35 protein-coding genes, 1 tRNA gene and 2 pseudogenes (2 of these 38 cut by a window edge) are annotated in these 57671 nt (G+C 41.5%); 25 read left to right on the forward strand and 13 right to left on the reverse strand.

The window, feature by feature from the left end:
* The 3 genes in view from HMPREF9145_RS02900 to ruvA are tightly spaced (at most 15 nt apart) and all read right to left on the reverse strand, a layout consistent with a single transcriptional unit that may run on beyond the window.
* Positions 1-440: the 5' portion of a GNAT family N-acetyltransferase gene (locus HMPREF9145_RS02900; RefSeq protein WP_021825060.1), read on the reverse strand. It extends 142 nt beyond the left edge of the window; 440 of the gene's 582 nt are visible here — the first part of the coding sequence; it begins with the start codon at positions 438-440; the stop codon falls past the left edge of the window.
* A gap of 14 nt (positions 441-454) precedes the next feature.
* Positions 455-7945, reverse strand: coding sequence for a T9SS outer membrane translocon Sov/SprA (gene sov, locus HMPREF9145_RS02905; protein WP_458693787.1), 7491 nt, complete (start codon positions 7943-7945; stop codon positions 455-457).
* 15 nt (positions 7946-7960) lie between these two features.
* Entirely contained in the window at positions 7961-8578 is a 618-nt protein-coding gene (gene ruvA / locus HMPREF9145_RS02910) for a Holliday junction branch migration protein RuvA (RefSeq protein ID WP_007135806.1), read from the reverse strand.
* Positions 8579-9583: 1005 nt separating this feature from the next.
* Here ruvA and HMPREF9145_RS02920 point away from each other — a divergent pair.
* The 9 genes from HMPREF9145_RS02920 to HMPREF9145_RS02960 all read left to right on the forward strand — a co-directional run bounded on the left by HMPREF9145_RS02920 (position 9584) and on the right by HMPREF9145_RS02960 (position 28902).
* Positions 9584-10648 carry a glycoside hydrolase family 43 protein gene (locus HMPREF9145_RS02920; protein WP_021825020.1) on the forward strand — a complete coding sequence of 355 codons (1065 nt, stop codon included), beginning with the start codon at positions 9584-9586 and terminating at the stop codon, positions 10646-10648.
* A 17-nt stretch (positions 10649-10665) separates the two neighbouring features.
* Entirely contained in the window at positions 10666-13725 is a 3060-nt protein-coding gene (locus tag HMPREF9145_RS02925; protein ID WP_021824824.1) for a hypothetical protein, read from the forward strand.
* 42 nt (positions 13726-13767) lie between these two features.
* Complete coding sequence (locus HMPREF9145_RS02930) at positions 13768-17061, forward strand: SusC/RagA family TonB-linked outer membrane protein (RefSeq protein WP_021824890.1); 3294 nt, start codon at positions 13768-13770, stop codon at positions 17059-17061.
* 41 nt (positions 17062-17102) lie between these two features.
* The gene (locus HMPREF9145_RS02935; RefSeq protein WP_021824960.1) at positions 17103-19151 is read left to right on the forward strand and encodes a RagB/SusD family nutrient uptake outer membrane protein; all 2049 of its coding nucleotides are present in this window, start codon (positions 17103-17105) and stop codon (positions 19149-19151) included.
* Positions 19152-19319: 168 nt separating this feature from the next.
* Positions 19320-21827 carry a DUF2339 domain-containing protein gene (locus HMPREF9145_RS02940; protein ID WP_021825116.1) on the forward strand — a complete coding sequence of 836 codons (2508 nt, stop codon included), beginning with the start codon at positions 19320-19322 and terminating at the stop codon, positions 21825-21827.
* A 729-nt stretch (positions 21828-22556) separates the two neighbouring features.
* Complete coding sequence (locus HMPREF9145_RS02945) at positions 22557-22958, forward strand: FMN-binding protein (RefSeq protein WP_036906339.1); 402 nt, start codon at positions 22557-22559, stop codon at positions 22956-22958.
* A 102-nt stretch (positions 22959-23060) separates the two neighbouring features.
* Positions 23061-25769 carry a SusC/RagA family TonB-linked outer membrane protein gene (locus HMPREF9145_RS02950; protein ID WP_021824909.1) on the forward strand — a complete coding sequence of 903 codons (2709 nt, stop codon included), beginning with the start codon at positions 23061-23063 and terminating at the stop codon, positions 25767-25769.
* A gap of 11 nt (positions 25770-25780) precedes the next feature.
* Entirely contained in the window at positions 25781-27382 is a 1602-nt protein-coding gene (locus HMPREF9145_RS02955) for a RagB/SusD family nutrient uptake outer membrane protein (RefSeq protein ID WP_021825016.1), read from the forward strand.
* A gap of 2 nt (positions 27383-27384) precedes the next feature.
* Positions 27385-28902, forward strand: a complete 1518-nt coding sequence (locus HMPREF9145_RS02960) for a ComEC/Rec2 family competence protein (protein ID WP_021825140.1) — start codon at positions 27385-27387, stop codon at positions 28900-28902.
* Positions 28903-29641: 739 nt separating this feature from the next.
* On the opposite strand, the gene HMPREF9145_RS02965 is transcribed toward HMPREF9145_RS02960, so the two are convergent.
* Entirely contained in the window at positions 29642-31048 is a 1407-nt protein-coding gene (locus HMPREF9145_RS02965; protein WP_021825101.1) for a C1 family peptidase, read from the reverse strand.
* A gap of 88 nt (positions 31049-31136) precedes the next feature.
* Here HMPREF9145_RS02965 and HMPREF9145_RS02970 point away from each other — a divergent pair, with 88 nt between their 5' ends.
* From HMPREF9145_RS02970 to HMPREF9145_RS12665, 7 genes are all read left to right on the forward strand, one after another.
* Entirely contained in the window at positions 31137-32387 is a 1251-nt protein-coding gene (locus HMPREF9145_RS02970; RefSeq protein ID WP_021825027.1) for a CobW family GTP-binding protein, read from the forward strand.
* Entirely contained in the window at positions 32387-33103 is a 717-nt protein-coding gene (locus tag HMPREF9145_RS02975) for an HAD family hydrolase (RefSeq protein WP_021824902.1), read from the forward strand. Before HMPREF9145_RS02970 ends, HMPREF9145_RS02975 begins: the two co-directional genes overlap by 1 nt.
* A gap of 196 nt (positions 33104-33299) precedes the next feature.
* A complete protein-coding gene (gene dxs, locus HMPREF9145_RS02980; RefSeq protein ID WP_021825137.1) occupies positions 33300-35180 on the forward strand; it encodes a 1-deoxy-D-xylulose-5-phosphate synthase in 1881 nt (626 codons plus the stop codon).
* Positions 35177-36523, forward strand: coding sequence for a Trk system potassium transporter TrkA (gene trkA, locus HMPREF9145_RS02985; protein WP_021824893.1), 1347 nt, complete (start codon positions 35177-35179; stop codon positions 36521-36523). The genes dxs and trkA overlap by 4 nt, the downstream gene beginning before the upstream one ends.
* Positions 36520-37977, forward strand: a complete 1458-nt coding sequence (locus HMPREF9145_RS02990) for a TrkH family potassium uptake protein (RefSeq protein ID WP_021825034.1) — start codon at positions 36520-36522, stop codon at positions 37975-37977. Before trkA ends, HMPREF9145_RS02990 begins: the two co-directional genes overlap by 4 nt.
* An 845-nt stretch (positions 37978-38822) precedes the next feature.
* Positions 38823-39017 (forward strand): hypothetical protein, encoded by a 195-nt coding sequence (locus tag HMPREF9145_RS12655; RefSeq protein WP_155945258.1) that lies wholly within the window; start codon positions 38823-38825, stop codon positions 39015-39017.
* 504 nt (positions 39018-39521) lie between these two features.
* A complete protein-coding gene (locus tag HMPREF9145_RS12665; RefSeq protein WP_231369742.1) occupies positions 39522-39698 on the forward strand; it encodes a hypothetical protein in 177 nt (58 codons plus the stop codon).
* 518 nt (positions 39699-40216) lie between these two features.
* Here HMPREF9145_RS12665 and HMPREF9145_RS13645 read toward each other — a convergent pair.
* Positions 40217-40366, reverse strand: coding sequence for a hypothetical protein (locus tag HMPREF9145_RS13645; RefSeq protein WP_007135786.1), 150 nt, complete (start codon positions 40364-40366; stop codon positions 40217-40219).
* A 355-nt stretch (positions 40367-40721) separates the two neighbouring features.
* Here HMPREF9145_RS13645 and HMPREF9145_RS03005 point away from each other — a divergent pair, with 355 nt between their 5' ends.
* Positions 40722-41603 carry an aldose 1-epimerase family protein gene (locus tag HMPREF9145_RS03005; RefSeq protein ID WP_021824891.1) on the forward strand — a complete coding sequence of 294 codons (882 nt, stop codon included), beginning with the start codon at positions 40722-40724 and terminating at the stop codon, positions 41601-41603.
* Positions 41604-41712: 109 nt separating this feature from the next.
* Here HMPREF9145_RS03005 and HMPREF9145_RS03010 read toward each other — a convergent pair.
* Positions 41713-41783: transfer RNA gene (locus HMPREF9145_RS03010), tRNA-Gln, on the reverse strand.
* A 209-nt stretch (positions 41784-41992) separates the two neighbouring features.
* On the opposite strand from HMPREF9145_RS03010, the gene rsfS reads away from it, so the two are divergent.
* The 3 genes from rsfS to HMPREF9145_RS03025 are packed head-to-tail and all read left to right on the forward strand — an operon-like array spanning position 41993 to position 45326.
* Positions 41993-42352, forward strand: a complete 360-nt coding sequence (rsfS, locus tag HMPREF9145_RS03015; RefSeq protein WP_007135784.1) for a ribosome silencing factor — start codon at positions 41993-41995, stop codon at positions 42350-42352.
* 60 nt (positions 42353-42412) lie between these two features.
* Positions 42413-44464 (forward strand): ATP-dependent zinc metalloprotease FtsH, encoded by a 2052-nt coding sequence (gene ftsH, locus HMPREF9145_RS03020; protein WP_021824935.1) that lies wholly within the window; start codon positions 42413-42415, stop codon positions 44462-44464.
* Entirely contained in the window at positions 44457-45326 is an 870-nt protein-coding gene (locus tag HMPREF9145_RS03025; RefSeq protein ID WP_021825090.1) for a phosphatidate cytidylyltransferase, read from the forward strand. Before ftsH ends, HMPREF9145_RS03025 begins: the two co-directional genes overlap by 8 nt.
* Positions 45327-46164: 838 nt before the next feature.
* On the opposite strand, the gene HMPREF9145_RS03030 is transcribed toward HMPREF9145_RS03025, so the two are convergent.
* Genes HMPREF9145_RS03030 through HMPREF9145_RS03045 form a run of 4 tightly spaced genes read right to left on the reverse strand, consistent with a single transcriptional unit; the run spans position 46165 to position 48667 of the window.
* Positions 46165-47355, reverse strand: coding sequence for an LPO_1073/Vpar_1526 family protein (locus tag HMPREF9145_RS03030; RefSeq protein WP_021824895.1), 1191 nt, complete (start codon positions 47353-47355; stop codon positions 46165-46167).
* Positions 47342-47539, reverse strand: coding sequence for a hypothetical protein (locus tag HMPREF9145_RS03035; protein WP_036906346.1), 198 nt, complete (start codon positions 47537-47539; stop codon positions 47342-47344). Before HMPREF9145_RS03035 ends, HMPREF9145_RS03030 begins: the two co-directional genes overlap by 14 nt.
* Positions 47540-47574: 35 nt before the next feature.
* Positions 47575-48468 carry a protein adenylyltransferase Fic gene (fic, locus tag HMPREF9145_RS03040; protein ID WP_021824994.1) on the reverse strand — a complete coding sequence of 298 codons (894 nt, stop codon included), beginning with the start codon at positions 48466-48468 and terminating at the stop codon, positions 47575-47577.
* Entirely contained in the window at positions 48461-48667 is a 207-nt protein-coding gene (locus tag HMPREF9145_RS03045) for a helix-turn-helix domain-containing protein (RefSeq protein WP_004362600.1), read from the reverse strand. The genes fic and HMPREF9145_RS03045 overlap by 8 nt, the downstream gene beginning before the upstream one ends.
* A 270-nt stretch (positions 48668-48937) precedes the next feature.
* Here HMPREF9145_RS03045 and HMPREF9145_RS03050 point away from each other — a divergent pair, with 270 nt between their 5' ends.
* Positions 48938-50179 (forward strand): IS1380 family transposase, encoded by a 1242-nt coding sequence (locus HMPREF9145_RS03050; protein WP_021825114.1) that lies wholly within the window; start codon positions 48938-48940, stop codon positions 50177-50179.
* Positions 50180-50347: 168 nt separating this feature from the next.
* Here HMPREF9145_RS03050 and HMPREF9145_RS03055 read toward each other — a convergent pair.
* Positions 50348-50671, reverse strand: a pseudogene (locus HMPREF9145_RS03055) (IS982 family transposase); the annotation flags it as partial.
* Between the two features lie 169 nt (positions 50672-50840).
* On the opposite strand from HMPREF9145_RS03055, the gene HMPREF9145_RS03060 reads away from it, so the two are divergent.
* From HMPREF9145_RS03060 to HMPREF9145_RS03075, 3 genes are all read left to right on the forward strand, one after another.
* The gene (locus tag HMPREF9145_RS03060; RefSeq protein ID WP_036906350.1) at positions 50841-52997 is read left to right on the forward strand and encodes a DEAD/DEAH box helicase; all 2157 of its coding nucleotides are present in this window, start codon (positions 50841-50843) and stop codon (positions 52995-52997) included.
* 4 nt (positions 52998-53001) lie between these two features.
* A complete protein-coding gene (locus HMPREF9145_RS03065) occupies positions 53002-53826 on the forward strand; it encodes a GNAT family N-acetyltransferase (RefSeq protein ID WP_021825139.1) in 825 nt (274 codons plus the stop codon).
* Between the two features lie 135 nt (positions 53827-53961).
* Positions 53962-55263, forward strand: a complete 1302-nt coding sequence (locus tag HMPREF9145_RS03075) for an IS1380 family transposase (RefSeq protein ID WP_036906353.1) — start codon at positions 53962-53964, stop codon at positions 55261-55263.
* Positions 55264-55666: 403 nt separating this feature from the next.
* Here HMPREF9145_RS03075 and HMPREF9145_RS03080 read toward each other — a convergent pair whose 3' ends face one another.
* On the reverse strand, positions 55667-56476 hold the full coding sequence (locus HMPREF9145_RS03080; protein ID WP_021825164.1) for a class I SAM-dependent methyltransferase: 810 nt from the start codon (positions 56474-56476) through the stop codon (positions 55667-55669).
* A gap of 211 nt (positions 56477-56687) precedes the next feature.
* On the opposite strand from HMPREF9145_RS03080, the pseudogene HMPREF9145_RS03085 reads away from it, so the two are divergent.
* Positions 56688-57284: pseudogene (locus HMPREF9145_RS03085) on the forward strand (transposase family protein); the annotation flags it as partial.
* Between the two features lie 178 nt (positions 57285-57462).
* Here HMPREF9145_RS03085 and HMPREF9145_RS03090 read toward each other — a convergent pair.
* On the reverse strand, positions 57463-57671 hold the 3' portion of the coding sequence (locus tag HMPREF9145_RS03090; RefSeq protein WP_021825046.1) for a hypothetical protein. Its footprint extends 454 nt past the window's final position; only the last 209 of its 663 coding nucleotides appear in the window; the start codon falls outside the window, past its right edge; the stop codon is at positions 57463-57465.

Below are 57671 nucleotides of genomic sequence, written 5' to 3' on the forward strand. Positions count from 1 at the left end.
GCCTCAGCCTTTTTACATGTAGCATTCAGCAATGCTGTTGCAATGCCTTTACCCTGGTAACGGACGTCAACAGCGAGGCTATCTACATAGAGTTCTCCGGCTTGAGTCTCGTCATTCATACCAGAATAATCAATGCCAAAGCTATTTAAAGCCTCATCTATGAAGGCTTGACGTAAGGCTTTTAACCGACCACCCTCGTAGCTTACACAACACCCAATGACATGATTATCATCCAAAGCAACAAGCGTATGAAGAAAAGAATATTGCGAATCGTTACGCTGAACAAGTCGTGTCATCAGCTGATGAAAGTCATTTAGTGTGTGGTTTGGGCCTGCAAAATAGCGACAACAATCGTGATTCATGGCCAACATAATTAAACTTGCAATGTCAGAAGCCTGATGTGGCTGTGCATTTGTTATGATTATTTTTTCTTTTTCCATTGTTATAAAGAGGTTTAACGAGTCAAAGAGAACTTTACACTCAATCCAAAATCGCGTGTAGAAATAGGATAACTATTACTGCTTAACAGCGGAGTATTGTTCTGAAAGTCATAGAAGAAGCTCATTGTCAGCATGCGTGAGAGTGTATAATCAGCTGTAAAGCTCAGCCGAAGTGCAGAGTTTCCACTGCTGGCGTTGCTTGTTTGTGAAGCAATATCACGCGTAAGGGAAGCTTGTCTGCGGAAACTGAAATCGAGATTAAGATTCAAATCATGATTCACTCCATTGCGCTGAGGAGTTAAAATGGGCTGTTGTGTGTCAGTGTTTGCCCCCTTCTTATGATTTTTTGCTTTCCGTTTGGTTTGTAAACCGAATAGTTTGAAGTCATTGATACGATATCCTAAGCCCAAAACCCAATCTCTACTGACTGCCTCATTCAATTGAATGCTCGTCATACTAAGGTTCAAACTACGAATTGTTCGATACTCTAATTTGGCTGTCATGCCACTATTGAAGGTCATATCTATGCCCAATAATGGAGAAAAGGCCTCGTTAACGCTGACTGTAGAGACATTGAACATTGAATTAGGAATTGGATTTCCCGAGGTTGCATCAATGATAAAGCCGAGTCCATTCATGTATTCCTGATAGCTACTAAAGGAGAAATACGAGCCAACAGTATAGATACTGCGATAAGAATGATTGATATTGAAACTGCGAAAGACTTCTCGGAACCATGGCAATTGAACCAATCCACTATAACGTATATTCCAATTTGGGAGCAGTTTAGACAATGAAGGGAAGATAGAAAGGCCTTTACCTTTCATGCTTGTATAGGCAGAAAGGAAGGCAGGAACCATCACATCAGCGTTATATTTGGATATCGTTCCGTTGGAAGGATGAAAAGTTTGTCCTGCTAAAGGAGTTCCTACAGGATATCGACTGCCATAATATTGCGCCTCAACACGCTGCCGAAAGTCATCAAGAAGACTGCAGAACTTATCAAAACTCTTACTATGATAACCGCTATTTGCATTACCTATGCCTTCAAAAGCACCTCCTATAGAAATCGTTGTCATAGCAAACGTACCACTTTGCATTGTGGGATGGCCTGCATACATATACTGAATGCTGCGTGCTTTGGTAGAAACGCGTGTTGCATTTAAGTCAATCGTAAAATCACGGAAAGGCACAATAGTAGCCCGAAGCTGTAAATCCTCAGTAGAAGTAGTGTTAGCTGGGGTCGCGATAGAATCGTTAATGAGTAGCCAATTGCGACTAAGTGCTTTATCAACATACGCATCTCCGATGACACCAAAAGCGAAATCAAGTCCTGGAGAAAGTAAACCACTGCCACGAGTCTGCCCAAAAGCTTTCCCAATATTAGGCATAAAACCAGGCAAGGTCATAGCATATTGATTACGATAGCTAACACTTAGGTTTCTCACCATCATCAATACGCGAGCCAAACTCTGTGCCGTTCGATACCAGTTCTGGCTTTCTAAAGGTGGTTTTACATTCACTGTAACCTTCACTTTTAGCGTAGAGTCAACATGGTTTGTTATGCGTAACCTATCGTTATCAACCTTCTTAAACCTCAATTTGAAAGGATGTCCATCCTCAGTTCGTGCATTCACCACGATTCTTCGGCTATGCTTAGCATGTGAAATGACAATTGTCGTATCAGGTCTCAATGTGATTTCTTGTTCAAAACTGCCTTTATTCTTCGGCAAATCAAGTTGAGTTTGATGCGGTAATTGCTTCTTTTTACCACCAGAACTCTGTCGATTATAAATCGGTCTTCGGTTGAATCGCTCATTCGTTTGCTTCAAAAAAGGAATGTGATTGTATAATCTCTCTAAGTTAAATGAACCATTCACATTAAGGTTTCGATTACTTGTAACCGTATTTCCAAGGCTTATATGATTCTCGTTCTCCGTTCCTCGCACCCATGTATAGCTGGCATTATATTGCGCATCGGTACTAATCCAATCAAAAACTGGAATCAAATTCAACGGAAGTTGATAAGAAAGAGTGAACGATTGCTGATAATCTAACGGCGTTCCAAGTCGTTTTATGCTCGTCCAAACGCTATCTCGCCACGCATGATAACGGTCGGCATAGAGTGATTTGTTTATAGGCGTGTAGGGTTCTTCTATTCTTGACCGCGTGGCACTTTGGAAATTCATGTGTATATTGCGTGTCAAATCCCAACGAAGTGAGAAATCTCGGTTCCAAAGAAACTGCTCATTGAATGTCAACGGCAATCGATTGTTCTCCAAACTCTCCATATCTCGCTCCTGAAACTCATAGTAATTGCGCATTAATTCACTGTTGAATCCAACGCTCTGTGGTAACCAATTGAGTCCAAATCTCTTTAAGATGTCCCACCACTTTGACCTACTTTTAATACCTTTAAAAGGCTCCCAAGTCTTGTAATTTGGGCTCCAATTATAGTTCATTGCACCCCTCCAATTATCTTCTTTCTCGTAAACGGTTGTCTCACCACTTGTGAAACTATGTGAATGACTGTAGGAGAATGAGAAGTTAGCAGGGTCATAAGGCATGGGAGAATTCTTCGTTTGAATTCCTATTCTCACATTAGACAAAGAAAGGTTTGTATTGATTCGTTTCGTTACAGCAATCGATTCTATACTGTCTCGCTCTGCTTTTGAGGCTGATTCTAAAGCATCTTTCAACGACAAATCTGTATCTAAAGGATTATATTTTGGTTTACTTGTCTCATGACTTACTGAGTAATAGAGAGGTGCTGAGACTTTAATCTTGTCGGGAAAGAACTTACCTAATTCCAAACTTGTAGTCACACTATAACTTGAAATGCTTTCTTGTGTCCTGTCAGCAACCTTACTTTCCAAGCCCCCAAAGCCTTCACTGACATATCGTCCCTGTACATTTAGCGTGCCCAAATCAGACAACTGAACATTTAAATTGCCATTTGCAGCCCACCCACCTTTATTATTATACTCCTTCAGACGCAGCTCATTAACCCACACTTCGCCACTCTTTACATCAGAAGAAAGGTTTCTTACTCCGATAATCATCGTCTTTATTTCCCCCAAAGAAGGGTTACCCATGATGGTAACCAAGTTTGCAGGGTGGGCATTATCATATGCCGTGAAGGCCTGAACAAAGCTTGCATGTCCCTCAGCCTTAGCCTTATTGCGTTGCAATTTCACATTGGTCAATAACGCCAAAGGTATGTCTATCATATTCTCTTGAGGCCAAACCACAGCACGATCTGACGGAGAATTAAGGTTATATCTGCCTGCAGGAGTAAGCTTTAATGGTACTTGATACTCATAGAAGTTATTCTTATAGTCTGATCCCAAGCGTATAAACACGGCCAATTGATCGTCATTTAACTGTGTGTTATTTTGCTCAAAGGCATTCGCATGAACGTACATTTGCAAACGTTTATACTGCCTTAAGTCGACCGTTGCATTCTTATAAACAGCCTTACTCTCACCATGTGACAAGTTATTTACAATGAAGTCAAGGGCCTGTTCATTACTTTCTACCAACTGAGGTTGTGTGGGATCTTGTTCCCGATTGATGCCCGGTGGGAGGATATAATTAACAGGTGACTTTTCACCATTCTCCTCTAAACTTACCGAACTGACTGCAAGTGTCCCCGAACCTGTATGATTATCCAACGCATTTTCATAGATTCTCCAATCTCCTCTCACGAGATCTAAGCTCCCAAAGCGTAACACAATGGGATGCTTAAAGCCTGTAAGGAACATACGCATAAAGCGAATACTCGTAAAATCGGAAATCGAACCAACTCGTCGTTCATATTCTTTCAGAGGAATACGGAATTGATACCACGTAACCGTTTCAGTCTGTCTATTTCGCAATTTCACGCTTGCATCGCGTTTATCTACAATGAAATTATTCCCTACTACCATATCATTTGGACGCAAAGAAACATGATATTGGTAATACTTTTCATATTCATTTAGCGTATAATCCTGATTGATATCCTCCACATCCGGTGTCGTCTTATACGATGTATCATATCGTTCTTGGCTGGATTCACTATCGGGAGAGTTACCTTGTGGGTTATTAATATACTTGTAACGCCGCAGGATGTCGGCCTTCATTCGGTCGTAATCAGAACCTCGAAAATAATGATAGTCGTCGTTAGCTGGGTCATTATAGATTGAATCCCACACCGAAGCACTCACATGTCCCTGTATAGATGAGAGGAAGTTTTGATAGGAAGTATAATGCCGTTCCTCTTCATTATTGAGACCATTCAAGCCCACATCCTGCATCGATCGAGCTCCTTTGGTCGTTGCAAAGGCATAAGTTACCACATTGGATGTAGGGATTTTACCCCACTGAGTAGTAACATAACTATGCGAACCATCTACCGGCATACCGCTCTCATAGAACTTTCTTCCATCATGAAGCACATCTTCTGAGACTTCACCTAAGTTCAAATAGAAGTCTCCTCCATAATCGTTTGCGTTGGGTTTTCGGTTAGAATAGATGAATGGATCAAGCAACCAGAACTCCACATACTCTATATTTGCCTGTTCAAAATCATTCGTATCAAGCTTTCGCATGAGTCCACCCCAGTGACGTTCTGGGTTAGGAAGCGTTCCATCTTGACGCAAATTAGGGTTAAAATTATAAGGACCTCGCTCGTTAGGATAATAGGATATATTAAACACATTCAATGTAGATGAGGAGCCATTATAATTATTTATGTCACGTTTTGGATAGAGTTCACGCGTAGAAACCTCACGAACATAGTGATTAGATAGCTGTGTTAAGTCTCCTTTTATATGTGCGGGTGTCAGCGAACTACTACGTCGTGTGAACAAAGGATCTATCGTATACCAAGCTAATTGCGAGCGATTGAAGCCGCTTGTCAACGTGGTTTTATCTGCACTTTCAGGGAACATTGAGGGCACACTTGATAGACTCCATGACGTTGGAGAGGCGATATCAATCTTATTTGTCGTGCTTTCAAAGTCATCAAGATACGAGGCATTGTCTTGTGTTCCGCTATTCTTTCCTGCCACAAGTTGTGCAAATTCGCCCGTGAAATTAATCTGAGAAGGTTGTGTAAGATGTAGAAACGGCAACTTATTCAACATGTCAGTAAGCCATTGACTCTCCTTTTTCCAATTAATGTTCAAGCCCCACAACGTGTTGTTCAATGGCTCACTGCCCATCGAAACCTTATTTGTCATGGCCTGTTCTGATAGATGTTGCAACGTACCGCTTAGCTGAAGACTGCGTGAAAGGTCGTATTCCCAGTTCACACCAAACATTGTTTTGCGTTGCATTCCATAATCATTGTTACTCTCAAGTGACACATTTACGGGCGTGCCTGCATCGAGAATACTCTGGTTAAGGATAGTAACTTCGCCGGCACTATAGTCCACACTATAGTCTGATCCCTCTGTTAATCTCATGCCACCAGCCGTTACTACGACCGAACCTTGAGGGATATTATAAGCTCCAAGCGCAATAACATTAGCCGAAGAACCACGAAATTGTCCCACAAGTTCATACTTATCTTTCTCTGCTATCTGCTTTGCTACAGTGCGAGTATTATCATATAATTCACTAAACACATATTTCTTTGCCTTGGCAACTGGCACACCTTTACTCACAAGTCGCCTGTAAAGGTCGTCTCCAAAGGGTTCAGGTTCGGGGAGAAACACGCGTCCATTGCTCACCGTATACCCCTCTACATAATCAAAATAGCCATTACTATAAGGACGATTATTATTATCTAACCGGTCAGCACCAAGGAGTTTAACGATTGATTGCTGCTTAACTTGCGGCTCAGGGATATAGTTTAAGTAGACTCCTGTGGTATCACTTTGGTACTTGATATCAAGTCTAAACCGCTCCTTCTCAACCATATCTCCAAGTCGATAGACATTCTTCATCATCAAGTTCCAGTTACCTTGCGACGGAACATTATTCGTATTCTTCAATGATTTGACGAACAACGCCTCATCAACATTCGTTCTATCGGCCGCAAACTCACCCACTTGATAGGTCTGTCCACCATAAGTATACTCGAAGGCTACAGCCACAACTTGGTCTGTACTGATACCCGTATTGAGACTGATAAAGCCTAAAGCCTTGTTCACGGTATACTCAGAAGGAGTCAACAAGCGTGCACTCTCAAGCTTCTCATAGTCATTTCCGCCCGTCAACCCTGCCCCATCAAGCACCGACGAGGTTTGATTGATATCACGTGCGGCATTAAACGACCCCGTCATTGCAGCATATTCGGTGTTCGCATTGTTGCTCGGAACCGTCATTCCTAACGTCGACCAATGGTGTGTATTGCTTATATTGGTATTCTCACCTAAGTCTGTCAGTGCCACAATATTACGCGTATTTGTTGTTGAACCCGACTTATTCGTCACCCAAACCTCCACGCGTCCGATGTTAATTCCTGTCTTTACATTCGGTAAAGACTGCATGCCCTCGGCATAATGCTCACGAAAATACTTTGCAAGGAAATAGTGGCGGTTCTCTTCATAGTCTGCCGCGCTGAACTCAAATGGAGTCAACTGCACCCCACCCCGACTTGAAACGCTCTTTGAGGCGCTTTTCTTCTGCGAAGCAACCAACTGCATTTTGAGTCTGCCAAACTGCAAATCGGTGCGCAAACCAAACAGCGATGTGGCACCACGGATAAGTGATGAGTTCGAAGGAAACGAAATATTACCTGCCTCAACGAGTTTAACTATCTCATCTTCCTTGCCTTCATACTTCAACTTTAGATTCTGGGCATCGAAGTCAAAGGTTGCATCGGTGTTGTAATTCAAGTTCATATTGACCTTGTCTCCCACCTTTCCATTGACATTTAGATTAAGTTTCTCATCGAAATTCATCGTGGTTGTATGCCGCCGATTGATAGTCAATGCGGGGTTATCTATGTTTTTCATCGTTGCACCAAACTTCAATTCGGCTGTTCCTTGCGTGCGAATCCGCACACCACCAGGCCCAAAAATCTTCTCCGCTGGGCCTAAATCGAAATGCATATCGCTGAAATCAAACTTATCTTTCCCTTTCTGTTGAAATATCTCTGCATTTTTTTTACGGAAAAAAGCATGTTGTTGTTGACGCCCACTCCAGTCTAAATATTCATTAGGAAGCATTATTACAGGTGCCGAAAGATAGGTTCCACCCAGTCGACGCCCAATAAAATAGGCATTTAACGAGTCATTATACGAAACCTGATTACGCAAATCCTGAGGTGTTTGCAAATCAAGCGCACTGCTATCAAGGTCGGTCCACGTGATGGGTTGCGTGCGTTGAACGCGCCAAAGCGGCTTTTTCACACGCTTTGTTGAATCGGTCTGCATCTCACGGCGGTCTTTTTGTGGCGCCACAGCCTGCTGTTGACCACGATTTTCGCGTTGAAAGAAAGGCACACTAACCCCATAACTGACAGCAAAAGCCATCAGCAAGCCTAATAACAGATATGCTTTCTTGTTACTCAACGAAAGAAGTTTGTGCTACTTTAATAGTTTAAGGGCCTCTTTAACCACTTGTTCTACGGGGAGATTTGCCTGCTTTTGCAAGATAGAAACGACCACTTTTGCAATGGGAGCTGGCGAGAAACCAAGCATGGTTAAAGCCGCAACAGCCTCTTCTTTCACGGCATTATTCAACGTGCTTTCAGCCTTTTCACCGCCCACATGCAGTTCATTTGCAATACCACTTGCCATGATTTTATCGCGCAAATCAACGATGATTCGTTGTGCTGTTTTAAGCCCAATGCCCTTCACTGTCTTTATCATTCGCTCATCACCATTGGCAATTGCGTTGCAAAGTTCAGTCGGATTCATCGACGAAAGCATCATACGTGCGGTATTAGCACCCACACCCGACACCGTAATCAGCAAGCGATAGAGTTCTCGTTCCTGCTTATTCACAAAGCCAAACAACGTGAAACTATCGTCTCTTCCGCCTGTAGTCAGCGCCTCATGTACGTAGAGTTTCACCTCCTTTTTGCCTTGAATGCCACTATAAGTAGTTAGTGAAATGTTGAGTGCATAGCCCACTCCAGCCGCTTCAACGACTGCCAACGCCGGTGTAAGTTCGGCAAGTTGTCCCTTAATATATTCTATCATTGCGTTTAATTTTCCTGTATTTATATTCTAAAAACGCGTACGCGCGCGTTATATTGTATTGAAAACATAATCTCATCAGACTGAAAAGTCAACACCAATGGTCTGCATTACCACGATAACAAGCTATAGGAAACGCCACGTCGGTCCTCAAAACAGCCTATTGTTTCAACCCATAAACTTAAAAATGCGCTCTCCTTTTTGTGGTAAACCATGTAAATATAAACGATTATTTTTAACACTTCAATAATACTTCTATTAGGCATGAGTAAGATAAATTATTTCCGTTTTTCTACAATAAGCAACGAAAGTCAACCGCATTTAGAGCTCATCGCGATGCAAAATGACTGAAATCACACCCACAAACGCGTCAAATTAGCCCATAAAATAAATGAAATTAAGTCATAATTCAAGTCATTTCGCTGCACTTTTTCACATGATTTTTGCGTATTATTAGATGCACTTTTTGTAATGACTTGAAGGTCAAGAGAATACAACACAGCAGAAAATGACAGGAAATTCACATGCAACCATCTCATGCTTTGAATTTAATGGTTATTTTATCTTTATCGTAAAGATAAATGATTGAAATTAACATTTCATACGCAGTGGTTGAAACAATAACGTAAGATGATTCTTTCTATCTAAGAATAAACCTCGGCTCATCAGTCAACAACAATGCAAATGAGGTAGGAAATCACTCAAAACTGAACACTAAAAATAATAATGCACAAGACGAAAAAACTTGATTCATCATGGGCTATTCATCAAAACACGTACTCATTTCAAGCTGTTTTATTGTTAATTTACACTAAAAGATTTCACGAATAATAACATCTTTCTAAACTTTTTCTATCTTTACAACGCAAAACTTTCCCCATCATGGGTTTCATTCTGTGACAAAGTGATATGCAAAGTCGCTGAACACGATTCACGAAGTCTGAAAGATGATGAGCAAAACGATATGATACCATATCCAGAAAACAATCTAAACCAATAGATATATATATGATTAACCTAAGCAAGAAATTAAAGTTTGCGTTACTTTCACTATTTGTTTTGCCCACCATGGCACAGGTAGAACAAGTTAAAAACCCTTATGGTTACCTCTATTGCCACATGAGTCGTAAAGGAGAATGGACGGCTTTTGCACTCAGTAGAGATGGACAGAACTGGCATGACCTTAATAATGGTAACGAGGTTTATAATACAAAACAACTTTCTCAGATAGAAGGTGGCGCGCGAGATGCCTATATTGCACGCGCGGCAGACGGCAAAGGATTCGTTATGGTCACTACAGACATGTGCCAACAAATGAGTCATCAATGGTCGAACTATGGCATAAACCTCCTTCATTCGAATGATCTTATCCACTGGGATGGCGTCACTTTTGACTTCAGAAAGGGTCAAAGCATCTTCTCAGATAAGTCATCTTCCGATGTATATAAAGACTATTCAGCCATTCATCGCGTGTGGGCTCCCCAGGTGATTTGGGACAAATCATATCGTTGGCCCAATGGAAACAAAGGTGGATATTTTATTTATTACTCGCTGCTTAATAGCAAAGAAGACAAATACGACCGTGTTTTCTACTCGTATGCAGACCGAACTTTCACCCACATCACTAAGCCACGAGTGCTCTTTGACTGGGGATATGCAACCATAGATGCCGACATTGTGTGGGTGGATGCAGACAAAAGTTGGCACATGATGATAAAGAAAGAAGGTGGAAAACGAGGCATCTTTACGACCAAATCAAAAGAACTGACTGGACCATGGCCTGCTCCCAACGAGACAGACTATGTGAGTTTTGAAGGCAACAAGCAATGCGAAGGCGCGTCGGCCTTTAGGATTTGGGGCGAGAAAGGCTGGAGAGTGGGTTATGTTGAGTACTCTTCTTGGCCAACGAAATACCGCATTTGTCAAGCCGATGAAAGGCTACAGAATTTCCATTCTCCCACAGATATCAAAGGCGTTGCAGACCCTCAACATGGTTCTTTCCTTGCACTTACGAAGAAAGAATACCTGAATTTAGAGAACTATTGGAACAAACAAGATGATAAAAAAAAATAATTAACGGCGAAGACTCCATGGACACACTTACCAAGAAAAATCGAAAATGGATGGCTGTTGCGGCATTTCTCATGCTCGCTCACCACGGATTGGCGGCTAACGAGATTGTTGAGACGCCACAAGTAAAAGGAAAAATAACCGTCAACAAGGCACAAGACTATGTTATTACCAATAAAATCCCGTTTACAAAAGAGGGTTCTGTTGACATAGAAAACACTGAACATGCCGCAGTTATCATTCGAGAGATTAAGCCATCTCGCGTACTTAAGGACTGGATTTCACATATAACCATAAAAGGAATTGCGGCATCTGATGGGCAAAACTGCCAGGTTAAGATGTATGGAAGAGGCTCAATCATCTTGCCTTATGACAAGGAAATACGTCCTCTAACGTGTTATTCGGGTCGGAATTTCAATGGTAAATCATGCAATGATTACACTGAAGGACACAACGGAGAAGGCTTTATGAAGTCGCTAACGGAAGGCACTTTGAACAACAAAATCATGTCATTCAAGCTGAAAAGAGGCTATATGGTGACGTTCGCTTTGGGTGTAAAAGGTTGGGGATATAGCCGTTGTTTCATTGCCGATAAAGAGGATTTGGAAATGAATCTGCCTGAAAACATGGCCTCAAAGGTTTCTTCTTATCGACTTTTTAAGTGGCAAGATGCGAAGAAAGCCAATGCAGCCAGCACGGAATATAAATATCTTGACTTAGTAAACGCAACCTCAGGATTTGGTTGGAACGAGGGACATAACTTGCTTCCTGACATGGAATGTGTTCCCAATCATATCTATGAAGGCTATCCCAGCGTATCAACGATTGGCAAAGTGGACTGGGCTTGCCACAGCAAGAACAACAATGAGCCCGGTAATCCGTCTGATGATCATCCGCAAGATGTAGCAACCGTACTTGCAAACTGGCAGGAAGTGATGCGCACGGGATTGCGTCTTTGCTCAGAATCTTCACATGATGGTTCGATGAATCATTTGCAAGCTTTCCTTGATTCGATTGATGCCAGAGGGTGGAGATGCGATATTATTGACCTGCATTGTTATTGGAATCAAGGCCAATTCGATAATCTCACGAACATAAGCAACCGATATGGCAAGCGACCTATATGGATTTCGGAATGGGTTTGGGGTGCATGGTGGAGCGGACAAGGCATATTTCACCTTGTCAAAGATGCCAATGATTTCTCTCAGCGGGCTCAAAAGGCACTCTATGATGGTACGCGTCCCATCCTGGAAAAGCTGAATTCGAATCCTATTGTGGAGCGATACTACTATTGGGATAGTGAGAAACGCACGAGTCTTTGGTCGAGAAATGAAGCCGATACATTGTCAATGTTAGGTAAATACTATGCAAACATGAACGAACCCCTGGCATTTAATCGCAAGAATGAATACATCCCAAAGGTGGTTTACTGTCCTGCAACTGACTTTAACGCCTCACTTTTAAATGAAACTAATGAGGTTAAACTGACTTGGAACGACCCCAATGGCGACATGGTAGATTCAGTTGTCGTGCTATGTCAGCGTCCTGGAGAAGAAGAATATCGTCATATCGCTAATATTTCTCTGCGTGATGCAAATTCAGTTTATGGCAGTTCGTATTCTTATATAGATGAAGCACCTAACGGAACAAACAAATATCGCATTGCAATTTACCCTGTTGGGAAGAGTGAACCATGTCTAAATGAGCCTCAAACGATACTTATTGTTTCAAAGAAAGCCATTTGGAAAGATGTTACATCCAATTATGTTGTGAATGCAAACTTTGATGATGAGCAGGAATTTTCAGTCAGTTTGCCAACTGGAACGGATAAACATCAAGCCATAAATGGCTGGAAAACCACAAACAATAGCAACCTTGGGTGCAGTGGAGTGTTTGGAATTGCAAGCGGACAAGAGTTAAACAAAAAGCAAGTTCCATTGACTAATGCCGACAACACCAATGTAGGTGGAGCCTTAGGCATTAGTCAAGGTTGGAACACGCCAGCCTGTTATACGCAAAAAATCAAGCTTCCGGCAGGCACATATCGCTTTTCTTATGCCGTGTTTAATGCAGGAAATGCGACCGAAACAAGTAATCTTTGCGGCTATAAAATAGGTTCTCATGCCTTTGTTTATAGTGATTACACTTCGTTAGAAGCAGGGAAATGGAACGTGATTAACTTTATTCCAGTCACCCTAATGAAAGAAACAACCGTAACTTTATCCTTAGGTTTCATTGCAGGAAACACTACTTCTACGAATAATCCCTATTATTTCTACGATTATTTTAAAGTGGAACAAGCAGATCTTAGCAAGGTAGATGATGCAGGATATGAGGCAGTTTATAGTGATGTTACAGAGAAATTCATGCATAATCCAGGGTTCGATATTGAGCAAGATTTCCAAAACCATGACGTCAGCAATGGTGTTTCAAATCACCATCAGGCTACAAACTGGACAACAGATAACCATGCTGATTATGGTTCGAGTGCTGTTTTTAGCTTTAAAAACCCTAAAAAGCTCAATAAAATAACATCCCCTGACAACAACACTTACGGCGAAACATCAGGCGGTTGCTTAGGAATTGTTCAGGGATGGGGAGCAGAAGCCTGCTACAAACAGAACATTCAACTACCTAAAGGGACTTATCGCATAAGCTATTCTGTATACAATGCAGCTAATGATGAGACTGAAATTACAAGCCGATGTGGCTATAAAATACAAGATAATCCCTTTGTTTATGACACTCAAAATCGGTTTAACGTGGGGACATGGACAGAGAGATTACTCCCCGAATTCACGATTAACGAGTCCACTCCTATCACGATTTCATTAGGTTATAAGGCTGCAAACACAACATCAGATAAGCATCCTTTCCTCTTCTTTGACTATGTAATGATAGAGCAAATTGGGGATAAAGATACCCTTGGTCTACATAAAATAAGATACAATTCCTCACAAAAAGGCATGGGTACTGCCACAATCTATAGCACCGAGGGGGTTAAACGTCCTACCCTGCAGCGTGGATTGAACATCATAAAATATGCAGATGGAAGTACACAAAAGGTCATACGTAAATAACATAACATATTAACAACACACCTAATAACAACTATTACAATCATGATTAAAAAGAAACTATTACAAAATTCGCCATGGGCTATGGCTTATACGATAGCCGTATTGGGGGTAACAGGAGTGCCATCACCAGCTTCAGCGAAACTAAAGACAGAAATAGTAGAGCAAGTTGGGAACATACAAGGCACAGTTTTGGACTCGAATGGCGACCCAATTGTGGGGGCAACGATAAGAGTTGCTGGTACAAAAATAGCCACAGTATCTGATCTCGATGGTAATTTTACCCTCCAAACAAATAAGGGAGTAAAGCTTGAAGTGTCGTATATTGGCTATCAAAAACAAATAGTTACAGCAACAGAACGCATTGTAGTTAGACTCAAAGATGACGCTCGTGTACTATCAGATGTAGTCGTTGTAGGCTATGGAACTATGCGGAAAAAAGACCTCACTGGTGCGGTTGTGCAAATTGATCCAAGTAAAATTGCAGACCAAAATCCAAATAGTGTACAAGATATTCTGCGTGGAACTCCTGGCTTACAAGTAGGGATTAGCACCACAGCTAAAGGCGGAGGATCACTCCAACTGCGTGGACAAAATTCATTATATACCCAAGGTTCGCATAACTCTCCACTCATTGTGCTTGATGGAATGCAATTTAATGGAGAACTTTCTGAAATTAATCCTGACGATATTGCACAAGTAGATGTATTGAAAGATGCCTCATCTGCTGCCGTTTATGGAGCCAAAGCAGCCAATGGTGTTGTTATTATTACCACGAAAAAAGGTAAAATAGGTAAACCTATTATTAATGTTTCAGCAAACATGGCAGCCAATACGCGCGCACAATATAGGCAGATGTTTAATGCGGATGAATACATGAAATACCGAGAAGACTGGTTTAAGGCTCAAACCTATGGGGTTCGTCAGGATGGGACTTGGGGTTACTATAGCAGTGCAAGCCGCGTACCAGAAGGCTATTATGACAATTATGACAATCTAAAAAAATATGGAATAACGCAGGAACAGTGGGCAACAACGGGACCAAAGACACTCCAAAGCAATGAAAGTTTACGCTCTCTCTATGCAAGAAGAATGGGATTTGATGCTGACGCAGCCCTTGTTATGCAGAATTATCTTGATAACAAAACCTACAATTGGGACAAAGCAGTATTTAGGACAGGGCTAAACCAGGATTACAACGCAAGTATTTCGGGCGCATCTGAAAGGGTAAACTATTACTTAAGCTTTGGATATTTACACAATGAAGGTGCAGTTCAGGGTGACAATTATCATGCTTATCGTTCTAATCTGAAACTCAATGCCAACATAACTGATTGGTTAAAAATGGGAATCAACGTGAACTTCCAAGATCGTTCAGATGAATCAAGCCCCGTTCCCTTTGGTTTTAATCTGTCATATAATGGTGTTGCAGACAACTATTGGGATGCAAACCAACTTCGTCAGTCACCTTTCTCACAGCGATTTAATACTGAAGGTAAAGAAATCCAATATCCTACGAATGGGAATCCGACTAATGGAGGATACAATTATCACTTTGATCAGCAATATATTAATCTTGAAAAAGGGTATACAACACTTAATGTAATCTACAATGCAGCTGTAAAACTTCCATTTGGAATTACTTATTCTTTTAACATTGCACCTCGTTTACAATGGTTCTACAATCGTTATTTCATGTCAGCAGAGCTTCCTAATAGCACAGCAGCTACGAGAGGAGCAGATCGCGAGATGGCAAAAACTTTCGATTGGAACTTAAATAATACGCTGACATGGGATTATACGTTTAATCATGACCATCATTTTACAATGACACTTGTACAAGAAGCCGAGAAAAACCAATCTTGGAATGATCGTATAATGGCTCGTAACATTACACCATCAGATGTTTTAGGGTTCCATTATATCACTGGAGCGAATAAAACACAAAGCTCATTCTCAGCCTCAGATCGTGCTATTTCAGCCGCAGCTTACTTAGGACGTATATTCTATGGTTATAAAGATCGTTATCTATTTACAGGCACTTTCCGTCGTGATGGCTATTCAGCTTTCGGCATGAATAACCCTTGGGCGAATTTCTGGTCCATAGGAGGAAGTTGGGTATTCACTGAAGAACATTTCATAAAACAGCCATGGTTAGACTATGGAAAATTACGCATTAGCTATGGAACAAATGGTAATCGTTCTTTGAATGATACCTATATTGCCTATTCAAACCTTTCAAATGGAGGCTTATATGCCTATTATAATCAAGGACGTTCAAGTCAAACCACACTCCAAGCACTGAGTATCGACCGACTGGGTAACCCTAACTTACAATGGGAAAAGACTACATCTTGGAATATAGGACTTGACTTTTCCATTCTAAATCAACGTATTTCAGGAAGCCTTGAATGGTATACCAAACGCACACATGACATGATTATGACACAACGTTTGCCTAACTTTACAGGCTTTAATGGTATAACAACCAATCTCGGAGAGGTCACAAATTCTGGTATTGAGATTACTATTAATTCTCAAAATATAAGAACTAAGGACTTCAGTTGGACCACATCATTAGGTTTTTCGTATAATAAAAATCGGATAAAACACCTTTATTATGAATTTGATAAAAACGGAAAGGAAATTGATGACACTTCAAATGGTTGGTTCATAGGTAAACCTATTGGAGAAATATGGTATTGGAAGACGAATGGTATTTGGCAAATGAGCGAAGCTTCTGAGGCTGCTAAGGTTAATCAAAAGCCCGGAGATCCGAAAGTTATCAATGTATACACAGACGATGACAAAGTAAATGCAGACGGAAGTCGTACACCTATTTATAATGATAACGACAGAGTGTATCAAGGAACGACTATTCCTCCTGTATATTGGACACTACGTAACGACTTCACTTTATTCAAAGACTTCACTTTCTCTTTTTCAATGTACTCCTACATGGGGCACAAAAGCCTTGCAAATTATTGGCTTAACGGAGACAATTCAGGTTCAATGTTCACAAACACTTGCAATACTTACAAAAAAGAATATTGGACTCCAGACAATCCAACGAATACCTATGCAAGGTTAAATGCCGTTGGTCCTGCTGGAGTTACAGGCATTCAAAAGCTTTACAACCGTAGTTTTGTTCGTATAGATAACGTAACAATGGGCTACAACTTACCGAAAGCATTAACGATGAAATGGGGGATTGAGCGTATACACCTATCAGCTGGCATACATAACCTCTTCACAATAGATAATTGGGAGTATGGAGACCCTGAGACAGGAGGTTTTTCTAATCGTCAATTCCTTTTCGGAATATCATTCACAATGTAGCAGTATAGAAATTGAACTCATTAATTTTAAATAAATATCTCATGAGAAAAAACATAAATAAAATAATATATGCAGTTACTGTTATTACCTTATCAGGTACTGTAACGGCTTGTTCCGATAGCTTTCTTGAGCAGAAGCCATTGTCATTCTATGAGCCAAGTGAGACCTACTCCACTGAATCGGGACTACAATCTGCCCTCACCCAATGTGATAAACAATTGAAAACTTATCGTATTGACGGTAATTGGAACAACGTAGGAATATTCACCAACTATCTAATGTCAGACGTTGGAATGTATGCAAAGACTGATATGGGAGGTGGTTTTCAAGATGATTTCGATGCGAAACTTACTCCAACATCTGGTATGGCAGGCGGAGGTGACGGCAATTATATGCAGCGTTTCTGGGATCAAGGATACAATATGGTGAAGTATGCAAATTCAATTCTGTCGTATGCAGACCAAGTTAAAGGACTCAACGAAAATATAAGAGATGCTTATATAGGTCGAGCTTATTTCCATCGCGCTTATGCTTACTACAATCTTTGCCTGCAATTTGGCAACATTCCATTAGTAACGAAATTACTTCAAGTACCAAAACGCAACTATACCTCAACCAGTAAGGATGCTGTATTCCAAATGTTGGTGCATGACTTAGAGTTTGCTGTTGCACATGTACCTTCACAAAGCAAGATGAAACTCGTCGGACAAGTAAATCAGGAGGCTTGTATGCAACTGCTTATCAAATGTTATCTTGTCGTAGGGGAATATGCAAAGGCCGAAGCTATGGCTACAGATCTCATCAATAATCATGGACTTGCATTAATGACTCAACCCTTTGGAACATGGCAACCATCTGGAGAAGAGAACACATGGAAAGTTACTCGTAATGTAGTTTGGGATCTCCACCGTACTCCTAACATAGGAAATCCTGCCAACAAAGAGACTATCATGATGATTGTTAATTCCAATGATGAAGACTTTACTACTTATAATGTGATGCGTGCCGTAGGCGTTCATTGGAGTAATAGCGTCATTCGGGATCCTCATGGACTTGCAACTCCTGGAAATAACATTGCTCGTAACAACCGAAACTATAATGATACACTCGATTGGGTACGTGTTGCTGGGCGCGGAATAGCCTTAAACCGCACGTCATTCTACTTTAACAAGACCATTTGGAATTACAATGGACAGACTGATTGGCAAGACTTGAGACATAATCGACAAGTAGGTAACTGGATGGAGATGGAAGATTTCAAATACAATAACCCCAAATCATCTTTCTATGGCAAGCATTATCAACTCTATGCCACACAAGATTATGTTGATGATAAAGGCAAAACACTCGTACATAGCGGTGATATTCTCTGCTCAGATACCATCCGTTCATGGTATCCCACCCCACTTTACCAGATTTATATCAAAGATGAAGTGGCTGAAGCGAATCCAGGAGCGAACCAATTTCAAGGTGCTCAAGGTAAAGGATGTAATGGAGACATGTATCTTTTCCGTTTAGCAGAGACCTATTTACTACGTGCTGAAGCTCGTTTTTATCAGGGAAATGTAACAGGAGCAGCTGAAGATGTGAATGCAATACGCCGTCGTGCTAATGCAAAGAAGATGTTTACAACGGTTACTATCGGTGATATTATGGACGAACGTGCCCGTGAACTCTATCTGGAAGAATTCAGACAAGCTGAGATGGTGCGTGTAAGTTGGTGCTTAGCACGTAGTGGCAAGCCCGACGAATGGGGCAATACATACAGCCTCGACAATTGGGATAAGCAAGAAGGTACTGATCTTCACGGCGGAAGCTATTGGTATAGACGTTGCACATCATATAATGTTTTCAATCATCCCTATGGTAAAGGCCAGCAAGGCAATCAGAGTTTTGAATACAAAATCAATAAACACAATCTCTTTTGGCCTATTCCTAACAGTGCCATTACAGCCAATAATCAAGGCGTTTTACGTCAGAATTTTGGCTATGATGGCTACAACGAGAACACGCCTATGTGGACTTCATATGATGATGCCATTGCAGATGAGCATATAGCAGGCTCAACAACGTCCACGACGAATAATTAAGTATAAGTTTTTTCGATTGAAAAGCCTCTCCGAAAAACAAGTTTGGAGAGGCTTTTTTATATCGCTTCATTTGACATTTTCATGCTAAATTCATAAACATTAACATGGAAGGAGGGGGAATTCCATAGGAGAATCATTATCTTTACCAACGAAACAACAAACAAAAAGATGGATTCTGACATTATCATTGTATTGCCTTTGCTTGCTGTAATTGGCTTTGCACTACTCGCACTCACTATCCTTCAGCGACTCTCGGATATCAACAAGTCACTCGATGCTATTCAATCAGAGCTGTTTACACTAAAGAACGCTGCTTTCAAATCCGTTGAAACTGATGATAAAGTAGCGGAAGAAACGACTGCAAAGGTGGCAGAAACCGATGCAAATACACCTTCTGCACAATCCGTTTCGCCTGTAATCACGACGGAGAAAGTAGACAACGAGCCACACGAAGCTGTCAAAACAGCCATTGTTGAGCAACGCATTGAACAGCCACCAACCATCGCTGTTGCTGTGAAAACTACTGAAACTGAAAATCAGAAGCCTGCAGAAGAAAAACAAACCATAGCAAACGGAGAGGTTGATGCTATGCAAGTCAAATCCTCCTCCAATGCAATCACCACTTCAAATAAGCCACAAACCGACCCTATTGCTGTCCAAATAACCACCGACAAGACTGCAAAAACGACTCCAATCCAATCTGCTCACACCACGGCGCAGGCTCCGTCATCCGATGAATCAAAGGTGAAGACGACGAATTTTGAACGATTCATCGGCGAAAATCTATTCGGAAAGATTGGTATTCTCGTCTTTATTCTCGGCATAGCCTACTTTGTTAAGTATGCCATTGACCAGAACTGGATCAATGAAGTGACTCGCACCATCCTGGGATTTGGCGTGGGTATTGCCATGCTTGTCGTGGCTCAATGGATTCACAAACGCTATTACACGCTGAGTTCACTGCTTGCCGGTGGCGCCTTTGCGGTGTTCTATCTCACGGTTTCCATTGCTTTCCACTACTATCAGCTGTTCTCTCAGACCGCAGCCTTCGTCATTTTGTGCTTCACAACGATATTTATGGCGGCGGTTTCCATACGCTATGACCGTCTCGAATTAGCCGTTACAGCCCTCATCGGAGGCTTTATTGCACCCTTTATCATTAGTTCTGACACAGGAAACATCATTGTTTTACAAACCTATCTCAGCATTCTTAACCTCGGAATGTTTGCACTTGCCTTGTATAAAAGATGGGGATTACTGCCTATTGTGGGTTCAGTCTTCACCTATTTCATCCTCCTGCAGACGGTCATAGAAAGCGATTTATTCCCTACTCCCCCACATCTCTTCTCCATTTTATTAGGCTTTGCCACCCTATTCTTCTTCATTTTCTTGATTCCTGTGCGCCTCATCATGCAATCAACTTACGGCGGAGGCATCAGAAAAGGGCTCTTGTCGGTCATCACATTGAATGGTTTTGCCTATCTATTTTATGGTGGTTACCTCATCGAGGAGATTGCATTTGGAAGTAAAGAAACCGGATATTTGTCGTTCTTCATTGCGATTGTATATCTTGTTTTCTATCTCTTCTTGCGCTTTCGCATATCAGGTCACGACACGTTGCGCAACTTTATGCTTGCCCTTACGATAGCTTTTGCGTCGATAGGTGTACCACTATTGTTCAATGGTTCAGCCATTCTCATCACTTGGTCCACTGAATCCGTGTTGCTGTTATGGCTCTTTACGAAAGAGAAATCAGTCATTTATGAATGCACTGCAGCAGTATTAGCCGCTCTTTCCTTTATTCTTTGCTTGACATTGGGAGTATTTCAAGACTCAGATCATGGGATTTTTGCTTTTAAGATGTTTCTGAACAGCCACTTCCTATCGTTATTTACGTTTGCTGTTTGCTCGTTCTTGGCCGCTATCATCATGCAACGCAACCGACGACTCTTTAGCAAAGGCCGCCATTTGCTACGCTTTACACCATGCAATGTCATTGCCTATGCGATAGGTTTCCTCTTCGTTTTTATTGCGCTTGCTGATGAATTTACAGCCAATTTGAATGAATTTACAGCCGATGCAGCCAGTGCGCTGACGATAACCACCTTGCTTTTGGTCGGCACTTTGTTGCTGCGCCGTCGATTCAAAGTTAGAAAATATAAGCTGGCCTATGTCATTCTGCTCTGCGCCATCACCTTTATCTATATGCTAAATATATGGAGTGGCGATGCATTCCGCCTGCCATCGGTCTTGGTTTTGCAATGGATTTCAACGCTAACGGTCGTGATTTTGATGGCTTATGTCATTCAGAAAATGGCATTATTGCAATGGGAAAATCATCTCACTCGCCCTGTCTTTGCCGCCCTTTCAACCCTCGTGTGGCTCACAGGTGCCCGACTTCTGCTGCTCACTTTCTACAATCCGAGCTTCGATACAGGCTTCTCTCTCTCGCTGGGACTGGCTGCTTTCATCCTCATGGTTATCGGAATGCGTAGCAAGAGCAAGGAGGTGAGAATGGTAAGTTTGGCTGAATTCGGCATCGTTTTAGGCAAATTAATCCTTATCGACGTGTGGTCAATGGCAGCACTCGGCAAGATTGTGGTCTTCATCAGCCTCGGTTTGCTGTTGCTGACGCTTTCTTTCCTCTATCAAAAACTTAAAGATGTGCTCTTCTAAACGGGCAAACCATGCTGCATTGGGCAACAAGGCGCCGGGTGCATGAAAGCCTATTGGGCTGAAAAGGGCATGCAATGTCATGGTTTTCAGCCTTCAAAGGGGGTGGGAGTTCATAGCATTAGCAGGCTGATGCTGTAAAGATTATATCCCAATATTTAACACTTCGCCAACCCATCATCTACAGAATAAAACGACAAAAAACAGGGATAAGATCACAATTCACCTCGCTTTCTCATAAAAAATGAGCCTCTTTGTTGTGCAAAATGACGCAAATCACACGCCAATTTGCCTGAGATGAGTCGATGAAACGATAGAGATGACAGCATAAAATGACTGAAACGGCATCATTTTCTCACATGCCACGGCATCGTCTTTCGATTGATTTCTCACAACCACCTGTAATATAATGGGTTATGAAATGATGAAAAACGGCGTGTTTTCAGACAGAAAGTGTTGAGCGTTCTAAATTCGTTGGTTGTGCAAAAGCATTTGTAAATAATCACGATAACTTTTAACACACTTTGCACTATGCCTGTATTTGCATAGAAGTTAGGGGGAATTCGTCACCATGAAGCCACCTTTTTGTCGCATATTTTCGTACAAATCAGCCCTTGTTTGCATCGTTAGCGTGGAGCCAAAAACATAAATTCTTCACGCAAAATCATTCACTTTTCATTTTAATTTGCTAACTTTGCAGCCCTATTATTAGTTTATTTAAGGACAAAAACAATGAAAAAGAGAATGAATGGGCTATTGACAGCCATCACCATTTGTGCGATGGTATCCATCATGATGAGTGCTATGCCAAGCGAAAACATCATGACAAAGGATAACGATACGACGGTAATCAACACAGAATTACTAAGTAAGAATGTCAAAGGATTTAAGGGAACAACCCCTGTTAAGATATTCATTGTGAAGAATAAGATTGCGAAAATCGAAACACTTCCTAATCATGAAACGCCTAAATTCTTTGATAAGGCGAAGACTTTATTGTCAGAATTCACTGGGAAAAGCGTTTCAAAGGCTACCAAAATGGATGTAGACGGCGTCAGTGGAGCTACATATTCATCGAAAGCCTTAAAGAAAAATGTGGCTCTTGGCTTAGCCTATTACAACAAGAATAAATGATATTGAGCCATAAAAGCTCAAAAAAGATAAAAGGAGAAGTGTGGAACTTCTCCTTTTTTTATTATATTTGCATTATAAACATGAATAAGATTACGCCCTAAAATGAAACTTCTGTATCCGCTTATTGCATCGTTCTTGCTAATAGCCTCACCCACTTGGGCTTATAAGAAGAAAAAACTGGCAGACTCGATTGCCATAAAACGCCTCGTGCCTAACACCACAAAAGGGTCCATAGACATCATTACTGCCCGACAAATCAATAAAAGTTTGGTCACAAACGTATTGAATGCACTCAATGGTCAGGCTGCAGGCGTGAGCATTTCTTCAGGAGAAAACCGCATGGCTCAACTCAATAGTGTGCGCGTAAGAGGTACAACTTCGCTCACAGGAGGCAATGATCCACTCGTCATTATCGATGGAGTTTATAGCGATTTAGCCACACTTTCCATGGTATATCCAGCCGATATAGAGCGCTTTGTGATTCTAAAGAATGCCACAGAGACGGCAAAATATGGTGCAAAGGGAGCCGCGGGAGTCATTCAAGTGACTACGAAAAAGGGCTATGGCAACCTGTTTCACATCAGTTATGACGGCAATATAGGGTTTGAAACGAAGTATAATAAGTTGAAAATGCTATCAGCTCGCGACTATATTCGTACGGCAAAGCAACTTGGTTTCAGTGTGGTTGACGGCGGATATGACTCTAATTTTCAAGACGCTATTACGAGAACAGGCTTCGTTCAGAATCATCACATCGCCTTTAGTGGTGGTACAAACGACGGAAACTATCGCGCTTCGGTGGGTGTAATGCAGCATGAGATGGTGGTAAAGATTACAGAAAGTCGTAACTTTACAGCCAAATTTGACCTCATACAACGTGCTTTCGACAAGTTGTTAGAAATTGATTTTGGCGTGTTTGGTGCGACACAACACAACAAATACATTGCCGATGAACAGAAACTCTTTTATGGTGCTGCCACACAAAACCCCACTTTCCCTGAAGGAATGAATGCACAGGGCGGATGGGATCGCAATGGTAGTGCGAGTCAGATAGCCTCTCCACTGGCTGAAATGAGGAAGAAAGACCACGAACAAAACATGATTTTCAACACCCATTTGGGTCTAAACTTCAAACTTTCTCCGTCACTTCATCTGCTCTTATTTGGCAGTTATAGTTATAATTCGCTTGAAAATGCATCGTATTTCCCTACTTGGGTATGGGCACAAGGGCAGGCTTTCCGCGGTGAACACAAGAGTGAAGAGTGGCTCGGTAATGCCACTTTAGACTATAATCACCAATGGGGTGTGCACAAACTCAAGGCAAGTGGTATGATGGAATACCAGAAAAGTCAGCGCAAAGGCTTTTGGACAACAGTGAAAGGCTTTACAACTAATGACATCGGATATAACAATTTAGCTGCTGGTTCGCTTCGTCCTTATGGAGGAACTGGCTCAGAATATAGTGATCCCGCACTTGTTTCAGTGATGGGAAGTGTGGGATATTCGCTGATGGATCGTTATCTTTTAGACCTCAATCTGCGTGCAGACGGCAGTAGTTTATTTGGGGAAAACAACAAATGGGGCTTCTTTCCATCAGTTGCAACGACTTGGATTGTAAGCCAAGAACCCTTTTTCAAGCCACTCACCAATGCCATTAATCTTTGGAAAGTGCGTGTGGGCTATGGACAAAGTGGTAACCAAGGTGGCATCGACTCCTATTATTCAATGGCTCTTTTGCGTCCAACGGGAGTGATAAGCTTTAGAGATTCGCCAACAACTACATTCGGAGAATTCCGCAATACGAATCCAAACTTAAAGTGGGAAACGCGTAGTACGTTTAACATTGGTACGGATTTATCTCTACTTAACAATCGAATCGTCTTCACAGCCGAGTACTATTACAGTATGATTACCAACATGTTATACCTCTATGACGTGCCAGTTCCTCCCTTCACCTTTAATAAATTCCTGGCCAATCTCGGTAAGATGAGCAACAGCGGAGTTGAGTTTGGTCTTGGCATTACACCCATATCGCGGAAAGATATGGAACTAAACATCAATATGAATGTCGCCATTCAGAAGAACAAACTGATATCTCTCTCGGGCGAATATAATGGTAATCACCTCACCGCTGCAGACGTTTTAGGCATCGGACAGCTTAATGGTGCGGGCTTTCATGGCGGTAATAACAACATCGTTTATCAGGTAGTTGGGCAGCCACTTGGGGTATTTTATCTCCCGCATTGCACGGGATTGCACGTTAACGACAATGGAAGTTACAGCTACACGATTGCCGATTTAGACCATAATGGGGCTGTAAACTTGGAGGATGGAGGCGACCGTTACATTGCGGGACAAGCCACTCCGAAATGGACTTTGGGTTCAAACATCGGCTTCCGATATAAAGATTTCGATGTCACTCTACAGATAAATGGAGCCTTTGGGCATAAGATCTATAATGCAACCAGCCTTACCTACATGAACATGTCAAGCTTTCCAGACTATAATGTGCTTGCCAAAGCGCCAAAGATGAATATCAAAGACCAGATTGCTACAGACTATTGGCTCGAACGCGGAGACTATATTAACTTCGATTATCTAACGATTGGGTGGAACATTCCTATCAAGTCACACTATATAAGCGCCCTACGTGTGTCGTGTTCTGTAAATAACTTGGCCACAATTACAGGCTATAGTGGACAAACTCCTATGTTAAACAGCACCATCGTTAATAACACTTTAGGAATTGACGACAAGCGAACCTATCCGCCGTTCCGTGCATATTCTCTCGGCATAAACATTCAATTTTAGTCCAAATCCACATGAAGAAGAGCGTATCTACCCACATATCGACTTTCCTTTTCATAGGAATCACACTGCTATTCAATGCCTGTCTTGACGAACATCCAAGGGATCAACTCAGTGAAGACAAGCTAAATACAACGGCAGACAACTTATATATCAACACGATTGGTAACCTTTATCACCAGATTGGAGGTTATAATGAGAGCCAAGGACTACAAGGTACCTACCGAGGTGTATACGATTATAATACCTTTTCGACTGAAGAGGCGTTGCTTCCCATTAGGGGTGGCGACTGGTATGATGGCGGATTCTGGCAGAATCTCTATCATCATACGTGGTCATCTACCGATATTCCGCTCTACAACACATGGGTTTATCTATACAATAGTGTGTCACTTTGCAACAACGCCCTTTATGAAATAGACCAACACAAGGCTTTACTTACCGACCAACAATACATGGAATTTACTGCCGAAGCACGTGGACTTAGGGCATTGTTCTACTTTTATATCATGGATATGTGGGGCAATGTACCTCTTGTTTTGAAGGAAAACACGCCGTTGAATGAGGTAAAACAGTCACCCAGAAAGCAAGTGGCGATAACGCTAATCAACGAACTTCTTGAGGCGATTCCTAATCTTCCAAACGTCCATAGCAATCATGAAGGCATCTATTATGGCAAATTTACGCAGCCAATAGCCTACTTCTTATTAGCTAAAATATTGCTAAACCACGAAGTATATATAGGAGATGATACGATGACTTTCAACATTAATGGTCATCAACTACCTGCTTTCCAAGCGTGTATTGCATGTTGTGACAAGATAACTCAAGCCGGTTATACCCTTGAAAATAACTATGCTGACAACTTCATTGTACACAATGAGAACTCTAAAGAGAATCTTTTCACTATCCCGATGGACAAGACTCTCTACACCAATAAATTCCTTTATCTCTTCCGAAGCCGTCATTACAGCCACGGAGGTGCCTATAAACAGGACTCCGAAAACGGCACTTGTGCTACACTTTCAACCTTAAAGACCTACGGATATGCCACACCTGATGAGGACAAACGCTACAGAATAAACTTCTTTAGCGATACCGTTCGCGTGGATGGAAAGTTAGTTTACATGCCCGATGGAAAGCCTTTGGTATATTATCCGACTAAAGTGGCGTTGAGTTTAACTGCAAGTAAATATGAAAAGACAGCCGGAGCACGCATGGCAAAGTATGAGATTGACCGCGCAGCCTTTGATGATGGCCGCCTACAAGACAACGATATTGTGCTCTTTCGCTATGCCGATGTGTTGCTGATGAAGTCAGAAGCACTCGTCAGAAGCGGCAGAAATGGAGACAATGAGCTTAATCTCGTGCGCCATCGGGCTGGAATGCCATCGCGACATGCCACACTTTCCACCCTGCTTGACGAGCGTTTGCTTGAACTTATGTGGGAAGGCTGGCGACGCAATGACCTCATTCGCTTCGGACTTTTCCACAAAGCGTATGACCTTCGGCAACCCATTGAGGGAGAAAGCAGCGCATTTACCACGCTGTTTCCTATTCCGACGAATGTGCTTAAGCTTAATCTTAACCTCAAACAAAATCCTGGTTATAAGTAGAAATGCAGGTAAACGGCTTTCTACAACGGTTTCCTCTGCTCCGCATTGCACTCTATTTAGCCATCGGAATCATTGTCGGTGAAGCCTGCTATCCCACACTTGGCACAGGCTTTTGGGCCATTTGTGCCAGTATTGGCCTTGTTGCGGCCTTTCTGTTCAAGTCTCCTAAATGGCAAAACTGCTCTATTCTTTTCATCACACTGACGCTCGGCGCAGCACTCATCAGCAGGAGTAACCAAAAGGCCGACCGCCCATTGCCCCATGGAATCAGTCATTTCGAGGGAATCATCACAAGCACTCCCACGCTAAAAGGCAAGACATGGCGCTGCGACTTGATGCTGACACGACTGAATGGGCAGGCGCTTCACGAGGCCATGAAAGTCAAAACCACTATCCTTAACGACCCCAACAGGCCCATGCAACTACAGGTTTGCAACGGAATCATCGCCACTTCGGTGCTCAATAAACCACAAAACCATTGGAAAAACACATCTTTCGACTATGCGCTATGGCTCAGACGCCATGGCTATCAGGCTGAAACCTTCATTCCCTACAACCAGTTTCACACGGCAAAATTCCCCATTACATTGAGTCGTTGGCAACGAATCACCCTGCACATCAGGCAGTTTCGCGACCACATCTTACGTCATTTCACGACCTCAACTGACATTGAACAACAAGACAAAGCAATTCTACAAGCCATGGTGTTAGGCCATCGTGAGGCTATCAGTAAAGCCACTCGCGAAGCATATTCACGTTCAGGTGCAAGCCATGTACTGGCACTTTCGGGCCTGCACATCGGCATTATCTTCAGCATTTTCTTGCTCGTTTTCAGACGAAATGCCTTGGGAATCTTCCTCTCTATCATTGCAGCGTGGGCCTTTGCCCTCTTCGTTGGCCTCCCATCTTCGGCTATTCGCAGTGCTGTTATGCTCACAATTTATGCGCTTTCCACCCTATCGAACGAAGAAAATCAAGGCCTCAATAGTCTTGCTTTGGCTGCTTTGGTCGTACTTTTGCCTCAACCCATGATGTTGTGGGACATTAGTTTCCAACTCTCTTTTATGGCTGTAGCCGGTATTCTCATTGCCTATAAGCCCTTATTCTATGCTGTTTACCCCACAAACTGCCTGCTTCGATGGGCATGGGGAATGATTTGCATCTCACTTTCGGCTCAAATGCTCACATTTCCGCTGTTACTTCACTACTTCGGGAGCTTCGCAACATACTTCCTTTTGACGAATTTCATCGTCATTCCTGCCGCAACTGCCATCCTCTATCTTGCCCTTTTAGCTCTTGGTTCAATGCTAATTCCTGCCTTACAAACATGGATTATCAACCTCATGACAATGATTGCAGGCTGGATGAACACTGCCGTCACAACCATTTCTCATCTACCTTATGCTGCAATTGATAGTGGAAAAATCAGTATTTTGCAAACCATTTGCCTCTATATTGCCGTGTTTTCTCTCATAAGAATCTATTATATCATCAGTGAAAGACATCCCCTATTGCACTGATAAAAAGCTTTTTAGGAAACAAATTCAGGCAAAAAGGAGAATGAAAAATTAGTTATGATTTAATTTTACAAACCACTTCGCAAAACAAAGTTATTCTACACAAACTCTCGTTTGATTGGAAATACGGCCAGAAAACGCCTCTTTTCTAACTTTCTCACTATCAGTTCATTAAACGAATCGAATGTAAACACCTTGCTTTTACATGGCTTAGACTACATGATTTCACATGAAATTATGCTGCGTTTTGACGCATATTGTGTTATGATATCCTATGTTTTGCGCCACAAAACAAGGCATTTGAGCGCGTAATTCAAGGCATTTTGCGCGTAGCAAAAGCTTATATCAAGAAACAAAACACAAAAAAACATCGTGAGAAATGAATTTTTCGCTGTTTTATTTTCTATTTGATGCTACAATAGACAAGGTGTTTTTGATAATAAATATTTACTAAATTATCTCCTCGCAACTACTATTTGAGGAGATGAAAGGCCTTCAACCCGCGCCCTATTCCATGCAAACAGGGTTGACACAAATGGTCAACCCTGCATAATTTTGACCTCAGAGGTCAAATGAAAACTTGATAGTTAGTTATTTCTTTCGTGCCGATAGTGGCGCAACCCCAGTCGTAGAACGACAACAAAGCATTGAAACTGCGGTAATGTGCATGGCATTTCAGCCACCCATTCCACCCTATTGGCATGTTAAAACGCGCTTAGTCAAGAGCCAATTTCAGCCGTTGTTATTCGTCTTCCATAAACAACGGATCGTCTTGCATCAGCATAATAGGCTTCTGTTCGGCAGCCTTCAAGATTTTTTCTGAGGCATATTTCTTATCAACGACAAGGCGGAAAAGGTATTCATTGAACCAACGATTGGTCATAATCAAGTAACCTTGGTAACCATAAGAAGGCCCCCAACTGTTTTCTACCTTCCACTTCACGGGCTTACCCTGCTTATCTAAGTCGACAGCGGCAAGCGTCATAGCGTGTGTTGAGCCACTATCGAAGGTGCGAATGCGGTCAGCTTTATCCATGTTATACGTCACTCCGGTAAGTGAAGCATAATCATAGTTGTCGAGATCTAAGTAGCCTCGTTTGCGATCGAGTTGCTTTCCGACGTCATAACTGCTATACATCTTGTGACCATCCTTGATAGATGCAATGGCCAACTGCGCGATTTCATCCATCGGAAGGTTTAGATATGTCCAGTTATGTCCGTCATAAGTGTGGCGATCATACTTCACTTCATACGTTTTATAATAAGGATGTCGGGGGTCGTTCATCACCATGAGGAAGGTGCCATTAAGCGGTTTGCCGACAGTTTCGTCATAGAAAGAGCGCGGAGTATATTGTTTTGGTTCGCCAACCACCTTGCCATTCTTGTCTGTAAAGGCATAAGTGAAGGTCTCAACCGGCTTTCCTAAGGTCAAGGTGAGCAAGTGATAGATGGTTGAAAGCATTTCCGTCTTGCGGTCGTTGATAGCCTTTGAGCTCTTCTTTTCAGCCACCATCTTCCGCAATTCGAGTCCATCCTCGCGTAGTTTTCGCGACACTAACTTAGCCATAGTCCTTGTGTTTTCGCTCGAATAAGTTTCAGGTTGCACGCTCTTTGGAACCAAACCATACTTCTCTGCAAGATCTGCGACACCGCAAAATGTACCTCCGTCGTTGATAGGATTCTTGAAAAAGAACTGCACTTTGGCATCCTCAATGGGAAGTTTTGCATTGTCTATGACAGCCTGAAGCATGAGATTGGCCTTCTCTAACTGGTCATAGAAGAAGAGATAAGCATGAGAATACTCCACCGCGAGCGTGTCGTTGTGCGCCTTTGCGAAGTTAGCACGCAACACATTCAAGCCAGAAAACATCCAACAACGCCCCGAACTCTCTTGGTTTTGGATGCTTTGTTTGGGCGTTTCATTGCTGAAATACGTGTTGAATGCACCTTGATGAGCATGGTTTCTCGCCAAATCATCGATGTTGTTTGAGGCAAAAGCATTCGCCAAAGCACGCTCTGCAAGTGATGACTTCTGTGAGGTTTCAATCTTCTTTAACATGGCAGAAGAGATTCCTCCAGGTTGATTCTGTGCCATCAGCACTGGGGCTGAAGCCAGACAAAAGACAAAAGTGATTGTTTTTTTATTCATAGTAGTGCAAAGTTACACATTATCAACTATTTTTTATACCTTTGTATGCGATTTATCCATTAATATATATTAAAGAAAGGAAATAGGAATGAATAACAAAGAAATACCAGTTTTACTGCTGACAGGATATTTAGGAAGTGGCAAGACAACGCTTGTCAACAAGATATTAAGTAATAAACACGGCATAAAGTTCGCCGTTATCGTTAATGATATCGGTGAAGTGAACATCGATGCAGACTTAATTCAGAAGGGAGGTATAGTCAATCAGAAAGACGAAAGCCTTGTAGCTTTGCAGAATGGATGCATCTGTTGTACGCTTAAAATGGACCTTGTTGAGCAATTGAATGACATCGTTAACATGAAGAAATTCGATTATATTGTCATTGAAGCCAGTGGAGTTTGCGAGCCAGCTCCTATCGCTCAGACGATTTGTTCAATACCAACGATGGGACCAAAGTATATTAAGAACGGCATTGTTAAACTTGATTGTATCGTCACAGTGGTTGATGCGCTGCGCATGAAAGACGAATTTGGCAATGGAGATGAACTCATAAAACAGAATATCGGCGAAGAAGATATCGAGAATCTTGTTATCCAACAGATTGAGTTCTGCAACATTATACTGCTTAACAAGGCTTCGGAAGTAGAGCCACAAGAGTTGGAACGCACAAAGAAGATTATCCGTGCACTGCAACCTAAGGCTGAAATCATCGAGTGTAACTATGGAGATGTAGACCTTGAAAAGATTATTAATACAAAACGATTTGACTTTGATGAGGTGGCAACATCAGCGGCATGGATTGATGAAATAGAGCATCATCATGGCGATGAACACATAGATGACGAGGAGGAAGAACACGAACATCACCACGATCACGATGAACACGACGAACATCATCACGAAGATCACGAGCACGAAGAAGGCCATCACCACCATCATCATCATCATCATGAGGGGGGAGAAGTTGAAGAATACGGCATTGGTACATTCGTTTATTATCGTAGAAAGCCTTTCGACCTCGTGGGATTCGACGAGTTTATAGCAACTCAATGGCCTAAGAGCGTCATCCGATGTAAGGGGATTTGCTGGTTCAAAGATGAGCCACAAACTTGTTATGTGTTTGAACAAGCAGGCAAACAAATGGGACTTCGCAATGCAGGTCAATGGTATATGACCATGCCAAAGAAGGAACTTGACGAGCTCATGGCACGCGAAGAACGACTCCGTCAGGATTGGGATGCAACCTATGGAGACCGCATGCAGAAGTTAGTTTTTATTGGTCAACATCTTGATAAAGAAGAAATCACACGATTGTTGGATGCTCGACTTGTAGACTAATGCCTATACAGCTTAAACAATTCAAGGTTATTGCCATCGATGCTGATGACACATTGTGGGACTGCCAGTCACATTTTGACAATGCAGAAGCCGTGTATTGTCAGCTCTTGGCAGCGTATGCGGGAGCCAAACACGTATCGGATGCACTCTTTGAAACCGAGAAAGCCAACATGGATTCATTGGGATATGGCACGAAAGCATTCACATTATCACTCATTGAGAATGCCGTTAAGATATCGGAAGGTCGTATAAGTGGTAAGATTATAGCCGAAATATTGCAGTTGGGCAAGGCTTTGTTGACCTTTCCAACAACACCTTTACTAGGCGTTGAAGATACATTGATTGCACTTAACGAGCGAAAGACCGACGAAGGTTATCGACTTGTGGTGTTCACGAAAGGCGAATTGCAAGACCAAGAGAATAAACTCAAGCGGTCGGGATTGGCAAACTACTTTGACGATATCGTCATTGTGTCTGACAAAACCGAAGAAGAGTACCGACATTTATGCGTGAACAATGGCATTCATCCTAAAGAATTGTTAATGATTGGCAATTCATTTAAGTCGGATATTGCACCCGCTTTGAGCATCGGTGCATATGCCATTCATGTACCATTCAGCGTTGCTTGGAAAATGGAACTGGCTGAAACATTCGACCATGAACGGCTTATCACGATTGAAAACTTTAGAGATTTGATTGCTTTCTCCACCTTATAATATATAGGGGAGTCTGTGATTGCGTCAACAAAAGAAATATTTTAGGGAAAGGAATAAAAGAAACGACGCTGAGATTCGCGCTCCAGCGTCGTATTTTTTGCTTGAAAGTAGGTGATAAAAAAGAATTTATCGGTTTTCTTTGCCTAATACATGATATTAACGTATCTTTGCAAATAGAATCATACTCAAGGTATTGATGAATACGAATAAATTTGGATTATTAGATCAAATCAAATATCCTGCAGACCTTCGGAAGCTTAAACTCGAGCAATTACCAGAGGTTTGTAAAGAACTTCGCGAGGATATTATCCACGAAGTATCCGTTAATCCCGGACATTTTGCATCGTCTTTAGGAACTGTAGAGCTTACCGTTGCATTGCATTATGTCTTTAATACGCCCGAGGATCGCATCGTTTGGGATGTCGGTCATCAGGCATATGGTCATAAGATTCTTACTGGGAGACGAGACAAATTCTATACAAACAGGAAGTTAAATGGTATCTGTCCCTTTCCAAGTCCAAAGGAAAGTGAATACGATACGTTTGCCTGTGGTCATGCAAGTAACTCCATTTCGGCTGCGTTGGGTATGTCGGTGGCTGCTAATGGCAGTGGACGCCACGTCATAGCTGTTATTGGTGACGGCGCAATGAGTGGCGGATTAGCCTTTGAAGGCCTTAATAATGTGTCAAGTACTCCCAATGATTTACTCATTATTCTTAATGATAATGATATGTCAATTGACCGAGCTGTGGGTGGAATGGAGAAGTACTTACTGAATCTTGACACTAATGAAACCTACAATAAACTACGCTTTAAGGCCAGCAACTGGCTGCATCGGAAGGGTTATTTGAATGAAGAGCGCAAGAAAGGGATACTCCGTTTCAACAACGCCTTAAAGAGTGCACTGAGTCATCAGCAGAATATCTTTGAGGGAATGAACATCCGTTACTTCGGACCTTTTGATGGACATGACGTCAAAGAGATAGTACGCGTCTTGCAACAACTTAGGAACATGAAAGGTCCTAAGCTGCTTCATCTGCATACAACGAAAGGAAAAGGATACGAACCAGCCGAGAAAAGCGCCACAATATGGCACGCCCCAGGTAAGTTTGACCCTAAAACGGGAGAGCGCTTAGTGCAAGATTGTAGTGACATGCCCCCCAAATTCCAAGACGTTTTCGGTCAAACCCTTTTGGAATTAGCCTTGAAAAACGATCGTATTATAGGCGTAACACCCGCCATGCCTACGGGTTGTTCCATGACAATTCTACAGAAATCATTACCTCATCGCATGTTTGATGTGGGCATCGCCGAAGGCCATTCAGTAACCTTTTCGGGTGGAATGGCGAAGGAAGGACTATTGCCTTACTGTAATATTTACAGTGCTTTTAGCCAACGAGCTTACGACAATATTATTCATGATGTGGCTTTACTGAAGTTGCCAGTTGTACTTTGTCTCGACCGCGCGGGACTCGTTGGAGAGGATGGTCCGACTCATCACGGCGCATTTGATATGGCAGCTTTGCGCCCGATTCCTAATCTTACAATTGCCAGTCCCATGGATGAGCACGAGTTAAGAAGGTTGATGTACACGGCACAACTGCCCAATCAAGGTCCTTTTGTGATTCGTTATCCACGAGGAAGAGGCGTACTTAAAGACTGGAAGTGCCCTTTAGAACAGATTGAAGTGGGTACAGGACGCAAACTTAGAGATGGAGAACATATTGCAATCATCAGCATTGGACCTATTGGAAACATTGTAGAGAGTGCCATTAATGCATCAGGTGAGAACGTAGCTCATTATGATTTACGTTTCTTAAAGCCTCTCGATGAACAGTTGTTACATGAAGTTGGCAAGAAGTTCTCACGTATAATCACGATTGAAGATGGAGTCCGTAACGGCGGAATGGGGTCTGCTGTACTCGAATGGATGAATGATCATGGCTACTCACCCGTTATCAATCGCATGGGACTTCCTGACGAATTCATCGAACACGGCACTGTTGAGGAGTTACAAAAGATATGTCATATTGACCGAAACAGCATCATTGCTGCCATCAAAGAGACTAAGAAATGAAAATCATTATAGCCGGCGCATACGCCATAGGAACTTATCTTGCAAAGTTCTTATCCCGTAACAATCAAGACATTATCCTCATGGATGAGAGTCAAGAGAGGTTAGAGAAGTTAGATTCTGACTTTGATTTGATGACAATGCACGCCTCTTGTACAAGCATCGAAATGCTAAAAGAGGCAGGAGCAGCGTCAGCTGACCTCTTCATTGCAGTCACTCCTGATGAGAATAAGAATATGAATGCCTGCATCATTGCTAAGGCATTAGGAGCCAAAAGAACTGTAACCAAGGTAGACAATTATGAGTTTGTAGCGCCCAATTTGAATGATTTCTTTCAACATTTAGGCGTTAGTTCCATCATCTATCCTGAGCTTTTAGCTGCTGAAGACATTAATAACGGACTCAAAATGAGTTGGGTTCGCCAACGCTGGGATGTGCATGGGGGCGCTTTAGTGATGCTCGGCATCAAACTACGCGAGTCATGTGAGGTACTCAATAGGCCGTTAAAAGATATCAGTGGGCCTGATGATCCTTACCATGTCGTGGCAATCAAGCGCGATGGCGATACGATTATACCGGGTGGAAACGATGAACTTAAGCTCTATGACATGGCATATTTCATGACAACTCGCCAGTACATACCATTCGTTCGAAAGATTGTAGGCAAAGAACACTATGTAGATGTGAAGAATGTCATGATGATGGGTGGCGGACGTACAGCCGTAAGAGCCGTTAAAACCATGCCCGAATACATGAATGTAAAGATTATCGAGGCCGACGAACAACGCTGCGAACGACTCAATGAGCTTCTCGATGATGACCGAGCACTTATTATTCATGGCGATGGACGAGACGTTTCGTTGCTTCAAGAAGAGGGAATCATGAGTACACAAGCCTTTGTTGCGCTCACAGGAAATGCTGAAACAAACATCCTTGCCTGCTTAACGGCTAAGCGAATGGGCGTCAGAAAGACTGTAGCCATGGTCGAAAATGAAGACTATATCAATATGGCTGAGAGCTTAGATATAGGAACTATCATCAACAAGAAAGCTATTGCAGCCAGCCATATCTATCAGATGATGCTCGATGCCAACGTGCATAACGTGCGCTTTCTTATGAATGCAAATGCTGATGTGGCTGAGTTCATCCCCCAAGAGGGCTCGAAAATTACAGAAAAAGCGGTCAAAGACCTACGTCTTCCCCATGGAGTGACGATAGGAGGACTGGTTAGAAACGGCGAAGGTTACCTCGTTTCAGGTAACACTCGCATTAATGCTGGCGACTCAGTCATGGTGTTTTGCCACGACATGAATATGAAAAAAATAGAGAATCTCTTTAATAAATGATCGACAAAAGCATCATATTTAAGATTATTGGCTCGTTACTTTTCATCGAAGCCCTACTCTTGTTGGCTTGTCTTTTCATGGCCATCGGCTACCAAGAAGACGATGTTCCTGCCTTTATTATTACCATTATCCTGACTACACTCACGGGAATCGTGTTGCATTATCTTGGGCGTAATGCAGACAATAACATGAGTCGACGCGATGCTTACCTTGTAGTGACGCTCTCTTGGATTATCTTTAGTTTCTTCGGAACCTTGCCTTTCATCATCAGTGGATATATTCCAAGCTTCACTGACGCTTATTTTGAGACAATGTCTGGCTTTACTACCACGGGCGCCACTATCATTGATGACGTTGATAAGCTACCCCACGGCCTGCTTTTCTGGCGTAGTATGACCCAGTGGATAGGCGGATTGGGCATTGTTTTCTTTACAACGGCAGTGCTTCCCTCGTTTGTTGGCGGCTCTGTTAAAGTGTTTGCAGCTGAAGCAACAGGCCCAATTTCATCGCGCCTCCACCCACGTTTGAGCACAGGTGCTAAGTGGATATGGGTAGTTTACCTTGTACTGACCATCGGATGTGTGCTGAGTTTCATGGCTTGTGGCATGGGATGGTTTGACAGTATCAATTATGCCATGGGAAGTACTGCCACAGGTGGTTTCTCAACGCATACCAATAGTACGGAGTTTTTCCGTTCACCGGCCGTAGAATATGTGGCAACTTTCTTTTGTTTCTTCTCCGGAGCGAACTTCACTTTGATGTATATGGCAGCCAAACACCGCTCTATCAAGATGATGTTCAAGAGCGAAGAGTTCCGTTTTTACACGTTTGTTGTGTTGGCATTCTCATTGTTTATCATGGCAGAACTCATGATTCACAATGGTTACGACTTAGAAAAAGCATTCCGATGTGGCATCTTCCAGGTGGTTTCTTTCATCACAACAACGGGTCTTTTCAATGATGATGCAGGCAAATGGCCCCATGTTACCTGGGTTGTTTTAGCCACTTGTATGTTCCTTGGAGCTTGTTCGGGTAGCACAAGTGGAGGATTTAAGAGCATCAGAAGCATGATGATGTTGAAGATTATGCGTAATGAGTTCAAACAAATCCTACATCCTAACGCCGTACTTCCTATTCATGTAGATGGTAGTAACATTCCTTATCAGAAACGAGTAACGCTACTTTCATTCCTCTCGGTCTATCTTTTGATATGCCTTTTCGCTTCATTTGCAATCATTTCTGCAGGAATTGACAACACAAACGCCATCACTATCACACTAAGTTCGTTGGGAAATGTAGGCCCATCCTTAGGTCTTGAGATTGGTCCTACCATGAGTTGGTCGATGCTTCCGGCATGGATTAAATGGCTATGCTCGGCACTTATGCTGATTGGTCGACTCGAAATATTCACTATTCTCGTGATTTTCACTCCCGCGTTCTGGAGAGATCGATAAATCTCTGCATAAATTTTGCCCTATTCTTGCATGCCATTCGCCACACAATGTCATGCAAAGCATAAGCTGAAATTCATGGGATTTTGGTTAATCGGCCGTGAAATTGCTATGCAACGCCATAGGGTTCATGCCCCATTTCCGATAAATATATCCGGAATTATAAATGCCTTCGCCACGCAATGCCACAAATATTTCGGTAAGTTTTCAATGAATGAATCTCTCAAGATAATTATTCTCAACTTGCAACGCCGTAGGGTTTATGCCTCATTTTCGATAAATATATCCGGAAATATAAATGTCTTCGCCACACAATGCCACAAATATTGCGGTAAGTTTTCAATGAATGAACCTCTCATGATGATTATTCTCACCACGCAACTCGGTACGAGTTGTTCTTTTGATAGCCCGGGGTTGGCGAGGAACGAGCCTACCCCGGGTAAACGTTTGCAAGGAGATTCAACGCTGTAAGTGTTGAGCTTTTTCTGAGAAAGCATGGTTATAGCAAGGTGATTCATGGCAGATTAATCAAAAAAAACGCAACACCTACGGCGTTGTTCCACACACAACATACGCTAACCCAGGGTAGCCTGCACTATCGTTTGGCAACCCTGGGCTATCAAAAACGCAACACCTACGGTGTTGAAATATTCATTTTATAATACAATTGATGGCAACATGCGAATAAATTAATAGCAAAATGTGCCAATATTCCAATGGATATATCCACTATGATGAATGTGGCAATCGTGCAATTCCGTAGGCGTCGCCCTAATATTCTTATGAACACATCTATCACAACGAATGTTCTCACCATGTAACGCCATAGGTTTTATGTCAGCGTTTCCATGAATGAATCCACCTTTGCGAATGTTACAACAACGCAACGCCGTAGGATTTATGCCTATATTTCCATGAATATATCCACCATAATGATTGTTCTCACCACGCAACTCGGTACGAGTTGTTCTTTTGATAGCCCGGGGTTGGCGAGGAACGAGCCTACCCCGGGTAAACGTTCGCAAGGAGATTCAACGCCATAGGTGTTGAGCTTTTTCTATAAAGGCATGGTTATAGCGAGGTGATTCATGGCGGATTAATCAAAAAAACGCAACACCTATGGCGTTGTTCCACGCACAACATACGCTAACCCAGGGTAGCCCACACTATCGTTTGGCAACCCTGGGCTATCAAAAACGCAACACCTACGGCGTTGACATGTTTATTTCATGATATTATTAATATTTATATGCGCATAAATAAATGGTGGATTATGTCGAAAAGGTACAACACTTACAGCGTTGTTCCCCACACAACATACGCTAACCCAGGGTAGCCTGTACTATCGTTTGGCAACCATGGGCTATCAAAAGTACAACGCTTACAGCGTTGAGAAATGCGTGTTGATTTATTATTTGTGGCATAATTTATTGGAATATCATTGATAACACATTATAATAGCTACATTAATATAACCCCATAAATTGTTTATTAATCACCGACACCGTAGGTGTTGTGCCAATATTCTAATGAATATAAACGCCATAATGAATGTGGTAATAATGCAACGCCGTATTTTTTATGCCAATATTTCCATGGATGCATTTGCCATTGAGAATGTCACAACGACGCAACTCGGTACGAGTTGTTCTTTTGATAGCCCGGGGTTGGCGAGGAACGAGCCTACCCCGGGTAAACGTTCGCAAGGAGATTCAACGCTGTAAGTGTTGAGCTTTTTCTATGAAGACACGCTTACAATGAAATATTTCATGGCGGATTAATCAAAAAAAGCGCAACACCTACGGCGTTGTTCCACACACAACATACGCTAACCCAGGGTAGCCTACACTATCGTTTGGCAACCCTGGGCTATCAAAAGCGCAACACCGATGGCGTTGAAACGCTTATTCCGTAACATGAATTACGCTATTTTGCGTCTGAATTTATAGCAAATAGCACCTAAAAGGCACAATGCTTACGGCGTTGATACTCACATTATATAACGTAATTTATATCTATACACTACACCATTGAACACCATATTAGACAAGAGCAAATACCACTCACAACACGACATACCTTATTTCATCTTGCAACTTGCGTCAAATTGTGCGGTCATTTGACGTAAAACATCGCGTGATTTGCGTCATATTACAACACGATTTGACTTCAATTGGTTCGTGATATGCCACAAAGCCCCACACGAATGAGATTGTTGGGCCACGCCAAAAAGACTGAACAATTAATCAGCAATCAGTCCTTTTGTCAGCATATCATAATATAAGGCTTCGAGTTCACCTTGAGTTAAGTGCTCAACGGCATGCTCAATAGCCCGTATAAGCTCATCGCGTCGATCATCACCCGACGCATTAAAACGAGAGAAATCTACCATAATGTTCTTTGTTTTGCTCCATACAAAGGTAATATAAAATAGACTATAAATCGAAGAATGCCGCAAAATAATATGTGATTTGTAAGAAAAGGATAGGCACATGAGGGCTATTTCAGACAAGTTTTGTATGGTTTTATTCTAATTTTTAGGTCTAAACTAATACCATTTTCCTCTTATTCATGACGAAGAAAGCGGCTATTCGACTTTGGTTTATACTGAAATGACTTGGACAACGAGAACAATAGAGCAGCTTTTTATGCTTTAACCCTATCACTCCTACATTTTATTCGCCACATCACGCCCCTTCATCAAACAATTTTTGTATCTTTGTTGTGTCAACAAAACAACGAACATCATGGAACAAATCAAGAACGAACACCTGACAATTGGCATTTCGGCGCATGGTGCTGAACTGCAAAGCATCAAAGATAGTGACGGCAAAGAATATCTTTGGCAGGCCAATCCATCGATTTGGGGACGTCACTCCCCTATTCTTTTCCCTATTGTTTGCGGACTATGGAACGACACTTGTCGCATTGAGGGCAAAGAGTTTAACATGTCACGCCATGGATTTGCACGCGACACCGGCTTCACTTTGGTGGCTCAAGGCAAGGAAAAGGTGGTCTATGCAATGCATGAAAACGAAGAGACGCTTAAGGTTTATCCCTATCATTTCAATCTGGCAGTGAGTTATCGGCTGGCAAAAAACAAGATAAAAGTGGTTTGGCATGTGGAGAATACAGGGCGAAAGGAGATGTATTTCCAAATTGGTGGCCACCCCGCCTTCCTCATTCCAGGACTTCTTCCGAGCGAACCCATGCACGGACGACTAAGACTTGACGACACGGAACCACGTCGGATTTTTGGTAATGTGAAAGGATGTGTCACCCCCGAACATAGTGCTGTTGTCACGGAAGAAGGGATATTGTCGTTTGACGAGGAGCTTTTTAAGGACGATGCCCTTATCTTTGACCACTCACAACTGCACAAAGTGAGTCTGCTTAACCATGAAAACAAAGCGGAAGTAAGCGTAGAATTCAAGGCGCCTGCAGTTGGAATATGGAGTCCTTACGGCAAGAATGCGCCGTTTGTATGCATTGAACCCTGGTATGGTATTGCCGATTGGGCAGACTATGACGGTGAGTTTAAAGATAAATATCTGATGAACAAGCTTCTCCCGGGAGCCAGTTTCATGAGCGAATATACGATAACAATAGGCGAAACTGACGAAGATTAATGCATTGGTTGACCTTTATTCAGAAAGAATGGAGGTCAACCCATCTTGGGTTTACATTCTAACAAACGAAAAAAGCTAAACAACACATGTGCTGTTTAGCTTCAAAACGTTGGGATACTCGGACTCGAACCAAGAATGACAGGACCAGAATCTGTAGTGTTACCATTACACCATATCCCACTATTTCAATAGCTTCATCAAGTAAACTCCCGATTTGCGTCTGCAAAGTTAGTACATTTCTCAAAACAATCAAAACTTTTAAGCACTTTTTTTCCAAAAAAATGGCGAAACCAAAAAATAGACTTTGCTTTATGGATGATATCTCTTAAAATTGTGTACCTTTGCCCATGAAACAATAGTATCACATATATTAAATAAAGAAACAATTGATGGGAATAACTGAAACGTTAGTGAAGACAATTACAAAAGGTATACAAGAGAAGAAAGGTCAAGACATTACAATCATTGATTTGAAACATATTGATGGCGCAATTGCCAAATATTTCATCATTTGTCAAGGCAATTCACCGACTCAGATTGAGGCTATTGCAGGCTCAATCAGTGATATGGTGCGCGAGGAATTAAGCGAAAAGCCCATTAATGTGGCTGGACTTGGCAACAATCAATGGGTAGCTATCGACTATTCTGATGTGCTTGTACATATCTTTATGCCTGAAACGAGGGAATATTATAACTTGGAAACGCTCTGGGAAGATGCCAAATTAACAAATATTCCGAACTTAGATTAAACGTTTGGCACACCATTTGATGAAGTAATTCCCATATACAACAGAAACAAATACAGCGAGATGGACGAACAAAAGAACTTCTTTAATAATAAGGAAAGCGGCAAAGAGCCGAAGATGCCACGCTTTAATATGAACTGGATTTACATATTAGTGGCTATCGTTGCAGGCGTGTTTCTGCTCTCTGGAGGTGGAAACTTGGCGGCAATCAGTGGGACTAATAAAGAAACTACATATGGAAAGTTTAAGGAATATGTAGCAAAAGGTTACGCAACAAACGTCGTTATCAACAAAGATAAGGGTGAACTGAAGATGTATGTTGCCCCAAAACACGTCAAAGATGTATTCCATTTGAATGCTAAACAGGTAGGAAAGAATCCCTATGTTAACGTGGAATTTGGCTCTGTTGACGAAGTAGAAAGGTTCTTAAATGCCGAACAAAAGGCCAAGAAACTTGTCGATTATAGTTATGATAACGATTCCGGCAATAGCTTCTTTAATGGACTTCTCGTCAACACACTACAGATATTACTCTTCTGTGCATTTGGTTTCTGGCTGCTAAGACGTATGAGTGGCGGTGGAAATGTCGGCGGAGGAGGAGGCATTTTCAGTGTAGGAAAGAGCAAAGCAAAGCTGTATGAGAAGGCGAACGACCTCGGAATAACGTTTAAAGACGTAGCCGGACAAGAGGGAGCAAAGCAAGAAGTGCAGGAGATTGTAGAGTTTTTAAAGAATCCCCAGAAGTATACTGAGCTGGGAGGAAAGATACCTAAGGGTGCATTATTAGTCGGACCACCGGGTACTGGAAAGACTTTGTTGGCCAAAGCTGTGGCAGGTGAGGCCGGTGTTCCTTTCTTTTCAATGAGTGGTTCGGACTTCGTTGAGATGTTTGTAGGCGTAGGTGCCAGCCGAGTACGTGATGTTTTCGCGCAAGCTAAAGAGAAATCACCGTGTATTATCTTTATAGATGAGATTGATGCAGTAGGTCGTGCCCGCAGCAAGAACCCCTCAATGGGAGGTAATGACGAACGAGAGAATACGTTGAATGCCTTACTTACCGAGATGGATGGATTCGGAACAAACAGTGGAGTCATTGTACTTGCAGCAACAAACCGCGCAGATATGCTTGACAAAGCATTGCTTCGTGCAGGCCGTTTCGACCGACAAATTAACGTAGATCTACCAGATTTGGCTGAACGTATAGCCATTTTCAAAGTTCATTTGCGTCCTTTGAAGGTGGATAAAGACTTAGATATTGATTTCTTGGCACGCCAAACACCGGGCTTTTCGGGTGCAGACATCGCCAATGTATGTAATGAGGCGGCACTGATTGCAGCTCGTCATAACAGCAAAACAGTCTGCAAGCAAGACTTTCTCGATGCCGTTGACCGCATCATTGGCGGATTAGAGAAGAAGACTAAGGTGATGACAGCCGCTGAAAAGCGCTCGATTGCATTCCATGAAGCAGGACATGCCACGGTAAGTTGGTTCTGTGAGCACGCCAATCCACTTGTAAAGGTGAGCATCGTACCACGCGGTCAGGCACTCGGAGCTGCTTGGTATCTGCCTGAAGAGCGACAGATTACAACAAAAGAACAGATGCTTGACGAGATGTGTGCATTGCTTGGAGGACGTGCAGCAGAGGAGTTGTGCACGGGACATATCTCTACTGGTGCGATGAACGACCTCGAACGCGCCACTAAAAGCGCTTATGGCATGATTGCTTATGCAGGTATGAGCGACCGACTTCCTAACATTTGTTATTACAACAACCAAGAATATCAGTTCCAACGCCCCTACTCTGAGACCACAGCTAAAGTCATTGATGACGAAGTTTTGAAGATGATTAACGAGCAATATGCACGTGCTAAGGAGCTACTTGAACATCATAAGGAGGGACATAGAGCGTTAGCTGAGCTACTCATCTCACGTGAAGTCATCTATGCAGAAGACGTAGAAAATATCTTCGGTGAACGCCCATGGGTGAGCAGAGCACAGGAAATCATCAACGAGAATGAGGCTAATGCGCCTAAACTTGAAGACATGCCAGACGCTGTTAAGCAAGCCGAAGCCGAACATCAAGCATCATTAGAAAAGGAAAAGAGCAATGAGTGACAAAATGAAAAACCTGATTGTGAGGGCCATAGTAGGTGCACTCTTCGTCATTATCATGGTGGGTGGCATCATGCATCCACATACAATGGTGGCATTGTTTGCCGTGATTACGGGGCTGACGATATGGGAGTTTACTGGACTTGTGAATCAAAGGGAGAACATAAATGTTAATCGTTTTATCACAACGATAGCCGGAGTGTATTTCTTTTTGGCTGTAGCGGCCATACGAACTGGCATCACTTCAAACTTCGTTATCTTTGTTCCCTACCTGCTGTCGATAGTATATCTCTTCATTGGTGAACTCTACTTAAAGCAAGAAGACCCAATAAACGACTGGGCTTATGCCATGCTTTCTCAGCTCTACATAGCCCTTCCGTTCTCCATGTTGAATGTACTTGCGTTTGAACAAGCCCCAAATGGCATCACCTATCAATACAATATGCAACTCCCTTTGTGTGTGTTTGTCTTCCTTTGGCTTAATGATACAGGCGCTTATTGCAGTGGATCTCTCTTCGGAAAGCATAAACTTTTCCCGCGAATTAGCCCTGCAAAGAGTTGGGAAGGAAGTGTAGGAGGAGCCATACTCGTTATGATTGTTGCCGCAATCATAGGCTATTTTTCGAACACAAACTGCCAAATGTCACAACTATCTATAACAGGTTGGGTCGGATTAGGCTTCATAGTAGTTGTATTTGGCACATGGGGCGACCTCGTTGAAAGCCTTTTCAAACGAACCTTAGGCATTAAAGATAGTGGCAAAATCTTGCCTGGTCATGGCGGAATGCTCGACAGATTCGACTCTTCTCTCATGGCTATCCCTGCATCAGTCATCTATCTTTATTCGCTACAGATGTTTGGATAACAAGACAAATCAAACCAAAATATAAGGTAACATGCGAGGGATTTATTCTTCGCATGTTTCTTTTTATAACCTCACAACATCGTTTCAACGCTATTGATACCGCGTTTTCCTCGCGTAGTTCCTATATGGTGGTACTTCATCTTTACACACACCATCAATCCAATAGTGATAAATGATAAAATGAAATGACGCATATCACGTAGTAATTTGAGATAAATTACAGAGTAATTCGATAGAACTTATACTATTTTTCAGCGTTGTTTGTCTTTATCTCTTGTTTCATTTCTCATAATGATTTGATAGCCAATGGATTGCAAATCGTCAAAAAACAGCACTTATTTGGAATTAGATATGTCTCTCTTTTCAAATATGTAAGCCAGTTAAAAGCATTTGTAAATATTTTTAATACCGCGTAATGCATACTTTATTATTTGCAATTATACAGTGTATTTCATAGCTCTTGTCAGTATCAGAACAAATTTATCTGCGTCCCGATCTATACTATATTTTATATAAACTCTTTCTACTTTGTTTCTCATGCCCCCTTTTTCCTTTCGGTTTGGGTAACAGCCTATAGTAAAACTTGGCTTATGTAATAGCCTCATTTGTGCTGATAAACTCGTCATTATTAGGAAATAAAAATCCCAGCAACTTATTATGTTACTGGGATTTACTTATTTTTAATTAGTGTTTGTTAGCACTTTTACTTCACTTCCTCAAATATAGCCTGTATTGATTATCAATGATTTATATTTACATGGTACAAAAATGTTTCCTCAATTTGAGTAGTATCGATTAGAAAACATCTTGGATGTTATCATCTTATTTATAACAAAAATTAATACATACTTGGAATTGTAGGATATTTAGTCCTAATATAGGCATTTGCAATAGCAGCTCCAATAGGAGTTATAGTAAAATACATAGGCAGTTGATTCCACCATATACGCGCATTTCGGAGATTTTCAAATTTATCCCATTCTTTGATAAGATTTGTTTTTAATGAATCAATATTACGTCCATCCTTGTACGTTATTTCCGAAAGATGTTTAAATGCAAGAAATTGTTCTCGATTTAATGGTATTTGCAATTCTTGTGATCCAATATTTACTGTTGCTGTAATAGTATTTCCTTCCGCAAAAAGTTCAGGTGAATACGTACATAAAAGGAAACCTTCTCTAAGAGGATGTTCCTTAAATAGAGGTAAAGTTAGATTCACTGTATTTGTATTTCCTCCGTTTTGCTCATTAGAAACTTCGATTTTTTCTTTAGGATCATTTAATCCAACAGCGCCAAATTCTAATAGGATTTCGTTGTATTCCACTGATTTCCACTCAATTCCAATAGGCAAGTGTTTTAATTTATCCGATAGGAATTCTTCCATCTTCTTGAATGATTCTATTCCTGATGAACCGATTCGGATTGCAGAAAGCACATCTAAATTCTCAATCCACTGATTACCTATAGGTAAATTAACACCACAAAGAATCTGCTTATATAAATAATCAAGAGTTCTTAATTGTATATGTATATCAAAAGCTTCTGAAACATACCAATTTATTGCATAGAAAATAGACAACCCTACTAAACTGGATTCTGGAATTTGATCTATAATCTCAATTGCTTTTGTTATTCCTAACGTCCTTTCTCTATTACCATTTTGCTCAGCACGATGCACAATTAACTCTGAAAGCATATCTAAGTCTCTTTCTTCTCCACTTGACGCTGCTGACATTTGCGCTTTTCTTATAACTAATTGAAAAGCAGGATCACCGAAAATTCTTAGAGTCTCATCATGTTGTTTCATCTTTGGCATTATTTTATCTTCTAATGCCATCACACGCTCTTGCGCAATACCTTGAGCTTCATGAGTCCAATTAGCTTTCGCAATAGCATATTCTTCTTTACAAATATCACGAGCACGTGTTTCATCAATTCCGACTATATTTGTAGTATTATAGTAGTTATTCACAGTACCTGCTTGTACTTGTGTAGAATTATCGCCTGCAGTTTGTTCACTTTTGTTCATTTCCGTTATAGTTATTTACGATTCCTGATTGACTTTGGGTAGCATTATCACCTGCAGTTTGGTTCAAATTAGTCCTTTGGTGGATACCTATTTTATAACCGATAGTTCCCCCTAAGATTAGTCCTAATATTGTACTTATAATGGTAGTTCCTATGCCATCAAAAATCCATTGGTAATTTTCCATATAACATTATACTTATTGATTTTATCTTCGTTAATTTATTCTTGCTCATAATAATACGAATAGTCAATACCCTTCATAAACATTTCTCTGTCATCAATCTTTGTAGTGAGTGCTGGTAGCACTAAAGCCTTGATGTGTGTACTATCAGAAACACTTTCACGCATTGCAGATAGATATTCGTTTTTATTTATCTGACTCCAATCTACACACCGTTTGAGAGAACGCTTCAGCATGAGGTCAAGCCAAATGCGAGTGCTGCGACCGTTGCCTTCCATAAATGGATGCGCAACATTCATTTCAACATATTTGTCCATTATCTCATCAAAAGTAGTTTCGGGCATTCGCTCTATTGTTTGCAGGGTTTCAGGGAAATGCATACAATTAGCAAAGGTAAAACTACCTTTTGAAATATTCTTGGTACGGATTTGTCCTGCAAAGTCATACAGTCCTCCAAAGAGATAAGCGTGTATTTGTTGTAAACATTTGATTGTACCTGGGTCTACAGTCTTTAAGATACCACTTTCAAAAAGCTGATAAGCCTTTTTCTTGCTCTGTCCGTCAATAGTGTTATCACTATAAAGGAACCAGTCAAGAAAGCTTGTTGCCTTGGTATTGTTGATATGCTTTGCCAAAAGGGTTACACCCTCTGCATCAAACGTATCTGTCTTATAAGACTTCCCGTCAGAGGCTTTTAGCTTCAGTTGGTTAGTAGCACTAACCAACTGACTATTTTCTTTTCTTAGTTTGGTTTTGAGATACTTCCAATAGTTTCTCGTCTTTTGGTAATCATCTTGCTCGTTAATCGCAGCAATGATGTCCAGCACAGAGAACCACCACTTACTGTGTTTCTCGTCCCACACCGCTCTAACTTCACGGTCGTTGAAAAAACGAATAGATTTTTTATGCTCTACCATAATAAAGTTACTCATCTGGTGTGTTAATCAATTCTTTTGGATTCACCTGCAAGATCTCCGCTATCTGAAACAGCAATTCAAGGCTTGGCTGACGACGATTGCAAACGTATGAGTTCACTATAGTGAAACTCTTACCGAGTTTCTCTGCAAGCCATGTTTGCTTAATCCCTTTCTCGATAAGCACCTCTTTAATTCTATTAGTTGGACTTTCCATAAATATTATATGATTGTTTGCAAATATAGTAAATTTTCTTGTATAAAATACTTAATAAGAGGGGAATTTTTCCCTCTTACCTTAATTCCGCAGCATAAATTCTTGTGAGAACTCCAAGTGCCAGGGAAACAAAGTTCTCAAAACACTTGGATATGTCAGAAATTTCACCTATCTTGGTGCTGCAAACATAACAAGTAAGCAAAAAACTGACATGGCAAAGGTAGCTTTAAAAACGAGAATATCACTTCCTTCGGAGGAATTTATCACATCATGGACGTTTTCTCAAAGTTGGGCTTTGAAAAACTTACCGAATCTGTATTGGGCAAACGTGGAAGTAGCGGCAAAGCATTCTGTTATGGAAGTATTTTTGGCTCTCTCTTCTTCAGTTACCTTTGTGATGGAGAATGCCTTGAGGACATCAATGTGCTTATAGGGCAGTTCAAGCGGAGACCTGATACGCTATTACCCGGTGCCGACACTGAGGGACGCGGACTAAAGGAGCTTACCGAAGAGAACATTATCTACAAGAGCGAAACATCAGGCAAGTCTTATAGTTTCAACACTGCACAGAAGTTGAACACCTTACTTTTACGGATGATACGGAGAATGGGGCTAATAAAGGCAGGTAGTCATGTTGACTTAGACTTTGATCACCAGTTTGTTCCAGCCCACAAGTTCGATGCAAAGTATTCTTACAAGCAGGATTTTGGCTATTTCCCTGGTTGGGCTTCCATTGGGGGAATCATAGTCGGAGGTGAGAATCGTGACGGAAACACCAATGTGAGATTCCATCAAGAAGACACGCTCCGTCGCATTATGGACCGTGTAACCTCAGAACTTGGTGTGGTGATAGAGCGTTTCCGTGCTGACTGCGGGTCGTTCTCAAAGGAAATCATCCAAACCGTAGAGTCGCGCTGCAACACGTTCTATATACGTGCAGCCAACTGCGGCAGCCGACACGAGGACTTCCGCCAGCTGAAAGAATGGAAGAGTGTTGAAGTTGGTTATGAGAAATGCGATGTCACCTCCGTCAGCATGGACAACTTAATAGAAGGAAAGTCATATAGGTTTGTCGTACAGCGTAGTCCTTTGAAAGACAAGGATGGCAAGCAACAGACGGATATGTTCGGAGTAATATACACATACCGCTGTATCCTTACCAACAACTGGACATCTACCGAGAAAGACATCATTACATTTTATAATGAGCGTGAAGCAAGCGAAAAGAACTTTGACATACAGAACAATGACTTCGGATGGTCGCATCTGCCCTTTTCCTTTATGGCTGAGAACATGGTTTTCATGATGGTTACTGCCATGTTGAAGAACTTCTATCTCTATCTCGTCCGTCATATCAGCGAGAAGGTCAAGCCATTGAAAAAGACAAGCAGGCTGAAAGCCTTTATCCTGCATTTTGTCAGCGTGCCAGCAAAATGGGTGCGCACTGGAAGGCAGAACGTTCTGAACCTATGTACAAATAAAACATACTACGCTGAGGTCTTCATTGAATAAACATCATTTTTTGTGGTTATCATACTTCCCCATTGGTTTGGGTGGGGGATTTTATGCTTAGAAAAGACCCAAGAAACACCGAAGCACCTCATATCAACATATAGAGCCCCCAAAAGACATCTCAACATATAAAATTTTCTCACAAGGAAAAACGCTGCGGAATTAAGGGAAGAGCAAAAGTGGAACTGCCACTCGTGGCATACGTTCCACAAAGCGAGTATACGAAAGTAGGTTGGGGAACTCTTCTTTTAGTTCTCGACAGACGTAGAAGAGATAGAAATGTTTGAAATTGCGAAACGTATTGCTGTGGAACAAGACAAGAATGGTAATCATTTCTGCATCGCTCATTCTTCCCTTTCTATTGCGAGTTTTAGGGGTGTTTGGAGAGGGATTTGAAAGCGAAAGTGCTTTTTTGTTCAATTCCAACTCATATTCTTTGCAGAAATCATCTGCAATACAATAAATTTCCGTAACTTTGCTGATAAGTTTCATAGAGGATTGTTTTATCATTATCTGTTTGGTTTTCAACAACAAATATACGAAAAATAATCCTCTTTTTGGACTTTCTTTGAAACTATTTTAAGGCAAAAAACAACCCTTTCTTATCCTGAATTGGGGTTAATAGATACATGTTTATTAAATCATATGGGAAATTAGCAATATGAAATTATACGAAGCAATAGAATACGCTATCAATAACGACGGTCTTGAGGTAATATGCGAAAATCGTTTCACAAATTATCTCGCGGATCTGCAGGCTTTTGAAACGCCTGCGATAAAGCGTGTCATAGCAACTATTGTACATGATGGATATGGTGAAAAATTACATAACGGTTTAGCCAAAGATTCATATCAGCTAACATTCAACAACGTATCATATCAACTAACTCATACAGTTGGATTTCAAGAAGACATAGTACAATTTGTACTTGATAGTCTTCTTTATGCGACACATAAAATATCCATAGAACCCTCTTTTGAATACAATACAAATTCAATGGCAGAAACAAGCCATATGTATTCTAATGGCATGGATTTGAATATTCATCAAGTCAAAGAACCTATAAGCAAAAAGGATATTGAGGATTTCTTTAACTTAGAAGCAGAAGCTGCACAGGCAAAATGGGAAGCAACAATGAAACTTTCCACCAAAGACCGTATTCGGAAAAGGAAAGCTATCAAAGATGTTTATCTTGATAAGAATTTTGGTGGTCTGTCCGAAGATAATTACAACATGTTAAAAGTCTCTGTAGGGGTGAATCTTGCAGACTTTAAGGAAGGTGAGTGCCTAATCCTCCATAAAGAAACTTCTATGCTTGGTATAAAGTGTAGATTGAATTCCTTTGATGGAGACGATGCTATAATCCTTGAAGTCTTTCCGCCAGATATGCCTTCTGATTTAGATGCCTATTATGATGTTCCTCTGCTGCTTGACAAAGATAAAGTAGATTTGCGTCAACATGTTTATTATCCATTCCTGTTTAGTTTGCCTGCAAGCAATGATAACTTTTGGAAAGAACTAATCATAAATAGTTGTCCTCAGCCAACGTTTGAGGACAAGGAAAAGTATGCAAAGTTCCTTGCGGAAACAGAAAGCAGTTTCAAATTGTCGCTTCTCCCTAAACAAAAAGAAGCAATACTAAATAGCATGCAAGCAAAAGACTATTACTTGATTCAAGGCCCTCCAGGAACAGGAAAGTCTTTTGTGCTTGGTATTATAATGCTAGAAGAAATTTTTGATCTTAAACACAATGTTATAGTAATTGGACCAAACCACATGGCTATTAACAATGCTATGGTTCAATTGCTGAAACTTGTTCCACAATGCCTTACACTAAAAGTTGGTCAATCATATAATGCGCCAACTAGCAAAGTGTTGTCTGATGGCAAAGAATATGGTATTACCAATATTCTACGCTTGAATGTTTATGCTCTAATTGAAACTGCCAAGAAGAATATAAATTGGTTAGTAGGTCTAACTCCTCATTGTTTATATACAAGCCGAGCAAGAGGTTTGGAATGCGACACCTTAATTATCGATGAGGCAGGACAAATGACAATTCCTCTGGCATTAATGGGTATGATAAAAGCAAAGAAAGTAATATTTGCTGGCGATCATAAGCAATTGCCACCAATCGTCTCCTCTGAGAAAGTTAAGCCTGAATTAAGACAGTCAGCTTTCCAAACTCTAATATCAGACAACAATTGCACTATGCTGGACACAAGTTTCCGCATGTGTGAACCAATCTGCGATTTTGTGTCAGAACTTTTTTATGATGGTCATTTGCATGCAATGAAGCAAGGTCACAGTAATGCACTCATTTGCAGTAACCCATTATATAGTTTTGATTCCCCTGTGATACTTCATGAAATAGACGATGAAGGAGAACAGGTGTCTGATAAAGAGGCTGCATTCATCGCTGATACGATTGCAAAGTTTCTTTCACTGGGAGTAAGTGCAGAAGAAATTGGCGTTTTATCTCCATTTCGTGCACAAACAGCAAACATCCGACGTTCAATCAGGAAGCATAAAGATATTTCTAAGGAAGATAGCAAGAATATCGCTTCTGATACGATTGATAAAATGCAGGGACAAGAGCGAGAAGTAATTATTTATTCTCTCGTATCTGGCAACATGATGTATATGAAGGAGATGGCGGAATTTCTGTACAATCCCAATAAAATGAATGTTGCTTTTTCTCGGGCAAAGTCAAAACTAATAATTGTAGGTAGTCTAAGTAAAATCGGGCAGTTAGATATGCCTGATTATCCTCATATAAATAAAATGCTGAATTCAAAACACTTAAAAACGATATAATAATATGGCACCGAATATTCCTAATGTAATAGATTGTGGAGCATGTTCACTCCACTTCTTGACAGCTAACAACGTATGGTTCGTTGAAGAGCTCTTTAGATATAACGATGTGAAGAAGTACTATGTATTACGTAGCGATCATGCTGCAAATATTAGATTGTTTTGTCAGTATGTCGTGAATGCTAACTTGCAAAAGCAAGCACTTAACTTTATTGTATTCGACAATCTGGGTAATGAAGTTGGATTTATTTCAGCTGAACCCATGATGAATACAAACACCAATATGCCAATGTGGAATGTAGGGTATGCAATTCATCCATCTCATAGACTAAAAGGATATGCATCATCTGCAGTTTCTGCACTGTCTGATTTCCTTCTTCAAAATTTTTCATTTCAGCAGATAATGCTTGACATTAGCGAGGACAACATTGCTTCTCAAAAGGTTGCAAAAAAGTGCGGCTTTACAAAGCCTAATGACCACATGGGATATTTTGATATGGAGCATCCAGAGGTCGGCATGCGTATGCGTTGGTTTAAGCAACTTGCAGGTGGTAGAACAACCTACTTCAATCAAGCAGTCCATTACTATAGACAAAAGGCATATGCAGAGGCTGTTAGTGCTTTTAAGCAAGCATTAAACGAACCCTATATGCCTGGTACTCCATATACAGATGCACAAATTTATTCAAACATGGGTATGGCTCTATCGTCTATGAGGCTATACAAGGATGCATTTTATGCATTGAAAAAAGCTCAGAGTTTAGGCCTAAATAATCCAAGCATAGAGAAAGAACTGAATTGGCTCAAAAACAACATTGGGCTGTATTAATACCTTAATTCCGCAGCATAAATTCTTGTGAGAACTCCAAGTGTCTGAGAAACAAAGTTCTCAAAACACTTGGATATGTCAGAAATTTCACCTATCTTAGTGCTACCAACAAAAAAAACAAATAAAATATCTGACATGACAAAGGTAGCAATTAAAAACGAGAATATCACTTCTTTCGGTGGAATTTATCACATTATGGACGTTTTCTCAAAGCTGGGCTTTGAAAAACTTACCGAATCTGTATTGGGCAAACGTGGAAGTAGCGGCAAAGCATTCAGCCATGGAAGTATCATGGGCTCTCTCTTCTTCAGCCACCTTTGTGGTGGAGAATGCCTTGGGGACATCAATGTGCTTATAGGGCAGTTCAAGCAGAGACCTGATACGCTGTTACCCGGTGCCGACACCGTGGGGCGCGGACTAAAGGAGCTTACCGAGAAAAATATTGTCTATAAGAGTGAGACCTCCGACAAGTCGTATCGTTTCAACACAGCAGAAAAGTTGAATACCTTACTTTTACGGATGATACGAAGAATGGGGCTTATAAAGGTGGGCAGTCATGTTGACTTAGACTTTGATCATCAGTTTATTCCAGCCTACAAGTTCGATGCAAAGTATTCTTACAAGCAGGATTTTGGCTATTTCCCTGGTTGGGCTTCCATTGGGGGAATCATAGTCGGAGGTGAGAATCGTGACGGAAACACCAATGTGAGATTCCATCAAGAAGACACGCTCCGTCGTATTATGGACCGTGTAACCTCAGAACTTGGTGTGGTAATAGAGCGTTTCCGTGCTAACTGCGGGTCGTTCTCAAAGGAAATCATCCAAACCGTAGAGCAGCGCTGCAACACGTTCTATATACGTGCTGCCAACTGTGGCAGCCGACACGAGGAGTTCCGCCGGCTGAAAGAATGGAAGAGTGTTGAGGTTGGTTATGAGAAATGCGATGTCACCTCTGTCAACATGGACAACCTCATCGAAGGAAAGTCATACAGGCTTGTCGTACAGCGTAGTCCCTTGAAAGACAAGCACGGCAGGGAGCGGACGGATATGTTCGGAGTGATATACACATACCGCTGTATACTTACCAACAACTGGACATCTACCGAGAAAGACATCATTACATTTTATAATGAGCGTGGAGCAAGCGAAAAGAACTTCGACATACAGAGCAATGACTTCGGATGGTCGCATCTGCCTTTTTCCTTCATGGCTGAGAACATGGTTTTCATGATGGTTACCGCCATGCTGAAGAACTTCTATCTCTATCTCGTCCGTCATATCAGCGAGAAGGTCAAGCCGTTGAAAAAGACAAGCAGGCTGAAAGCCTTTATCCTGCATTTTGTCAGCGTGCCAGCAAAATGGGTGCGCACTGGAAGGCAGAACGTTCTGAACCTATATACAAATAAAACCTACTACGCTGAAGTCTTCATTGAATAAACAGTATTTCTTTGTGGTTATCATACTTCCCCATTGGTTTGGGTGGGGATTTCATGATTATGCAAGAACCAAGAACCCCAGAAAATCCCCATATCAATGGATAAATCCCAAAAATGTCACTTCAATATATATAAAGTACCGCACAAGGAATAATGCTGCGGAATTGAGGTAATCCCTAATACATAAGTTTGCGATTTTCTTTTGCTTCTTTTCTTTGGTTGCCTACTCGTTCAAAGAAAAAGGAAAGAAGCCACGCAATTTTTGAGGTTGCGTGGCTCTTTGTGTTATGACTTTTCGGTTATTCCAAGTATAGCCTTAGATTTTTCCTGTGCTCAATATAAAGAAACGATAGTTTTCTTATTCCCTACCAACTTATTAGATGAGAAATGACCTCTGCTCCTGTCTAAATACAGAACTTTGCTACACGCTGGTTACCGCGACGGTAAAAGGAAGGTACCTTATAGAGCATCCGGAAGAGGAAGGGGTAACGTCCTTGATCATAATCGCTCATATAATACTCCTTTAATAGATGCAAATGTGGGTGCCATTGTTCCATATCCGCAGTATTCAATATCGACCATCTGAACTCTGCTTTATGCTCGGTCTTACTTACGGCATCGTGTTGTTTCGCGTGTTTTACGAGCATATACGCCAGAATTTCCAAAAGGATGGTGGTGTTATTGAGTTGCGAACACACCATATTAAAGAAATTTTTTACCTGTTCTTCATCGAAATACATCAGCACACCTTCAAGTATGATGAGCACAGGAGCATTGTGCTTCTTTACCGTTTTAATCCATTCTTCATCAAAAAGCGATAGGGACAGGTAGGTGTTCTTTTCGGTTTCGGGCAGGAGTTGACGGCGGATGGCAATGACTTCGGGCAGGTCAAGATCGTACCAATGACCGACATTCGGCTTGCCTAAGCGCTGATAACGGGCATCAATACCAGCCCCCAACTGTATCACTACGGCATCCGGGTGCTGGGCCAAGAATTCTTTTGTCTCGTCATCTATCAGCTTCGCACGTACACACACGCCCACCTGAGACATCTTTGCACCCTTAAATTTGGTAAAATCATAGTCCACTTGCCCTATCATCTCGGCAGCAAAGGGGTCGGATAGGATTGGTCTCGGATGGTTATACTCCGTTGCTTTAGCCCATAAAGGGATCAGCATCGTTTCGGGAATACTTGTAAGTTGCTTTGTTTCCATTTTATCTTTATTTTCAAATGACAATTTATTCGTCCAATTATGCTACAAAGATATAAAGATCATAAAGCCAATACAATACCTTAATTCCGCAGCATAAATTCTTGTAAGAACTCCAAGTGCCTGAGAAACAATGTTCTCAAAACACTTGGATATGTCAGAAATTTCACCTATTTTGGTGCTACCAACAAAAAAAACAAATAAAATATCTGACATGACAAAGGTAGCAATTAAAAACGAGAATATCACTTCTTTCGGAGGAATTTATCACATCATGGGCGTTTTCTCAAAGTTGGGCTTTGAAAAACTTACTGAATCTGTATTGGGCAAACGTGGAAGTAGTGGCAAAGCATTCAGCCATGATAGTATTTTCGGTTCTCTCTTCTTCAGCTACCTTTGTGGTGGAGAATGCCTTGAGGACATCAATGTGCTTATAGGGCAGTTCAGACAGAGACCTGATACGCTATTACCCGGTGCCGACACTGTTGGGCGCGGACTAAAGGAGCTTACCGAAGAGAGTGTTGTCTATAAGAGCGAGACCTCCGACAAGTCGTATAGTTTCAACACGGCACAGAAGTTGAATACCTTACTTTTACGGATGATACGGAGAATGGGGCTTATAAAGACAAGTAGCCATGTTGACTTAGACTTTGATCATCAGTTTATTCCAGCCCACAAGTTCGATGCAAAGTATTCTTATAAGCAGGATTTTGGCTATTTCCCTGGTTGGGCTTCCATTGGGGGAATCATAGTCGGAGGTGAGAATCGTGACGGAAACACCAATGTGAGATTCCATCAAGAGGACAGCATGTCTTTGTACTCTCACATTCCCCATTGGTTTGGGTGGGGGATTTTACGCCTAAGCAAGCCCCCCCAAAAAAACTCGCATCAATGTATAAAGCTCCAAAAAGTCATCTCAATGTATAAAATTATATCACAAGGAATAATGCTGCGGAATTAAGGTCTTATTAAAGTTTATGTATTCAGCACTATTTGTTTTTCTTATTTTGCAGGTTATTCTGCATCAAGCTATCTGCCTTTTGCTTCAATTCCATGTCATAATCATCTGCTTTTTCCTTGATTAGTTTGATAATCTTTTCATTGCGATGAATGTCAAATACATCGTTAAGCCATAGGATTTCCTTTGGGCTACATCCTCCCCAAACTCTGATGATTCGGAATTTCAAGGCATCATCCT

The sequence above is a fragment of the Segatella salivae F0493 genome (genome assembly GCF_000477535.1).
In the GTDB taxonomy this organism is placed as follows: domain Bacteria; phylum Bacteroidota; class Bacteroidia; order Bacteroidales; family Bacteroidaceae; genus Prevotella; species Prevotella salivae.

Bases quoted from the DNA above. Each gene is read 5' to 3' on its own strand.
- ruvA (WP_007135806.1), bottom strand. From the start codon at position 8,578: ATGATAGAATATATTAAGGGACAACTTGCCGAACTTACACCGGCGTTG.
- HMPREF9145_RS03075 (WP_036906353.1), top strand. From the start codon at position 53,962: ATGACAAAGGTAGCAATTAAAAACGAGAATATCACTTCTTTCGGTGGA.
- HMPREF9145_RS03080 (WP_021825164.1), bottom strand. From the start codon at position 56,476: ATGGAAACAAAGCAACTTACAAGTATTCCCGAAACGATGCTGATCCCT.
- HMPREF9145_RS03025 (WP_021825090.1), top strand. From the start codon at position 44,457: ATGAGTGACAAAATGAAAAACCTGATTGTGAGGGCCATAGTAGGTGCA.
- HMPREF9145_RS03035 (WP_036906346.1), bottom strand. From the start codon at position 47,539: ATGGAAAATTACCAATGGATTTTTGATGGCATAGGAACTACCATTATA.
- HMPREF9145_RS03030 (WP_021824895.1), bottom strand. From the start codon at position 47,355: ATGAACAAAAGTGAACAAACTGCAGGCGATAATTCTACACAAGTACAA.
- HMPREF9145_RS03050 (WP_021825114.1), top strand. From the start codon at position 48,938: ATGGACGTTTTCTCAAAGTTGGGCTTTGAAAAACTTACCGAATCTGTA.
- HMPREF9145_RS03060 (WP_036906350.1), top strand. From the start codon at position 50,841: ATGAAATTATACGAAGCAATAGAATACGCTATCAATAACGACGGTCTT.
- HMPREF9145_RS02965 (WP_021825101.1), bottom strand. From the start codon at position 31,048: ATGAATAAAAAAACAATCACTTTTGTCTTTTGTCTGGCTTCAGCCCCA.
- HMPREF9145_RS02970 (WP_021825027.1), top strand. From the start codon at position 31,137: ATGAATAACAAAGAAATACCAGTTTTACTGCTGACAGGATATTTAGGA.
- fic (WP_021824994.1), bottom strand. From the start codon at position 48,468: ATGAGTAACTTTATTATGGTAGAGCATAAAAAATCTATTCGTTTTTTC.
- HMPREF9145_RS02935 (WP_021824960.1), top strand. From the start codon at position 17,103: ATGAGAAAAAACATAAATAAAATAATATATGCAGTTACTGTTATTACC.
- HMPREF9145_RS02950 (WP_021824909.1), top strand. From the start codon at position 23,061: ATGAAACTTCTGTATCCGCTTATTGCATCGTTCTTGCTAATAGCCTCA.
- rsfS (WP_007135784.1), top strand. From the start codon at position 41,993: ATGGGAATAACTGAAACGTTAGTGAAGACAATTACAAAAGGTATACAA.
- trkA (WP_021824893.1), top strand. From the start codon at position 35,177: ATGAAAATCATTATAGCCGGCGCATACGCCATAGGAACTTATCTTGCA.
- HMPREF9145_RS12665 (WP_231369742.1), top strand. From the start codon at position 39,522: ATGAATGTGGTAATAATGCAACGCCGTATTTTTTATGCCAATATTTCC.
- HMPREF9145_RS02990 (WP_021825034.1), top strand. From the start codon at position 36,520: ATGATCGACAAAAGCATCATATTTAAGATTATTGGCTCGTTACTTTTC.
- HMPREF9145_RS02945 (WP_036906339.1), top strand. From the start codon at position 22,557: ATGAAAAAGAGAATGAATGGGCTATTGACAGCCATCACCATTTGTGCG.
- HMPREF9145_RS02960 (WP_021825140.1), top strand. From the start codon at position 27,385: ATGCAGGTAAACGGCTTTCTACAACGGTTTCCTCTGCTCCGCATTGCA.
- HMPREF9145_RS02955 (WP_021825016.1), top strand. From the start codon at position 25,781: ATGAAGAAGAGCGTATCTACCCACATATCGACTTTCCTTTTCATAGGA.
- HMPREF9145_RS02925 (WP_021824824.1), top strand. From the start codon at position 10,666: ATGGACACACTTACCAAGAAAAATCGAAAATGGATGGCTGTTGCGGCA.
- HMPREF9145_RS02940 (WP_021825116.1), top strand. From the start codon at position 19,320: ATGGATTCTGACATTATCATTGTATTGCCTTTGCTTGCTGTAATTGGC.
- HMPREF9145_RS02930 (WP_021824890.1), top strand. From the start codon at position 13,768: ATGATTAAAAAGAAACTATTACAAAATTCGCCATGGGCTATGGCTTAT.
- HMPREF9145_RS02975 (WP_021824902.1), top strand. From the start codon at position 32,387: ATGCCTATACAGCTTAAACAATTCAAGGTTATTGCCATCGATGCTGAT.
- HMPREF9145_RS03005 (WP_021824891.1), top strand. From the start codon at position 40,722: ATGGAACAAATCAAGAACGAACACCTGACAATTGGCATTTCGGCGCAT.
- HMPREF9145_RS02920 (WP_021825020.1), top strand. From the start codon at position 9,584: ATGATTAACCTAAGCAAGAAATTAAAGTTTGCGTTACTTTCACTATTT.
- HMPREF9145_RS12655 (WP_155945258.1), top strand. From the start codon at position 38,823: ATGAATGAATCCACCTTTGCGAATGTTACAACAACGCAACGCCGTAGG.
- HMPREF9145_RS13645 (WP_007135786.1), bottom strand. From the start codon at position 40,366: ATGGTAGATTTCTCTCGTTTTAATGCGTCGGGTGATGATCGACGCGAT.
- dxs (WP_021825137.1), top strand. From the start codon at position 33,300: ATGAATACGAATAAATTTGGATTATTAGATCAAATCAAATATCCTGCA.
- ftsH (WP_021824935.1), top strand. From the start codon at position 42,413: ATGGACGAACAAAAGAACTTCTTTAATAATAAGGAAAGCGGCAAAGAG.
- HMPREF9145_RS03045 (WP_004362600.1), bottom strand. From the start codon at position 48,667: ATGGAAAGTCCAACTAATAGAATTAAAGAGGTGCTTATCGAGAAAGGG.
- HMPREF9145_RS03065 (WP_021825139.1), top strand. From the start codon at position 53,002: ATGGCACCGAATATTCCTAATGTAATAGATTGTGGAGCATGTTCACTC.